This is a genomic window from Gordonia sp. 852002-50816_SCH5313054-c (assembly GCF_001665925.1).
Lineage (GTDB): Bacteria > Actinomycetota > Actinomycetes > Mycobacteriales > Mycobacteriaceae > Gordonia > Gordonia jacobaea.
On sequence record NZ_LZTE01000060.1, the window covers coordinates 57,363 to 115,033 of the forward strand.

39 protein-coding genes (2 of these 39 cut by a window edge) are annotated in these 57,671 nt (G+C 65.5%); 12 read left to right on the forward strand and 27 right to left on the reverse strand.

Annotated elements, in window-relative coordinates; all coding sequences use genetic code 11:
- Together A5788_RS15360 and A5788_RS15365 are read left to right on the forward strand one after the other, a co-directional pair.
- A protein-coding gene (locus A5788_RS15360; RefSeq protein ID WP_064869330.1) for a catalase family protein crosses the window boundary here: on the forward strand, window positions 1-134 show its 3' portion. Its footprint begins 973 nt before the window's first position; only the last 134 of its 1,107 coding nucleotides appear in the window; its start codon lies beyond the left edge, outside the window; it ends in the stop codon at window positions 132-134.
- Between the two features lie 60 nt (window positions 135-194).
- Window positions 195-2,798 (forward strand): LuxR C-terminal-related transcriptional regulator, encoded by a 2,604-nt coding sequence (locus tag A5788_RS15365; protein ID WP_064864001.1) that lies wholly within the window; start codon window positions 195-197, stop codon window positions 2,796-2,798.
- Window positions 2,799-2,865: 67 nt separating this feature from the next.
- On the opposite strand, the gene A5788_RS15370 is transcribed toward A5788_RS15365, so the two are convergent.
- Together A5788_RS15370 and A5788_RS15375 are read right to left on the reverse strand one after the other, a co-directional pair.
- Window positions 2,866-5,232 (reverse strand): ATP-binding cassette domain-containing protein, encoded by a 2,367-nt coding sequence (locus A5788_RS15370; RefSeq protein WP_064869329.1) that lies wholly within the window; start codon window positions 5,230-5,232, stop codon window positions 2,866-2,868.
- The gene (locus A5788_RS15375) at window positions 5,229-5,864 is read right to left on the reverse strand and encodes a TetR/AcrR family transcriptional regulator (protein WP_064869327.1); all 636 of its coding nucleotides are present in this window, start codon (window positions 5,862-5,864) and stop codon (window positions 5,229-5,231) included. Before A5788_RS15375 ends, A5788_RS15370 begins: the two co-directional genes overlap by 4 nt.
- An 86-nt stretch (window positions 5,865-5,950) precedes the next feature.
- On the opposite strand from A5788_RS15375, the gene A5788_RS15380 reads away from it, so the two are divergent.
- From A5788_RS15380 to A5788_RS15395, 4 genes are all read left to right on the forward strand, one after another.
- Complete coding sequence (locus tag A5788_RS15380) at window positions 5,951-7,024, forward strand: hypothetical protein (protein ID WP_064869325.1); 1,074 nt, start codon at window positions 5,951-5,953, stop codon at window positions 7,022-7,024.
- Between the two features lie 73 nt (window positions 7,025-7,097).
- Window positions 7,098-8,372, forward strand: a complete 1,275-nt coding sequence (locus A5788_RS15385) for an esterase/lipase family protein (RefSeq protein WP_064869323.1) — start codon at window positions 7,098-7,100, stop codon at window positions 8,370-8,372.
- A gap of 13 nt (window positions 8,373-8,385) precedes the next feature.
- Window positions 8,386-9,303: a DUF1295 domain-containing protein gene (locus tag A5788_RS15390; RefSeq protein ID WP_064869321.1), complete on the forward strand. Its 918-nt coding sequence runs from the start codon at window positions 8,386-8,388 to the stop codon at window positions 9,301-9,303.
- On the forward strand, window positions 9,300-10,478 hold the full coding sequence (locus A5788_RS15395) for an FAD-dependent oxidoreductase (protein WP_082937901.1): 1,179 nt from the start codon (window positions 9,300-9,302) through the stop codon (window positions 10,476-10,478). Before A5788_RS15390 ends, A5788_RS15395 begins: the two co-directional genes overlap by 4 nt.
- A 1-nt stretch (window position 10,479) precedes the next feature.
- On the opposite strand, the gene A5788_RS15400 is transcribed toward A5788_RS15395, so the two are convergent.
- Genes A5788_RS15400 through A5788_RS15415 form a run of 4 tightly spaced genes read right to left on the reverse strand, consistent with a single transcriptional unit; the run spans window position 10,480 to window position 12,148 of the window.
- Entirely contained in the window at window positions 10,480-10,863 is a 384-nt protein-coding gene (locus A5788_RS15400; RefSeq protein WP_082937900.1) for a hypothetical protein, read from the reverse strand.
- Window positions 10,863-11,567, reverse strand: coding sequence for a VOC family protein (locus A5788_RS15405; protein ID WP_064869316.1), 705 nt, complete (start codon window positions 11,565-11,567; stop codon window positions 10,863-10,865). The genes A5788_RS15400 and A5788_RS15405 overlap by 1 nt, the downstream gene beginning before the upstream one ends.
- Window positions 11,564-11,872 carry a hypothetical protein gene (locus tag A5788_RS15410; RefSeq protein ID WP_064869361.1) on the reverse strand — a complete coding sequence of 103 codons (309 nt, stop codon included), beginning with the start codon at window positions 11,870-11,872 and terminating at the stop codon, window positions 11,564-11,566. The genes A5788_RS15405 and A5788_RS15410 overlap by 4 nt, the downstream gene beginning before the upstream one ends.
- Before the next feature lie 54 nt (window positions 11,873-11,926).
- Window positions 11,927-12,148 carry a DUF3263 domain-containing protein gene (locus A5788_RS15415; protein WP_064869314.1) on the reverse strand — a complete coding sequence of 74 codons (222 nt, stop codon included), beginning with the start codon at window positions 12,146-12,148 and terminating at the stop codon, window positions 11,927-11,929.
- Window positions 12,149-12,416: 268 nt separating this feature from the next.
- Between A5788_RS15415 and A5788_RS15420 the strand changes: the two genes are divergently transcribed.
- Complete coding sequence (locus A5788_RS15420) at window positions 12,417-13,031, forward strand: hypothetical protein (protein WP_231894143.1); 615 nt, start codon at window positions 12,417-12,419, stop codon at window positions 13,029-13,031.
- Window positions 13,032-13,052: 21 nt separating this feature from the next.
- On the opposite strand, the gene A5788_RS15425 is transcribed toward A5788_RS15420, so the two are convergent.
- Together A5788_RS15425 and A5788_RS15430 are read right to left on the reverse strand one after the other, a co-directional pair.
- A complete protein-coding gene (locus tag A5788_RS15425; protein WP_064869310.1) occupies window positions 13,053-14,138 on the reverse strand; it encodes a DUF475 domain-containing protein in 1,086 nt (361 codons plus the stop codon).
- Window positions 14,135-14,494: a hypothetical protein gene (locus tag A5788_RS15430; protein WP_197494493.1), complete on the reverse strand. Its 360-nt coding sequence runs from the start codon at window positions 14,492-14,494 to the stop codon at window positions 14,135-14,137. The genes A5788_RS15425 and A5788_RS15430 overlap by 4 nt, the downstream gene beginning before the upstream one ends.
- A gap of 143 nt (window positions 14,495-14,637) precedes the next feature.
- Here A5788_RS15430 and A5788_RS15435 point away from each other — a divergent pair, with 143 nt between their 5' ends.
- The gene (locus A5788_RS15435; protein WP_005173696.1) at window positions 14,638-14,982 is read left to right on the forward strand and encodes an RNA polymerase-binding protein RbpA; all 345 of its coding nucleotides are present in this window, start codon (window positions 14,638-14,640) and stop codon (window positions 14,980-14,982) included.
- A 100-nt stretch (window positions 14,983-15,082) separates the two neighbouring features.
- Here A5788_RS15435 and A5788_RS15440 read toward each other — a convergent pair whose 3' ends face one another.
- From A5788_RS15440 to A5788_RS15460, 5 genes are all read right to left on the reverse strand, one after another.
- Window positions 15,083-15,889: a polyprenol monophosphomannose synthase gene (locus A5788_RS15440; RefSeq protein WP_197494492.1), complete on the reverse strand. Its 807-nt coding sequence runs from the start codon at window positions 15,887-15,889 to the stop codon at window positions 15,083-15,085.
- On the reverse strand, window positions 15,873-17,570 hold the full coding sequence (gene lnt / locus A5788_RS15445) for an apolipoprotein N-acyltransferase (protein WP_197494491.1): 1,698 nt from the start codon (window positions 17,568-17,570) through the stop codon (window positions 15,873-15,875). The genes A5788_RS15440 and lnt overlap by 17 nt, the downstream gene beginning before the upstream one ends.
- An 87-nt stretch (window positions 17,571-17,657) precedes the next feature.
- The gene (locus A5788_RS15450; protein ID WP_064869304.1) at window positions 17,658-19,283 is read right to left on the reverse strand and encodes an amidohydrolase; all 1,626 of its coding nucleotides are present in this window, start codon (window positions 19,281-19,283) and stop codon (window positions 17,658-17,660) included.
- 36 nt (window positions 19,284-19,319) lie between these two features.
- Window positions 19,320-19,820 carry an FxsA family protein gene (locus A5788_RS15455; RefSeq protein WP_064869303.1) on the reverse strand — a complete coding sequence of 167 codons (501 nt, stop codon included), beginning with the start codon at window positions 19,818-19,820 and terminating at the stop codon, window positions 19,320-19,322.
- A 152-nt stretch (window positions 19,821-19,972) separates the two neighbouring features.
- Window positions 19,973-20,464 carry a MarR family winged helix-turn-helix transcriptional regulator gene (locus tag A5788_RS15460; protein ID WP_064869301.1) on the reverse strand — a complete coding sequence of 164 codons (492 nt, stop codon included), beginning with the start codon at window positions 20,462-20,464 and terminating at the stop codon, window positions 19,973-19,975.
- Between the two features lie 66 nt (window positions 20,465-20,530).
- Between A5788_RS15460 and A5788_RS15465 the strand changes: the two genes are divergently transcribed.
- Entirely contained in the window at window positions 20,531-21,397 is an 867-nt protein-coding gene (locus A5788_RS15465; RefSeq protein ID WP_064869299.1) for an alpha/beta fold hydrolase, read from the forward strand.
- 25 nt (window positions 21,398-21,422) lie between these two features.
- Here A5788_RS15465 and cobN read toward each other — a convergent pair whose 3' ends face one another.
- Window positions 21,423-25,052, reverse strand: coding sequence for a cobaltochelatase subunit CobN (cobN, locus tag A5788_RS15470; RefSeq protein ID WP_064869297.1), 3,630 nt, complete (start codon window positions 25,050-25,052; stop codon window positions 21,423-21,425).
- A 241-nt stretch (window positions 25,053-25,293) separates the two neighbouring features.
- Here cobN and cobG point away from each other — a divergent pair, with 241 nt between their 5' ends.
- Complete coding sequence (cobG, locus tag A5788_RS15475; protein WP_082937899.1) at window positions 25,294-26,505, forward strand: precorrin-3B synthase; 1,212 nt, start codon at window positions 25,294-25,296, stop codon at window positions 26,503-26,505.
- 3 nt (window positions 26,506-26,508) lie between these two features.
- On the opposite strand, the gene A5788_RS15480 is transcribed toward cobG, so the two are convergent.
- A complete protein-coding gene (locus A5788_RS15480; RefSeq protein WP_064869295.1) occupies window positions 26,509-27,999 on the reverse strand; it encodes a flavin-containing monooxygenase in 1,491 nt (496 codons plus the stop codon).
- A gap of 92 nt (window positions 28,000-28,091) precedes the next feature.
- On the opposite strand from A5788_RS15480, the gene A5788_RS15485 reads away from it, so the two are divergent.
- A complete protein-coding gene (locus A5788_RS15485) occupies window positions 28,092-28,880 on the forward strand; it encodes an SDR family NAD(P)-dependent oxidoreductase (RefSeq protein WP_064869293.1) in 789 nt (262 codons plus the stop codon).
- 74 nt (window positions 28,881-28,954) lie between these two features.
- Here A5788_RS15485 and A5788_RS15490 read toward each other — a convergent pair whose 3' ends face one another.
- The 4 genes from A5788_RS15490 to A5788_RS15505 form a co-directional block, all read right to left on the reverse strand.
- Window positions 28,955-30,700: a hypothetical protein gene (locus A5788_RS15490; RefSeq protein ID WP_064869291.1), complete on the reverse strand. Its 1,746-nt coding sequence runs from the start codon at window positions 30,698-30,700 to the stop codon at window positions 28,955-28,957.
- Between the two features lie 108 nt (window positions 30,701-30,808).
- Complete coding sequence (locus A5788_RS15495; protein WP_082937898.1) at window positions 30,809-31,651, reverse strand: nitroreductase family protein; 843 nt, start codon at window positions 31,649-31,651, stop codon at window positions 30,809-30,811.
- Window positions 31,644-32,144: a DUF2505 domain-containing protein gene (locus A5788_RS15500; protein ID WP_064869289.1), complete on the reverse strand. Its 501-nt coding sequence runs from the start codon at window positions 32,142-32,144 to the stop codon at window positions 31,644-31,646. Before A5788_RS15500 ends, A5788_RS15495 begins: the two co-directional genes overlap by 8 nt.
- A complete protein-coding gene (locus A5788_RS15505; protein WP_064869353.1) occupies window positions 32,144-32,782 on the reverse strand; it encodes a flavodoxin family protein in 639 nt (212 codons plus the stop codon). The genes A5788_RS15500 and A5788_RS15505 overlap by 1 nt, the downstream gene beginning before the upstream one ends.
- Before the next feature lie 179 nt (window positions 32,783-32,961).
- Between A5788_RS15505 and A5788_RS15510 the strand changes: the two genes are divergently transcribed.
- Entirely contained in the window at window positions 32,962-33,780 is an 819-nt protein-coding gene (locus A5788_RS15510) for a class I SAM-dependent methyltransferase (RefSeq protein WP_064869287.1), read from the forward strand.
- 3 nt (window positions 33,781-33,783) lie between these two features.
- Here A5788_RS15510 and A5788_RS15515 read toward each other — a convergent pair whose 3' ends face one another.
- The 8 genes from A5788_RS15515 to A5788_RS15550 form a co-directional block, all read right to left on the reverse strand.
- The gene (locus A5788_RS15515) at window positions 33,784-35,037 is read right to left on the reverse strand and encodes a phthiocerol/phthiodiolone dimycocerosyl transferase family protein (protein ID WP_064869285.1); all 1,254 of its coding nucleotides are present in this window, start codon (window positions 35,035-35,037) and stop codon (window positions 33,784-33,786) included.
- A gap of 116 nt (window positions 35,038-35,153) precedes the next feature.
- Window positions 35,154-35,993, reverse strand: a complete 840-nt coding sequence (locus A5788_RS15520) for an ABC transporter permease (protein ID WP_064869283.1) — start codon at window positions 35,991-35,993, stop codon at window positions 35,154-35,156.
- Complete coding sequence (locus tag A5788_RS15525) at window positions 35,990-36,823, reverse strand: ABC transporter permease (protein ID WP_064869351.1); 834 nt, start codon at window positions 36,821-36,823, stop codon at window positions 35,990-35,992. Before A5788_RS15525 ends, A5788_RS15520 begins: the two co-directional genes overlap by 4 nt.
- Before the next feature lie 8 nt (window positions 36,824-36,831).
- Entirely contained in the window at window positions 36,832-37,836 is a 1,005-nt protein-coding gene (locus A5788_RS15530; RefSeq protein WP_269449569.1) for an ATP-binding cassette domain-containing protein, read from the reverse strand.
- Between the two features lie 58 nt (window positions 37,837-37,894).
- The gene (locus tag A5788_RS15535; RefSeq protein ID WP_082937896.1) at window positions 37,895-42,373 is read right to left on the reverse strand and encodes a type I polyketide synthase; all 4,479 of its coding nucleotides are present in this window, start codon (window positions 42,371-42,373) and stop codon (window positions 37,895-37,897) included.
- Complete coding sequence (locus tag A5788_RS15540) at window positions 42,370-47,790, reverse strand: type I polyketide synthase (protein ID WP_064869279.1); 5,421 nt, start codon at window positions 47,788-47,790, stop codon at window positions 42,370-42,372. Before A5788_RS15540 ends, A5788_RS15535 begins: the two co-directional genes overlap by 4 nt.
- Complete coding sequence (locus tag A5788_RS15545; RefSeq protein ID WP_064869277.1) at window positions 47,787-53,240, reverse strand: type I polyketide synthase; 5,454 nt, start codon at window positions 53,238-53,240, stop codon at window positions 47,787-47,789. The genes A5788_RS15540 and A5788_RS15545 overlap by 4 nt, the downstream gene beginning before the upstream one ends.
- Before the next feature lie 6 nt (window positions 53,241-53,246).
- Window positions 53,247-57,671, reverse strand: partial view of an SDR family NAD(P)-dependent oxidoreductase gene (locus tag A5788_RS15550; RefSeq protein WP_064869275.1) — the 3' portion only. The gene runs 363 nt beyond the window's last position; 4,425 of the gene's 4,788 nt are visible here — the last part of the coding sequence; the start codon falls outside the window, past its right edge; the stop codon is at window positions 53,247-53,249.

A 57,671-nucleotide genomic window follows, 5' to 3' on the forward strand; every position in this document is an offset into this window, starting at 1 on the left:
TGAAGGCGCATACCCCGCTCGGATCCATTAATCGCCTCAAACGCGACGTGTACGACGCGTCGAGTCGATTCCGACATCAGAAGAACAATGCTCCGATGTGCGAGCCGACGAGTGAGGCCGACCTCCCCGAGTGAGTTTCCTTACTCGAACCTTCACGACTCAATTTCTGGCAAATCGCCCTATACTGCTCAACCATGGAAGGGCGCTGGCAACTCCTCGGCCGGCCCGCCGAGCAACAGTTCATCCGCTCCGCGCTCTTGCGATCTGGGGATCGCTGTGGAGTGGTGGTGGTCGGACCCGCGGGTGTCGGCAAGACCACGCTCGCCAGGATGGTCACCGATTCTCTCGGTAGGTCTGTCCGCTGGGCGGCGTGTACGGAGTCGTCGCGCGCCATCCCCCTGGGCGCCTTCGCGCCGTGGGTCGCTCCCACCGCGTCGCGCGACCCGATCGCGGCGCTGGTCTCCGCGCGCGAGACGCTCGTCGCTGAACCGGGGACGGTCATCGGAATCGACGACGCTCACATGCTCGATCAGCTCTCGGCGACGCTGCTGCACCAGATCGCCATTGATCGCAGCGCCCGCATCATCGCGACGGTGCGTACAGGAGAACCGGTGCCTGATGCGGTGACCTCGCTGTGGAAGGACGGCTACCTCCACCGGCTCGAACTGCAGAACCTCACCAAAGAGCAGTGCGCTGAACTGGTCGAACGTGTCCTCGGCGGCTCGTTGGAGGGGTTGAGCGCCGACGTCATCTGGGACTCGTCCGGCGGAAATCCGCTGTTCCTGCGGAACATGATCGAGGGCGCTATCGAATCCGATGCGTTGTCGGAGGTGTCTGGCGTCTGGCAACTGCGAGGCCCGACGGCTGTTCCCTCCGGCCTGGTGGCATTGCTCGACGACCGTCTCGACCGTGCGGGGCCGCAAGTTGTCGATGCGCTCAAGGTGTTGTCGCTCTACGAGCCCATCGACATCGACCTCCTGATCGGGCTGGTCGGCGAGGAGCCCGTCGACGAGGCCGAGACCATCGGACTGATCAAGACCACTCGCGACGGCAACACGACCAATGTCCGGTTCGCCCACCCGCTCTACGGTGACGTGGTTCGCCGACGTATCAGCACCATTGCGGCTCGACGACTGCGCGCCGAACTCGTCGACGCGTTGCGCGACCACGCAACCGATACCGCTGCCGAGCGCATCCGGCTCGCACAGTTGAGCGTCGACGCACATCGCGACGTCGACACGAGCCTGCTGATCGCTGCGGCGAAAGATGCGATCTTCCTGGCGAATCTCCCGCTCGGCGAGCGTCTGGCCCGCGTCGCCTACGAACACGACGGCAGTCTGACCGCCGGAGAGCTGCTGTCCCGCGCGATCATGTGGCAGGGGCGGGTCGTCGAAGCCGACGCCGTCTTCACCGAGTTCGACCCCGAGTCGTTCAACGAGTTCGAGCTCGTGGTGTGGGCGGTATCGCGCATGAGCCTGATCTTCTGGATGCTCGGCGATGTCGACGAAAGTCATCGCATGCTCGAACTGCTCAACGAGAAGGTCGAGCATCCGACGTTACGACTCGTCGTCGACGCGGTTGCCGCGGCGATGGCCGTCCACGAGAACCGGATCGACGAGGGAATCGCGCTCGCCGAGCACGTCCTCGAAAGTTCCAACGCACCCTCGCAGGCGATCGACTTCGCAGCCTTCGGTGCGGGGCTGGCCATGTCCATCGCCGGGCGTGGACGTGACTACGCCCCCTACGCCGAGCGCACCCGTGCGAAGAAGAAGGCGACGGACGGGATGATCAGCGTCATGGTCCGTTACTGCGACGTCCTGGCGCTCACGATGGTCGGCGACCTCAAGGAGGCTCGAAACCGCGCCACCGAGTACACGCAGTTCTCCTCCTCGGGTCAGTTCCTCGGATGGGCGATCGCCAAGATCGCGGCAGGTGTTGCGGCGACGTACAGCGGTTCGTTTCGTGAGGCGATCAGCGAGTTCGAACAGGCACTGGCCGCTCTCAACGCCAAACAACCACTCCCGTGGCGCCTGCCCGGCCGGTTGATTCTGGTACGGGCGTACGCGGCGCTCAACGACGTCGACGAAGCCGAACGGGTACTCCGGGACGCAGATGAGCACCGCGGCCCGCACCTGGCGATCCACGACTCGCAGAGGGTGCTCGCGCAAGCCTGGATCTCTGCGGCGCAGGGCGCCGAACGCGCGGCGATCGACCACGCGCATGACGCGGCCGCGATCGCTCACGACTCCGGCCAACTCGCACTCGAGGCCGAGTCCCTTCACCACGCGACTCGTTTCGGCGACAAGACCACAGCTCCGCGTCTCGCGGAGCTCGCGACACTCATCCAGGGAGACCTGGGCCACGTCTACGCACGGCACGCAGCGGCCCTCGCTGCGAGCGATCCAGATGAATTGGCCGCGGCCTCACACGATTTCGAGGATGCCGGACTCCTGCTGTCGGCGGCCGATGCCGCGGCACAGGCGGCACAGTTGTACGACCGTGCGAAAAGACGCGGAGACGCCACGGCCTGCTCAGCCAGAGTCCTCGCGTTGTCGAAAGCGTGCGATGGAGCGACAACGCCCGCGATCCGGGCGACGGCACGACCGCTGCCGATCACGGCTAGGGAGCGCGAGATCGCGGTTCTCATCGGTCGCGGCCTGACCAATCGCGAAATCGCCGAACGCCTGACCGTCTCGGTTCGAACTGTCGAGGGTCACATCTACCGCGCCTGCATCAAGCTCGACGTCGCCGACCGCGACTCGTTGGCGGGCGTCGTCAACGACGCCCAGGTCGGGTGAGATACAGGGCGGGTGAGTACGGGGCGGCTGAGATGCTGAGACTTCGAATCGCCGCGCTCGTGTGGGTTCAGTTCTTCACATAGTCGGCGAGATGCTGTGCCGTCAGTGTCGAACCTGCTGAGACGAGATCGGCCGGGGTGCCCTCGAACACCACTCGGCCACCGTCGTGACCGGCGCCGGGACCGAGGTCGACGATCCAATCGGCATGCGCCATCACCGCCTGGTGATGCTCGATCACGATCACCGATCTGCCACCGTCGACAAGGCTGTCGAGTAGTCCGAGGAGTTGCTCGACGTCGGCAAGATGCAGGCCCGACGTCGGCTCGTCCAGAACGAAGATCCCGCCCTTGTCGCCGAGGTGCGTCGCAAGTTTGAGCCGTTGTCGTTCTCCGCCGGAGAGCGTCGTGAGCGGTTGCCCTATCGTCAGGTAGCCGAGTCCGACGTTGGCTAGCCGCTTCAGGATCTTCTGCGCGGCAGCGACTTTCGACTCACCCGCGGAGAAGAACTCGAGTGCCGCGTCGACCGACATGTGGAGGACCTCGGAGATGTCCCGTCCGCCGAACAAGTAGTCGAGCACTTCTGGTTGGAATCGCTTGCCCTCGCACACCTCGCAGGTGACGGCGACCCCGGCCATGATCGCGAGATCGGTGTAGATGACGCCCGCGCCCTTACAGTTCGGACACGCACCCTCCGAATTCGCGCTGAACAGCGCAGGTTTCACTCCGTTTGCCTTTGCGAATGCCTTTCGGATCGGCTCGAGGAGGCCGGTGTACGTGGCCGGGCTGCTACGCCGCGAACCCTTGATCGCGGATTGATCGACGGTGATCACGTCGTCGCGGCCCGACAGCGATCCGTCGACAAGAGAGCTCTTCCCGGAGCCGGCTACGCCCGTGACCACACACAGGACGCCGAGTGGGAAGTCGACGTCGACGTCCTTCAGGTTATGCGAACTCGCTGCGCGGATCTCTAACGCTCCGTTGGGTTCCCGCACCTGCGTCTTCAGGGTGGCGCGGTCGTCGAGGTGGCGTCCGGTCAGCGTGTCACTTGCGCGCAGGCCGTCCACCGAGCCTTCGAAGACGACGTTGCCGCCGCCGGTACCCGCGCGTGGTCCGAGGTCGACGACGTGGTCGGCGATGGCGATCACCTCGGGTTTGTGTTCGACGACCAGGACCGTGTTGCCCTTGTCGCGCAATTGCAGGAGAAGCCGGTTCATGCGGTCGATGTCGTGTGGATGCAACCCGACCGTCGGTTCGTCGAAGACGTAGGTGATGTCGGTCAGCGCCGAGCCGAGATGGCGAATCATCTTGGTGCGCTGGGCTTCTCCGCCCGATAGCGTCCCCGACGGGCGGTCGAGCGATAGATACCCAAGACCGATGTCGACGAATGAGTCGAGTGTGGCGCGCAGGGATTCGAGCAGCGGTGCGAGTGTCGGTTCGTCCAGCGAGCCGACCCAGTCGGCGAGATCGGTGATCTGCATCGCGCACGCGTCGGCGATGCTGACGCCACCGATCGTCGAGCTGCGTGCCTTCTCTGACAGTCGTGTCCCCTGGCAGTCCGGACAGACCGAGAAGGTGATCGCCCTGTCGACGAACGCGCGGATGTGGGGCTGGAGCGCGTCTTTGTCCTTGGCCAGGAACGACTTTCCGATCTTGGTGATGAGGCCCTCGTAGGTGACGTTGATACCGTCGATCCTGATCCGTGTCGGTTCCTTGTAGAGCAGAGCGTCGAGTTGACGCGTGGTGAACTTCTCGATCGGTGTATCGGGATCGAAGAAGCCACAGCCGCGGAAGATGCGGCCGTACCATCCGTCCATGCTGTAGCCGGGGACGGTGATCGCGCCGTCATTGATGGATTTGGAGGCGTCGTACAGCGCTGTCAGGTCGAAATCCGAGATCGATCCCCTACCCTCACACCGAGGGCACATTCCGCCGACGACCTCGAAAGTGCGCCGCTCCTTGACCTTTCGGCCCGCCTTCTCCATCGTTACGGCACCCCCGCCGCTGACGGACGCCACATTGAACGAGTAAGCCTGTGCCGAACCGATGTGTGGCGTCGCGAGTCGGCTGAAGAGGATGCGGAGCATCGCGTTCGCGTCCGTCGCCGTTCCCACAGTGGAACGCGGGTCGGTACCGAGACGCTCCTGGTCGACGATGATCGCCGTCGTCAAGCCGTCGAGGACGTCGACATCCGGCCGATTCAGCGACGGCATGAATCCCTGAACGAATGCGCTGTAGGTCTCGTTGATCAGCCGTTGCGACTCTGCGGCCACCGTGCCGAACACGAGCGAGCTCTTGCCGGATCCGGAGACGCCGGTGAAGACGGTGAGTCGTCGTTTGGGAAGGACGACGGTCACGTCGTTCAGATTGTTGACTCGCGCGCCGACGACGCGGATCTCGTCGTGACGATCGGCGGCCGGCGGTGCTGACGAACTCATGTCTGGGTCATCCCTCTCGACGAAGTCATGTGGCGGTCGATCTCGGGAGTATCGGACTCTGGAGTATTTGTCCAGGTCGTCCAGAGCGGGATCACGCACACCGAGATGATCTGGTCGATGGTGTCCTCGGACATGTTGCCGGTGATGAAGACCTCGTGCCGGGCGAGATCGAAAGGGAGAGACGCGGCGCGAGGCGGAAGCGGGTGCGGACCGAGTTCGCCCCGCCTGCGAGCGCGCTCGAGCACGGGAGCCATGACCTCGTCGACGTGTGTGGTGATGAGTCCGATGACAGAACCCGTGGAACCCTCGGGCAGATCCGCGAGCAGCGAGCGGATCGTCCGGGGACCCACCTCGGCCAACCGCACCCGCATGCGGGCAAGGACCATCCGGAGGTCGTCGGCGAGCGATCCGGTGTCCGGGACGGTCAGAACCTCGCGGGCGACGTCGACCATTGCTGCCATGACCATCTCGACCTTGGTGTCCCAGCGTCGGTACAGGACGGTCTTGCTCGTTCCGGCGGCAGCCGCGACCCCCTCATAGGTGAGGCCGGCGTATCCGCGTTCGGTGATCTCGGCACGGACGGCCTCGAAGATGTCTGCTTCGAGTTCTGTGCCACGGCGACGTCTGGTCACATAATCTCCTTCCGATACGTTGCGTATCTTATCGGATCGTCCTACTCTGCTAAGAAACGAACCGTATCTAATTCGAGGGAGGCGCCATGAGTGCCGATGAAACCACCACGACGTCCGGTGCGACGAGTGCGACCGACATCCCCGTGACCGATACCCCTGCAAAGAAGGGTCCACCGGCGCCCGTCAAAGTGATTGCGGTCGTGCTCGGAACCGCAGTCCTGTTGTCGGTGATGGTCACGATGTTCGCGCTTCCCGCTGCGCGGTCGGCGCCTCATCACGTTCCGATCGGGGTCGTCGGGTCTGAGCAGGTGGTCAGTCAGGTCGATCGCCTCACCGGTGACTCGTTCGACGTCACGGCATACTCCGACGAGGTGGCTGCGCGCGACGCGATCGAGACGCGCGCAATTTACGGCGCGCTGGTCGTCAAGCCCGGCGCGGACCTCACTGTGCTCGTCGCCTCTGCGGCGAGTCCAACGGTGGCAACGATGATCGAAACGATGGGACAAGGTGTCGCCGACGCCACTCGCGCACAGACTCAGGTCGTCGATGTGCGTAGTTTCCCGGCGAAGGACCCGCGCGGTGCCGGATTGGCGGCAGGCGCTCTTCCCCTGGCTCTCGGGGGCTGGATCAGTGCGATGGTGATCATGCTCGTGATCAGCTCGGCGGGTGGTCGGATCATCGCGGCGCTGGGTGTGTCTGTTGTCGGTGGCTTCGCGTTGATTGCGATTCTGCAGTTCCTCGTCGGGACGTTCGACGGAAACTACTGGCTGACGTCGCTGGCGGCGATGCTCGGAATCGCGGCCACGTGCTTCGCGGTGCTCGGCCTTCGCGAAGCGCTCGGGGGTCCGGGTCTGGTCGTCGCGGCCATTGCACTGATACTCCTGGGCAACCCGCTGTCCGGACTCTCGAGCGCCCCTGAACTACTGCCCACCCCGTGGGGCGCGATCGGCCAGCTCCTGCCGCCGGGCGCAACGGGATCGCTCCTGCGGGATGTCGTGTTCTTCAACGGAAACGCCATTGCGCATCCGCTCATCGTGCTCGGGTGCTGGCTTCTCGGTGGTCTGGTGCTCTACGGCCTTGGCCTGAGGCGTGAGCGCCGCAAGCACGTCTCTGACGTCGATGTCGTCGAGTTCGGCTACCGCGAGACCGTCGACGCGTGAGTTGCCTGTGTGCTCGGGTGGCAGTTGCTGCGAGGGCTCCCGCAAGTGAGTGAACAGTTGTACTCTGTGGGTTGTGACCACAGCCGAGAAAGTCGCCCCCACCGAACTGGCGGCGCTGGCGCAATTGGGGTGCAGTGAACTCGCAGGAGCTATCCGCGGTGTCGCGAAAGTGCATCGCGCGGTAACCGATCGTGTGTTCGCGGTGACCGATCGACTCGGCGGATCGTCGAGTCGATCGGCACATCTGGTCCACGACGCAGTAGCCGACACGACCTACGAGTCGTTGTCCGCGATGTTGGAAGCCATCGCCGAGGTGGGTGCCACACTCCCGGAACCGCGCCACTCGCCATCGGAGGGTTCACGGGGCGCGCTGGTGCTCGCCATTCTCGACGGGCTGATCGGCGACTCGCTCGCCGATCAGCGCTCGCCGCTCGCGCAGCCGATGTCGATCCGTGTCGACGGTATGCCGGTGGCGGTCGAGGCCGAAGCGCTCCGCGCGGCTTTTCCGGAGGCTACCGGGCACATCGTCGTCTTTCTGCACGGCCTCATGGAGTCCGAGCACGCGTGGCGCAGAGGTAACCGCCCGACGTATGGCGAGCGGCTCGCTACCGATATCGGCGCGACCGAGGTGCGGCTGCGATTCAACACCGGACGCCACATCAGCGATAACGGGCGCGAACTCGCCGCACTGCTCAATGACCTGACGCTCCAATGGCCGGTGCCTGTGTCGCGACTGACCCTGATCGGGCATTCGATGGGCGGGTTGATCATCCGAAGCGCCTGCCACAGCGCCGCCACCCAGGACGCGTACTGGTGCGGATTGGTCACGGAGACAGTGGGTTTGGGGACGCCGCATTTCGGGGCTCCGCTGGCTCGGACTGTGCACTTTGCGGCCGGAGCGCTCAGGTCGGTTTCGGTGACCGCCCCGTTCGGCAACCTGCTCGGACGACGCAGCGCAGGAGTGCGCGACCTTTTTCACGGAAGTCTTGTCGACGACGACTGGAGTGGGAGGGATCCGGATGCCTTCCGGCAGCATCCCGCCACCGCGGTACCGCTGCTGCCACAGGCGCGACATTTGTTCGTCACCGCATCGTTGACGCGCGATCCCAACCATCCCCTGGGCAGGTTCATCGGCGACGGATTGGTGCTGACCCCCAGCGGTCGCGGCGAAAGTCGCGCTCGCAGCGTCGGATTCACTACCGAGCACGGACTGCATCTGGGTGGGGCGAGCCATTTCACCCTCCTCAACGACGACGACGTCTACCGCTGGCTGCTGGAGCATCTGCGACCCCGACGCGCGCTGCCGCCCGGTCGCAGCCAAAACGCCGCGAAGTGGGGCGTCGCCTGACACCATCCCTCTTATGGGGAGACGAGCGTCGTTGGTGGTGATCACCGCCGCGTACGTCGTTGCCCTGGCGGTGGCGTTGCTGTGGTTGACATGGGGACCCAGTGTCGGGCAACTGTGGGCGGACACGCTCATTGCCGATGTCCTGGCCACGCTCGTTATCTTCGTGGTGAGCCGGGCGGTCGGTAATTCGAGTTGCTACGACGCCTACTGGAGTGTCGTCCCGGTATTTCTGGCCCTGTACTGGTGGTTCGCGGGCGACGCCATACATGGTGGCTCCCAAGCGAAGTGGCGTTGCGCCCTCCTCGGCATCGTTCTCGTGATCTGGGCGGTGCGGCTGACGGCGAACTGGGCACGGTCGTTTCCCGGGCTGGTCCACGAGGATTGGCGCTACGAGTTGCTGCGGCGACGTGCCGGAAGGTTCTCGTTCGTTGCCGACCTCTTCGCCATTCACCTCATCCCCACGTTGCAGGTGTTTCTCGCGATGATCCCGGCGTACGTCGCGCTCACCCGGGCCGACGCCGGGCTGATGTGGTTGAGCGTTGTCGCGTTCGTCGTCGGTCTTGCGGCGATCGCACTCGAGTCGATCGCCGACCGACAGTTGAGACTGTTCCGGCGGTCGAGCGAGCCCGGTCAGACCGTCGACGTCGGTCTCTGGGCGTGGTCGCGGCACCCGAACTACTTTGGCGAGTTCATGTTCTGGGTGTCGATCCTGCTGTTCGGCATTGCCGCTGCGCCCGCTGACGCGTGGTGGCTGTGGGTGGGTGCGGGCGCGATGCTCGCCATGTTCCTCGGGGCGAGCATTCCGATGATGGAAGAGCGCAGTCTTGAACGCCGTCCGTCCTACGCCGACGTCATCGATCGTGTGCCAAAATTTCTGCCGCTTCCCCGGCTCAGGTCCCGGACCACCGACGGTGCGGGGCGACCCGGGTGAGTGCAGCAGTGCCACTCGCCCACAACCGGGGGACGCGGCGCGTCGTCGTCGCAGGCATGGGCGATTCCGGCGTGCTCACCGCGATGCACCTCGCCCGCCGCAGCAGCGTCGTCGGAGTCTCGATGCGGCCCGCACTGGTGAGCGGACAGGAAGTCGGGCTGCGGATCGCCTACCCGGAGCGATGGGCTCGCGACTATCGCGTCGAGTTCGGTCGGATGCGTCGACTCGATACGGTGGACATCCGTCATGGTGAGATCGTCGACCTCGATCACGATCGTCGAACGCTGCGCCTGCGCACGCCGTCGGGAACGGTTGAGGCAGTCACCTACGACGCGCTCGTCATCGCGACGGGCGTTGCCAACGGATTCTGGCGCCAGCCAGTCCTCGAAGACGGCGACGACGTCGACATCGGTCTACACGGCGTGCACGAGCGCCTGGCGCACTCTCAGACCATAGCGGTGGTCGGTGGGGGTGCCGCGGCATGCAGTTCTGCCGCCCAACTGCGACGACGCTGGCCGGAGAAGCAGGTCGCTCTCTACCATCCCGGTGAGCTACCACTCCCCCGACACCACGACCGCACGCGCCACAAGGTGGCCAGACGACTGGAGTCCCTGGGTGTCGACAGACACGGTGGACATCGGGCGGTGCTGCCAACCGACGCCGATCTCGGCGAGATCGGCACCGGCTCGATCACCTGGCTCACCGGACAAGCGGCGGTCGACGCGGATGCGATCGTGTGGGCCGTCGGCCGAGTGTCACCGAATACAGCCTGGCTGCCCTCGGACATGCTGACCGACCGAGGATTCGTCCGCGTCGACGCCGACCTCGGAGTGCCCGGGTACCGGGGAGTGTTCGCCGTCGGGGATGTCGCCGACACGGATCCGCTGCGTGGCTCGGCTCGCAACCGCGCCGACCGTCTGGTGGCGCGCAACGTTCTCGCTCATCTCGACGGCCGCGAGACCCGCCGATATCACCCGGCCGAGCACCGGTGGGGATCAGTGTTCGGGCCAAGCGACAATGGATTGGACGTGTTCTCCCCCAACGGAATTCGCTTCCGATTTCCGCGATGGACCGTCGACACGCTGTTACAGCCGCTCATCGTGAGGCGCGGCATTTACGGTGGCGTGTGGCGGAGCGGGAGCGCGCTGAGAAACAACGATGTGCGGCGGAGCTGACTCAGTTCGAATCGTTGTGGTCGAGGGAGACCTTGACCCGCACCGAACCGTTGCTGTCCTTTGACGCGACGGCGTGCCCCGTTCGGCGCTCGCCGTCGAGGGTCAGCGTGATCGGTGCGCCGTCGCCGGTGAAGTTGCGCCACCAGGTCTTTTTGTCGGGCATGGCGACGCCGATCGTGACCGAGTCGCCGGATCGGACGTAGTTCGCCGGAAAGGTGACGTGTTTGCCCGTCTTGCGGCCCGTGTACGACACCTCGGTGAACGCACGACCGAGCAGACCATTGAGTAGGGGAATCTGCAGGAGTGGGAGGACGACCGTCCTGTTGACCACGCCGGCCACCCGTTGAAACCGGTTTGGCCCGTCTGGTCGGCTCGTCTGGCTCACTACGACTCCTTAGCTGCGACTGATCGAGTGGGTTCGATGATCAAGGTGCGCGTGGCGAGAGCCGGAGACCGCACCGTGGCGACCCGCGTATTGGGTTTGCGGCCCGTGCGAACCTGCGACACGGTGAAACCCGCGCCGGTGAGTCGGGCTTGCGTTGCTTCGATATCGGTTGTCGCCCAGGCGATCCCCCACAGTGAGAGGGGCGGGGACGATCTCGGAACGCCATCGGGCGTGACGAGAACTTCGACGATCAGGTCGTCCGCGCGAAAGAACAGCTGCCGAAGGCCATCGGCGACGGGTCTGTCGAGACGGAAGTCGAGGCCGAGGGTCGAGCCGAACAAGGCCACCGCGTGGTCGCGGCCCGCGGCCTGGAACACGATGTGGTCGATGCCCTCGATGTCGCATGCGTTCGGTGCGGCCTCGGCTCTAAGATCGCGGTGCTCGGTCACCCCGACCGGAAGGCCATCGACTTGGACAGCGGCGGCGTCGTTGCGGGTGGCCAGACCGCGTCGCTCCAGCAGCGTCTGCCACGACGACACGTCTGCGACGTCGAACAGTACGCGGTGCCGGAGGTGTCTGCGGTCGAGTCGCAGGGTGGCGTTCGACGTGGCGTACTCGGCTGCGCTGTCGTTGCGAGCAAGAAGGCGCCGGTATGCGTCGGTGGTTGCGGTGAGATCGTCCACCGCCAGTTCGACGAGGGTCACGACCGTTTCCGCTTACGCCGTGTGTCCGGAATGTCCACTGCTCTGCTTGTGAGATGCCAAGAGCCGCAGATGCATTCGTAGGACCGCAGCACCGGGGCCGTGCGTCCGGCCGCACGGATGCGGCTCACCGCGGCGTCGACCTCGTGGACGTCACGGTAGGCGTCCTTCTCCGGTGTCGGACAGGCGGGCGTCCTAGATGTCGGAGAAGACCGAGTGGGCGACGAACGCTTACGGCTGGGCTGCTGGGTGCCCGCCTCGATACGCCGGTAGAACTCGTCGAGTTCGTCGTCGGCGAACGGCGGCACCACAACTCCTTTCGTCGGACGTGACTCCACGAATGCGTAAGCGGGCCGTCGACCTCAGCGAGCCATCCAGATTCTGCTGCGGACGACCTCGCGCATCCGAGCGAGGTGACCCTTCGAAAGGGTAGCCGGTGGTTCGGCATTCAGCAGGTGCTGGACCTGCGTGAAGAAGTCACGGTCGGACAGCCCGAACTGCGAGCTGATCTCGCGCGACGAACCCCCACCGAGTGCGTACCAATTCTGCTCGAAGTCGAGCATCTGACGCTGCGTCGGATCCATAAAAGTACTCACTCTTGTGCTGTGACCTGTGTCGATCATTGGATGTGAAGGATGCGGAACGGCTTCGGTGAATTACCGTTGTCCCTGATCTGGAAAGCGAGCCCACCGCTGTCAACGTCCTTTCTACACTCGGCCCGCCGCCATGGACACCCATTTCGCCATCCGGCGCAAAAACGCTGGGCCACCGCAAGGTAACGAGTTGTAATCGGACGCGCCAGAGGGTCGAGACCCCCTCGGATCCGAGTGTCGTCGCCCTATGCTGAGAACCATGGCTGAGCACTCGGCAAACAAGGCTTCTGTCTCGTCGACGCCCGAACCGGGGCCCTACACAGACGTGACCGTCAGTTCGACGTCGGCGCAGACTCAGCCGACATTCTCCGACCGTCTCGCCAAGGGGGCGCGCAAGTTCCTCTTCGTCGCGATCGCCATAGCCATCGCGGTGGTCATCTACTTCATACTCGCGGCGTTCCTGCCGCGCTGGTGGGCTGAGCAGATCGGCAGCAACGTCGACGGATCGATGGGGCGCGGAATCGGCAGCGGGCTGTCGATCGGGTTCGTCTGCACGTTCATCCCGATATCGATGCTCGTGCTTGCGGTGTCGTTGCGGGGCCGGATGAAGAACCTCCTCTCGATCCTGTGCGTGGTGATCGGCGTCGTGGTCGCGATCCCCAATCTGCTGACGCTGAGCATCCATCTCGGCAACAACAACGCGGCGGAAGTGGGCAAACAGATCCTCAATGTCCGGGCGCCGGGATTCCGCGCGGCCAGCGCGTGGGGTGTCGTCATCGCCGTGGTCGTGGCCATCCTGCTCACCATTTTCGTCGTGATGTACCAACGCCGAGGAAAGAAGCTGCGCGCGGCAAAGGGCGACGACGTCTCATAAGGCGGCAAGAAGAAGAAGTGATCAGCGACGTGCGGCAATTGCACGGCGTTGGTCGCGGCGGTTCGCGACGACGCTGCTGAACAATGCGGCGCCGATGAACACGACGCCGATGAGTCCGGTCACGACGTCGTTGATGTGGAACTCGATGCTCAGCAGCAGGATGACGGCCAAAGCGCCGATAGCCCAGTGGGCGCCGTGCTCGAGATAGCGATACGAGGCCAGCGTTCCGGTGCGGACCAGGTAGATCGTGATCGACCGCACGAATAGCGCGCCGATGAATCCGAGTCCCAAGGCGATGATGATCGGATCCGCGGTGATCGCGAACGCGCCGATGACACCGTCGAACGAGAACGATGCGTCGAGGACCTCGAGGTAGAGAAAGAGGAAGAATCCCGCCTTGCCCGTCGCTTTCGCTGCGCCGGACGGACCACTGTCGCGCAAGTCGGGATCGGATTGGAAGAGTGCGCTCAACCCGTCGACCATCAGATACGTGACCATGCCGAGGATTCCGGCGATGAGGACGGTGGAGCGGATCTCGTCGGGCGCGAGGAACTCGGCGACCAGCACAAGGGTCACACTGGCGAGGACGACCGGGAGCGCACGGAGTCGACCGATCTTCGCCAGTGGACGCTCGAGCCACGTCAACCACGTCAGATCGCGATTGCTCAGGATGAAGTTGAGGAAGAGCATGAACAGGAACATTCCGCCGAACGCGGCGATCTGTGGATGTGCGTCGGTGAGGATCGTCTCGTAACTCGGACTTCCGTCGGCGAACTGCTCGGCGCCATCGGGTGGTGGGTTCATCGCGAGTCGGAACGCCTCGACAGGATTGAGGCCCGCGGTCACCCAGACGATCAGGAGTGGGAAGAGCAGGCGCATCCCGAAGACGGCGATGATCATGCCGACGGTGAGAAACATGCGCTGCCAGAACGCACTCATCCGTTCCAACACGGTCGCGTTGATGACTGCGTTGTCGAAGGACAGGGAGATCTCGAGAACACCGAGTATCGCGGCGAGCGCCACCGCCTCCCACCCGCCGTAGACGAACGCGACGACGAGCGCGAGGACCGTGACGACTATCGACAGCCCGAAGATGCGACCTATCAACGCAGTCGCTCGGCGTCCTTGGCCAGGGTCACGACTTCTTCCGCCAACTCGGCGACGGTACTCGTGTCAGCGTTCTCGTCCACCGCCGTCGCGAGGTCCTCCGCAGCGCAGCGCAGCGCGAAGAGTCGATCACCGAAGTCGCTCACCTCGGCCTGAGTCAGAATCACGGCGTCGGAGGGAATAGAAGTGCCCTCGGTGAGCGCTCTTTGTTCGTAGGCGCGTTGACGGCACGACCGCTTGCAGTACTTGCGCCGACGTCCATGCTCCGAGTCGACCATCGACTGGCCGCACCAGGCACAGGCGTACGGGCGACGCCGTGATCGGGTGGTACCGCTCGTCGTGTGCTCCACGCTCATGACCGTACCCAAGTCTGGTCGTCGAGGTTCAGGTGGCGGCACGCGGCCGGGAGTCACCGGTGGTGCGGATGTGGCGCCGTCGGCGCGTAGAATAGGAGTGTTGAGCGTTCGACAGCGCTCGAGAAACGAGAGGACACCGCCAAATGGCAGATCGAGTACTTCGGGGCAGCCGCCTCGGCGCGGTGAGCTATGAGACCGATCGTGATCACGATCTCGCTCCGCGACGAATCGTCCAGTACCGGACCGACAACGGAGAGATCTTCGACGTCCCCTTCGCCGACGACGCCGAGGTTCCGTCGAAGTGGCCGTGCAAGAACGGCATGGAGGGCACGATCCTCGAGGGTGCAGAGCCCGAGGAGAAGAAGGTCAAGCCCCCGCGCACGCACTGGGACATGCTGCTCGAGCGCCGCAGCGAAGAGGAGCTCGAAGTGCTGCTCAATGAGCGGCTCGACCTTCTCAAGCAGCGTCGTCGCGGAGTCACCAACTGACGTTCGCGTCCTGAACCAGACATCAGCCGGGTGGAGTCACATGACTCCACCCGGCTGATGTGTTTCGTGCTTCAGTTGTCGCTGTGCACCGTTGGGGCCATCAGCCTCGCTTGTGCAGCCCGATCTTGTGCAGGCGGTTCTCGATGCCCCAGCGCGCGACGCTGGTAAATGCCTCGGCCATCACACCACCGCTCATCTTCGACGAACCGACTTCGCGCTCGGTGAAGGTGATCGGAACCTCACGAACGTCGTATCCGGCCTGGATCGTGCGCCACGCCAGGTCGATCTGGAAGCAGTAGCCCGCCGACTCGACCGTATTGAGGTCGATGGTCTCGAGCACCTTGCGGCGGTACGCGCGATAGCCGGCGGTGATGTCGTGCACGTTGGCGCCGAGGGCCAGACGCGCATACGTGTTGGCACCTCGTGAGAGGACTTCGCGATACTTGGGCCAGTTCACGAGTTTGCCGCCGGGTACGTAGCGCGACCCGATCGCGAGGTCGGCACCCTCGTTCACCGCGTCGAACAAGCGATACAGCTGCTCGGGTGCGTGGCTGCCGTCGGCATCCATTTCGACGATGACCGCGTAATCGCGGTGCAGGCCCCATGCGAAACCTGCGAGATAAGCCTTGCCGAGGCCATCCTTCTCCACGCGGTGCATCACATGGATACGCCCGCTGTCGTCGCCGGCGGCGAGTTCGTCTGCGACATCGCCGGTGCCGTCGGGACTGGAATCATCGACGACCAGCGCGTGGACGCCAGGCATGGCTGCCTGGACCCTCGACACGATTCGGGGAAGGTTCTCGCGCTCGTTGTACGTGGGGATGACGACCAGTGCGCGTGAGCCGTCGGATGCGACGATTCCGCCCTCGTCTTGGCTGGTCGCACCTTCGCTACCCGTTGTCACCACGCTCCTCCGACTCCCTTACATCACCCTGTGCTGCCGGTGTGCCACCGACGCCGACCTTGCGAGGCCCGAGAGTGAACCTATAACGACGCGACAGCACGACCAAAAGCCCACCCACCGTCACCACGACGATGATCCACTGTGGCCACGCCCCGAGAACGGTCGCGACGGTCTTGGCCGAGTGCAACGGTAAGCGATCTGAGAGCACCGCCGGGGTGAACACGCCCGACTCGTGTGAGATGGATCCGTCGGGTTCGATGATCGCGCTCACGCCGCTGGTCGCTGCGACGACGACCGCCCTGCCGTGTTCGACGGCGCGGAACTGCGACATCGCGAGTTGCTGGTAGGTCATGTCCGTCCTGCCGAAGGTGGCGTTGTTGGTCGGGACGTAGAGAATGCGCGCGCCATCGTCGACGGCGGCTCGAGCCGACCTGTCGAATGCGATCTCCCAGCAGGTGGAGACACCGACGTCTACGTTCCCGGAGCGCCCGGGCACGGTGATCGCCGCCGGGCCGGTGCCCGGACGGAAGTTGCCCGCCATGGACGCGTACGACGAGAACATGCTGAAGAACGATCGCCAGGGCAGATACTCACCGAACGGCTGAACGATGTGCTTGTCGTAGCGCGCAACGGGACCTTTTGCGCCGTCCCACACCAGGACGGAGTTCGTGGGCCGACCGTCGGAGTTCATCACGAGAGTCCCGACGAGAATCGGCGCACCAACGGAGATGGATGCGTCGGTGATCTCCTGTGCCGCGTCGGCGTTGGTGAGTGGCGAGATGTCAGACGCATTCTCGGGCCACGCAACGAAATCGGGCTGTTCGGCGGTTCCGGCGCGCACCGCGTCGGCAAGCCGCATGGTCTCCCGAACGTGATTGTCGAGGACAGCTCTGCGTTGGGCGTTGAAGTCGAGGCCGAGTCGGGGCACGTTCCCCTGCACCGCCGCCACCTGAACCGACGACGACGCGACGTTGCGGTCGAGGGTGTCGGGTGTCAGGGCTATCGCGGCGATCGGCCCGACAAGGGCCAGCACCACCGCCAACGCCGCGGCGCGCGCCACCGATCCGCTGCCGTTGACGACTCGGGTGACGAGAACGACGACAAGCCAGGCGATCGACGCGCCGAGCAATGCGACGGCGGCCGACACTCCCGGCGCCCCGAGGATCGACGCGAGCGGGAGCAGCGGACCGTCGACCTGACTGAACGCGGCTCTCCCCCAAGGAAATCCGCCAAACGGAACAGACGAACGCAGAGCTTCGACGCTGACCCACGACAGCGCAAACCACAACGGTGGGCACGGGAGTCTCATGGTCCACACAGCGCACACACCGAAGAGTGCCGAGAACACCGCAAGCACGACGGACAAGGCGATCCACGGAAGAGGGCCGACGTACACCCCGATCCACGGCAGGAGCGGGATGTAGAACGCCAGCCCATAGATGAAGCCGACGAGTGCGCCGACGCGGGCGCGGATGGGCCCGGAGAGCGCGAGGAACAGAAGGCCCATCGAGACGACGGCCATGAACCACCAGTTGCGCGGCGGGAACGCCGACCACATTGCCACGCCCGCCACGACGGCCAGGGCCGCACGCACGAGAAATGGCGTCCAGCCGCCACCGGCCAGCCTCGACCATCGTCGATTCGAGTGCTCGGGCGCGTCTGCCCGGGTGTCGGATGAATCCATGGAAGTCGCCGAGTCGCGGCGGCGCGTCGCGGTGTCGTCTACCGCCGTGTTGTCTACTGGGTTGTCGGCTACTGGGTCGCTCACTGGTCAGTGACCCTCGGCGCGGTAGATGTCACGACCTCGGTGCACAGTCCGCACACACCGTGGCAGCGGGCTGCCCGGCGAGACGTCGGGAAGTGCGGGCACACGGGACCGAGGGTCCAGCGACCAGCGCTGAACGCTCTCGTGCGATCCGGCAACGACGAGTTCGTCGACCTCCCAGACCGCGTAGCTCGCCGGTGCGCCGACCGCCAGTGTGCCGGTGAGTCCGTCATTGGTTCCTCCCGCGCGCCAGCCTCCTCGCGTCGAGGCTGCGAACGCACCGCGAGCCGAGATCGCGTTCCGTTGCTGATGGTGGTGGACGGCCGCACGTATCGTCGCCCACGGATCCATCGCGGTGACGGGAGAATCCGACGAAAATGCCAGTGCCACGCCAGCTTTGGCGAGCGTGGCGAAATCGTTCATGCGGGAGGCGCGTTCGTCGCCGAGGCGCTGCGCGTAGAGGCCGCCCGGTGCGCCCCAACCTGCGTCGAACTGCGGTTGCATGCTCGCGACGACACCACACGCGGCCAAGGTCTGAGCTTGGGTGGCGTCGACCATCTCCGCATGCTCGACGCGGTGAGCGCGCGACGCGAGCGCGGGCGTGCCGAACTCGGCCGCGAGTGCGTCGAGTGCGTCAACCACTGTCGCCGTCGCCGCGTCGCCGATCACGTGAAAGCCGGCTTGCAGCCCGGCCTCGGTGCATGCGCGTAGGTGGTCGAGAACCGTGTCCGGCGAAAGGTAGTCGATACCGGTGACGTCGGGGGCGTCGTGGTAGGGCTCGAGGAGCCACGCCGTCCGTGAGCCGATCGCACCGTCGATGAAGAGATCGCCGCCGAGCGCGTCGGCGCCCGTGATCGCAACGAGTTCGCGCGCGTGGTCGGCGTTCTCGGCTGCCTGCCCCCAGTAGCGTCGGACCTCGACGGGATGATCGAGTCCGCCGATGGCGAGAAAGTCGTCGAGACCGCTGATATCCGGCCCGCCGTTCTCGTGGATGGCCACGATCCCCATCGATGCGACCGCGTCGAGTGCGCGCAGCTGTGCGCGGGTGCGCGACGCGGGGCTCACCAATGATCGTGCGGCTCCTCGCACGAGGTGGTGCGCCTCGGCGATCAGCGGCTCGTCGGGGTGATAGCCCTGTGCGTCCTCCAAGCCGACGACCAGGCGGCGCAGCGCCGTCGAGGCCACGGCGGAGTGTTCGTCGACTCGAGCCAGATAGACCGGGCGGTTGCCGACGATCGCGTCGATGTCGGCAGTTGTCGGGAACCGGCCGTCGGAGGCCTCGGCGCCCGACCATGTCGAGCTGTCCCAGCCGCGGCCCCAGATCAGGTCGCCCTCGCCGACCGTCGATACCGCGTCCGCGATCATGCGAAGACAATCGGTGCGCGAGACGGCATCGTTGAGAGTGAGCCCGGTGAGCGCGAGTCCGGTCGACGTCAGATGCACATGTGAGTCGACGAATGCGGGTGCGACGAAAAGCCCTTCCAGATCGGTCACGGAAGCATCGGGGTGCAGTGCCTTCCCCACGTCGTCGGTACCCACCCAGGTCACTACGCCGTCGGTGACCGCAAGGGCAGTCGCGTCAGGAATAGCGGAGGAATAGACGGTCCCACCAAGGAGCAGTTCGGTTGCCACGATTGTTCAGTGTGCCCCTGTGGGGACCCTGGTGTGTCAGTGGCCCCGCGGGAGCTGCGGCTGCTCGGCCGATGTCGAGGAGTTCTGCGTTGAGTAGGTCGGATCGTCGACGACGGTGCCGTCGATGACCGTTCCTCGCCTGACCCCGGCTTGGCCGTAGGCGCCTGCTCGGTCCATTGCCGACATCATCGTGCGCGCGCCGACTGCAGCCAGCACCGGACGCAGGGCACGTCGCGTCGGCGGAAGGAGTGCGACGGTTCCGACAACCGTGGACACCAGGCCGGGCGCGATCAGCAGGATCGACGAGGCGCCGACCACGGCGGTGTCGGCGAGCGGGGCTCGTGCGTCGACTTCGTTGCGTGAGGCGCGGCGGAGTTCACCGAACACCTTGCGGCCCTGCCAACGAAGGATGACGAATCCGACGAAGGAAGCCAGCAGTGTGATCAACACCGCCCAGGCGAAGCCGAGTGTCATGACCATGGCCACGAACACGGCGATCTCGATCACCAGGTAGACGAGGAAGTACGGGAAGCGCATGGGTGTGCCTTTCTGGTCCGATGCAGGTGGGTTTCGACACCCGACGCCGCCCCGGATATATGCCATTCACTCCGTCCAACGAACGAGCACCCGATTTTGCTCCCGCGTCGGGGCCACGTAACCGCTTGCGCTCAGGGCCCAACCCGGACCGGCTACGTAGTGCCCTGTTCGTCGTCCGTGTTCCGGTCAGACGCACTGCGCATTGCTTCGAGGAACCGTCCGATGACGTCGAGTTCGTGGGAGTCGAACTCGCTGAGTGCTGTCAGCGCGTCGTCGATGAGTGTCCCGAAGAACTCTCGACCCGTGTCACGTGCGCGCTCGGTAACGGAGAGCAGAACCTTGCGCCGATCCCCGGGGTCTCCGGTGCGCTCGACGAGGCCGGCTCGTTCGAGTCGGTCGAGCAACGACGTGATGGTTGCCGAGTTCACTCCCCCGAGCTTCTTTCCCAGCCAGGCGGGGGTCGCAGGCACTGCGTCGCGTTCGGCGTCGAGGAGCGCAATAAGCGCGCGCAGATCGGTTGGATGAAGATCCACCGATCTCGCGAACCGCGCTCCTCGAATGTCCAGCTCGGTCATGAGTGTGCGCAACTGGCGGATCAGCAGATAGCGCGGTCCGCTCTCATCCGCGCGCTCACGGGAAGTCACGGTTCTCGACCTTAGCGCCGGCCTGATATAGCTTGATGAGCAAGTAACTAGATTGTCGAGGTAAATATGAGCGAGACCGCAATTTTCCTGGCCTCTCCCATAGGTCGACGATTCTCCGAGGCCTACGACGCGCTGGTGAATCGTTGGCCGCCGGGCACCCGGCGGTTCGATCTCGCGTCGCCTTACGGCAACACGCACGTCGTCGCCTCGGGACCTGACTCAGGTCGACCACTCGTCCTGCTTTCGGGTTCAGGGGCAACGCTGACGGAGTGGTACTCGGTGATCGGACAACTCAGTCGGCGACACCGTGTCTACGCAGTCGACATTCCAGGCCAGGTCGGTGCGTCAACACCTTCGAGCACGCCGATCTCGTCGGTCCCCGACCTCCTGGATTGGCTTGCCGTCACGGTGGCGACGCTCGGTGTCGACGAACCGACGTTGATCGGCCACTCGTATGGGGCGATGATCGCTCTCGCATTCGCCGGTGGTGGGTTCCCGACGGACGGGCTGATCCTGGTTGAACCCAACTCGGTCTTCGGTGGCATGCGCCCCGAGTACCTCGCCCATGCATTGCCTATTCTCCTGTCTCCCAACGAGAACCGTGAACGCAGGTTTCTCGAATGGGAAACCGGATCTAGACCGCTCGACGAGCAGTGGTCAGATGTCGCCGCACTCGGCGCGACGATGCCGACGACGAAGCTCGTCATACCTCGGCGTCTGCGGTCCGTGCGACCGGAGGTCAGGCGCCGCACTGTGATCCTCGCCGAGCAGAGTCGGGTGCACGATGTCGCTCGAATCGCTGAGAACGTCCACTCCACGTGGCCGGGTACGCAGGTCGAGATCGTTGCCGATGCAACACACCACAGCCTGCCGATGTACCCGGACGTCTTCGGCGACGTGCTCGAGGCGGCGCTCGACGAATCCGGGTGCTAGCACAGGTCCCGGGGCCGGCCGGCGGCTATTCCGACCGGCCCTCGATCTCGCCCTCGGCCTGCAGGTACACGGCCCGCAACTGGTCGAGCATGTCGGCGGGCGGCGCCTCCCACATGTCGCGGTCGACGGCTTCGAGGAGACGCTCAGCGATTCCGTGCAGTGCCCACGGATTCGACTGATTCATGAACTCCTGATTGCGTTCGTCGAGCACGTAGGACTCGGTGAGCTTCTCGTACATCCAGTCGGCGACGACGCCGGTCGTGGCGTCGTACCCGAAGAGATAGTCGACGGTGGCCGCCATCTCGAAGGCGCCCTTGTATCCGTGTCGCTGCATGGCGGAGATCCACCGGGGATTGACGACCCGTGCACGGAAAACCCGGCTGGTCTCCTCGGAGAGCGTGCGCGTTCGGACCGCGTCGGGCCGCGTCGAGTCGCCGATGTATGCCTCCGGGGACTTGCCGGTCAGCGCTCGGACCGTTGCCACCATTCCACCGTGGTACTGGAAGTAGTCGTCCGAGTCGGCGATGTCGTGCTCGCGGGTGTCGGTGTTCTTCGCGGCCACCTTGATTCTGCGATACGCCGAGCGCATGTCGTCGACTGCGGCGATGCCGTCGAGTTCGCGTCCGTACGCGTAGCCGCCCCATTCGGTGTAGACCCGTGCGAGGTCCTCGTCGCTGCGCCAGTCGCGAGAATCGATGAGTTGCAACAGCCCCGCCCCGTAGGTTCCGGGTTTGGAGCCGAAGATCCTGGTCGTCGCCCGACGTTGGTCGCCGTGCTCGGCCAGCGCCGCACGGGCGTGCGCGGCAACAAAGTTCTGGTCGTCGGGTTCATCGGCCGACGCAGCGAGTGCGACGGCGTCGTCGAGCATGGTCACGACGTGTGGGAACGCGTCCCGGAAGAATCCGGAGATCCTGACGGTGACGTCGATGCGTGGGCGACCGAGTTCGTCGAGGTCGATCAGTTCGAGATCGCGGACCCGCCGCGACGCCTCGTCCCAGATCGGCATGACGCCGAGCAGTGCGAGGATCTCGGCGACGTCGTCACCCGAGGTACGCATGGCGCTGGTGCCCCACGCCGAAAGTCCTACGGACGCAGGGTATTCACCGTGATCGGTCAGGTACCGTTCCAGCAGGCTGTCGGCCATCGCTCGTCCGGTCTCCCACGCGAGCCGGGAAGGAACTGCCTTGGGGTCGACGGAGTAGAAGTTGCGGCCCGTCGGCAACACGTTGATCAGTCCGCGTAGTGGCGAACCGCTCGGGCCCGCGGGAATGAAGCCGCCGTCGAGTGCGTGCAGAATTCGCGGGATCTCTCCAGCGGTCTGCCGCAACCGCGGAACCACTTCGGTTGCCGCAAAGCGCAATACGTCGCCGACGGCGGCGGGGTGGCCTGCCGCCGCGTCCTCGACTGCCGACGCCGACCACTCCCCTTTGGCGCACCTTGCCACGAGATCGCGGGCCGTGGCTTCGACGGTGTCGACGTCGGTACGCACGGAGTCTGCGCCTTCGTCGAGTCCGAGGGCTTCGCGCAAACCGGGCAAAGCCTCTGTGCCGCCCCATAATTGGCGTGCACGCAGCATCGCGAGAACGAGATCGACCTCGGCGTCGTCTACGGGTGGTTCACCGAGGACGTGGAGGCCGTCGCGGATCTGAACATCCTTGATCTCGCACAGCCAGCCGTCGACGTGCAGGAGCATGTCGTCGAAGACCTCTTCGTCGGGCCGTTCGGTGAGGCCGAGGTCGTGGTCCATCTTCGCGGCGGTCAGCAGCGTCCAGATCTGTTGGCGAATCGCGGGGAGTTTCGCGGGATCGAGAGTCGAGATGTTCGCGTGCTCGTCGAGGAGCTGTTCGAGTCGCGCGATGTCGCCGTAGGATTCGGCCCGCGCCATCGGGGGGATCAGGTGGTCGACGAGTACCGCGTGCGCTCGACGCTTGGCCTGGGTGCCCTCGCCCGGATCGTTGACCAGGAACGGATAGATCAGCGGGACGTCGCCGAGTGCGGCATCGGTGCCGCACTGTGCCGACATTCCCAGTGTCTTGCCCGGCAGCCACTCGAGGTTGCCGTGTTTGCCGATGTGCACGATCGCATCGGCACCGAAGCCCGGGATGTCCTGTGCGGCACCGGCCCTACCCGCGAGCCAGCGATAGGAGGCGAGGTAGTGATGCGATGGCGGAAGGTCGGGGTCGTGATAGATCGCGACAGGATTCTCGCCGAACCCTCGCGGCGGCTGCACCATGATGGCCACATTGCCGAATGTCAGTGCTGCGACGACGATTTCGCCTTCGGAGCTCTGCGATCGATCGACGAAGAGGTCGCCTGGCGCAGGCCCCCAGTGCTGTTCGACGCCGTGCCGCAGTTCATCCGGCAGCGTCGCGAACCACCGCTCGTAGTCGGCGGCGCTGACGCGAATCGGGTTGGCAGCCAAGGCCTCCTCGGTAAGCCAGTCGGAGTCCTGGCCGCCCCGGTCGATGACCGCGTGAATCAGTGCGTCCGAGTCATTCTCGGCCAGACCGGGAATCGCGTCCGGACCCGATTCCGGGCCGATGTCGTAGCCCGCGGCGCGCAGGGCGTGCAGCAGGCGTACGAGGCTGCGTGGTGTGTCGAGGCCGACGGCGTTACCGATACGTGCGTGCTTGGTCGGGTACGCCGACAACATCAGTGCAATTCGACGATCCGCGGGCGAGATATGCCGTAAACGGGCGTGTGACACCGCGATTCCGGCGACCCGAGCGCATCGCTCACTGTCTGGCTGGTACCAGGGCAGCCCGTTCTCGTCGAACTCTTTGAAGGAGAACGGCACGGTGATGATGCGGCCGTCGAACTCCGGAACGGCCACCTGCGTGGCGACATCGAGCGGCGAGAGTCCGTCGTCGTTGGCCTCCCAGTCGGCTCGTGGCCCGGTGAGGCACAGCCCCTGCAGGATCGGGATGTCGAGTGCGGCGAGGCGCTCGATGTTCCACGCCTCGTCGTCTCCGCCGGCCGACGCCGTGGCGGGTGTCGCACCACCGGCAGCGAGGACGGTGACCACCAGTGCGTCTGCGGTGGCGAGCAACTCGATGAGGTCGTCGGGTGCGGTACGCAATGAAGCGCAGAAGATCGGAATCGGCCGCGCGCCCTGTTCCTCGATTGCTGCGCACAGTGCTTCGACGTACCGCGTGTTCCCCGCCAGATGCTGCGCTCGGTAGTAGAGGACGCCTATCGCCGGCGCGGTGTCGGGAACGGCACTGGTCGGCTGCCGCTCGAGAACTCCCCAGCCGGGAGTCTGTTCGGGGGGTTCGAACCCGTACCCGGACAGCAACACCGTGTCGGACAGAAAGTTGTGGAGGTTGGTGATGTTGGGCACGCCGCCGAAGGCGAGATAGTTGTGGGCGTCTGCGGCCACACCGGCGGGCACCGTCGACAGCGCCATCAGGTCGGGATCGGGTTGCTGCTCGCCGGAGAGGACGACCACCGGCTTCCCGACCGCGAGGACGGCGTCGAGCCCCTCCTCCCAGGCGCGACGCCCCCCGAGGATACGAACGACGGTGAGGTCGGCGTCGGCGACCATGCCGGGAACGTCGTCGAGCAGAATCCGCGACGGATTCGCGACGCGATACTCCGCGTCGCTCGCGTCAGCGGTGATGAGGTCGGTGTCCGACGTGGACAGCAGCAGGATCATCGCAACTCCTCGGACTCCGACTCGCGCGGAGACAGGTGGGACAGGGCCGAGACAGGTCCGAGGTCGCAGGTCTGGCTTCGCGGCAGCCCGTTGGCTCTCGCGTCACAGTGGCGCGACCGCGCCGGAATCGCACCGGCTTCCGCGCACCTCGTGCGGCTCAGCCTAGTGCAGTGCGTTGCGACACAGCCGCACACGTCCCGCGTGCGGCCGCTGTGTACCGCCGACGCCTACGCTGGATACCGTGCGTGACCCCGACTCTTCTTCTGCAGACGGCCAGTCCCGTGAGCTCACTGGTGAGTTGCCGTCGGGGCGACCAGCGTCTGATCGATGCCCTGGAGTCTTCACCCCGCATCCGGCGGCCGACGGCGCACTGGCGCGTGTTCGCCTGCTCGGAGGTTCGATCACGCCGGAGCAACTAGCTGTACTCGCCGGTGTGGCCTCGCAGTACGGCGACGGTTTCCTCGATCTGACGGGGCGTGCCAATGTGCAGATACGCGGCATCACAGACGTCGACGCTGTCGCAGACGCCCTCGTCGACGCCGACCTGGTACCGAGCACCAGTCACGAAAAGGTACGCAACATCGAGGTCAGTCCCTTCACCGGGCGAGTCGGTGGCCTCGCTGATCTACGCCCTCTGGCGCACGAGCTCGACGACGCGCTCCGCTCGGATCGGCGCCTCACGGCACTATCTGGACGGTTCCTCTTCGGCCTCGACGACGGGCACACCGACATCGTGGGTGGCGGCACCGACGTGTGTGCCATCGCGCGCGTCCGCACCGACGAAACGACCGGTTTCGACATCGTCGTCGACGGTGAGATCGCAGGCTCGGTCGCCCAGGAATCTGCCGTTGCGCAGATGATGCTGAGTGTCGCGCACGATTTCCTCGAGGCGGCGGCCGGTGCGTGGCGCATAGCCGATCTCCCTGCGTCCGCGCGTACCGATCTGATCGCAGCGACTCGGAGCCGACTCGACCCGCCGCTCGAGCCCTCCCCCGTCGCCACGACGGCCGACGAGCCTCGGGTGGGTTGGTTCGATCAGGACGACGGCCGCGTGCTGCTCGGAGCGGTGGTCGAACTCGGGCGCCTGCCTGCTCGACTCGCCGAGTTCATCGCAGCCGTCGAAGCGCCTGTGGTGTTCACCCCCGACCGCGAAATCCTCGTCTGCGACCTCGGTGAAGGCGTCGCCGAGACCGTGGTGCGGGTTCTCGCCCCGATGGGACTGATCTTCGACGCCGCGTCGCCGTGGACACGGGTCAGCAGTTGTGCCGGCGCACCCGGCTGTTCGAGTGGCCTGGCCGAGGTACGCACCGACGTGAGCGAACGCGTCGAATCGGGGCTTCCGGTCGTCGAGCGTGAACACTGGGTGGGGTGCGAGCGCGGATGCGGATCACCGCGCGAACCTCACCTGCGGGTCGAGGCCACCGGCGCCGGATACCGACGCACACACGAGTGAGGATCAGGTGCGGTCGAACACGTAGTCATCGAGTGGGAACGAGTCCTGGGCAGTTACCGCCTCGTTGACCGATGTGGGACGGAACAGCGGCGTCTCGCCCTTGCTGTTGAACCAATACGACCGCGACGTCGCGCAGTTTCCGAGCGCGAACACCGAATCGGCGATTCTGGTGGTCATGTCGTCGAAGAACCTGGTGTTGGCTGCCTCGGTGACCTCGAAAGTGGTTGCGTCTCGACGTTGTAGCTCGCCGAAGAGTCGTGCGATGTGTCGCATCTGGCACTCGACAGTGGTGAACCACGACAACCCCACCCACGAGTACGGTCCCGCCGAGTTGAGGAAGTTGGGGAAGTACGGCATCGAGACACCTTCGTAAGCCTGAAAAGCTGTGTCGCGCCACCACTTTCCGAGGTTCCGCCCATCTCGACCGATCACCTCGATGGCTGGGAGATTCCCCTCCCACACGTCGTAGCCGGTTGCGAGCAGCAGTACGTCTATTGTCGTCTTACGTCCGTCGCGCGTCACGATTCCGTCAGGCTCGATGTGGTCGATTCCCGCCGTCTCGAGATGCACGTTGTCTTGGCCGAACGCCCGGTAATACTGATTCGACACAGTTGGCCGCTTACAGCCGTAGTCGTATGTCGGCGTCAATGCCTGGCGCACCCCGCGGTCGCGGACCTGCAGAAAGCGGAAAAGTGCTGCGAGCTTCTTCGCATTCTCGTTGAGCGATCGAAACCTGCGGTACTTCCACATCGCGATGAGCATCAGCATCTCTTGGGTCACGTCGGTCACCCAGCGCACCGCGCGCTGTGTCGCCGGGACCTTGGCGAACAGTCCACGGACAGGAGCCGGAATCGGAAGATCGAGTTTGGGCATGACCCACATCGGCGTCCGTTGGTACACCGTCAAATCGCCGACTTCCTTGGCGAGTTCCGGAATCACCTGCACGGCAGTCGAACCGGTCCCGATCATCGCTGCGCGCTTACCCGCGAAATCGTAGTCGTCGTCCCAGCGCGAGGTGTAGACGATATGTCCGGCGAATGAGTCGAGGCCGGGAATATCAGGTTTTGCCGGTTGTGACAGAAATCCTGTAGCACAGATGAGGAAACGCGTAGTGAGCGTTTCGCCGCCGTCGACCGCAACCTGCCAGGTCGACGAGTCCTCGTCCCACCTCGCACCGTTTACGGTTGTGTTGAACCGCATGTGGCGTCGAACATCGTATTTGTCTGCGACATCGACCGCGTATCGCTTGAGTTCCGGTCCTGGTGCGTAGAGCTTGGACCAGTTCGGGTTTGGCTCGAACCAGAACGAGAATGTCGGCGACGGGACGTCGACCGCCAGTCCTGGATAGCGGTTGACATGCCAGGTTCCGCCCAGGTCGTCTTCACGGTCGAGAATGACGATGTTCTCGAACCCCAACCGTTTGAGTGCGATAGCGCTACCGATTCCGCCGAAACCGGCGCCGACGATGATGACGTCGTACTGCGCTTCGTTCATGGAGGCACGGTACCCCGACGGCGTTGTCGACGTCGTGGGACCTTGGTCTGATTCCGGTGGTCTCGTCATAATCAAGCTCTATTCTCGTGAGTATGGATATCTCCGGGGCGAACGTTCTCATCACAGGAGCCAGTGGCGGCATCGGCGAGGCGCTCGCCAACGCGATGGCCGCAAAGGGAGGCCGCTTGATCCTCACCGGACGCAGGCACGCTGTGATCTCCGAGCTCGCAAAGCGATTGGGCGGCACTGCGATTGCGGCCGACCTGGCAACTCCCGGCGGACCCGCCGAACTGGTGCGCGAGGCGGGGCACATCGATATCTTGATCGCCAACGCAGGAGTGCCGGCGTCGGGAGAGATCATCGACTACACGAACGACGAGATCGACAGGGCCATCGACGTCAATTTGCGCGCCCCGGTCATTCTCGCGAAATTGATTGCCGAACAGATGATTCCACGACGACGAGGGCACCTTGTCTTCATGTCGTCGTTGTCGGGCAAATCGGCGTCGGCAGGCACAGCGCTCTACAACGGAACCAAATTCGGTGTTCGGGGATTCGCGCTCGGCTTGCGTGACGATCTGCGCCCTCACGGCGTCGGTGTCTCGTCGATCTTCCCCGGCCCGGTCAGGGACGCGGGCATGATCGCCGATTCGGCAGTATCGTTGCCCCGCTTGGGTACTCGCACCACGGCGCAGGTTGCTCGCGCCACGGTGCGAGCAATCGAACGAAACCGTGCGGAGACCACCGTGGCACCCGTCAGTTTGCGCGCGGCAACCCTTGTGGGGGCGTTCGCCCCGGACACCGCGGCCCGTCTGGCACGCTTGTCGGGAAGCGACAAGATCGTGACCGCGATCAGTGAGGGTCAGCGTTCCAAGCGGTGACACTGCAAGCGGGGACACTGCAGGCGGTGACGTTCCAAGCGGGGACATTCCGAACTGGGACATGGCGAAAGCCGTTACGCCGCCGCGCCGGTAGAACCGCCGGCCGAACTCGTCGACGCGCCGCTAACGGATGACGTTCCCGTTGTCGCGCGATGCTTGCCGGTGTACCCGGAACCGTCGTCGGCACGATGCTTTCCTGCGCTCGGCGCGGAGGACGTCTGCCCCGCGTCCGGCGACGACTCTGTCGGCTCCGATTCTGATGGTGTCGAGTGCTCCGGTGTGGAATGCGCTGGTGCCGAGGTCGTCTCGTCGGGGGTGGTGCTCGGCGGCGGTGTCGGTGACGGGGAGACAGTGGTCGGCGACTGGGTTGACGGCGAACCAGGCTCCGGCGAACCAGGCTCCGGCGCAGCGGCAGATGGCTCCGCGCCGGGACCCGACGCCGGTATGTCCTGATCGGCCGACTTGCTGTCGGATGCGAGCGGTTTGCTTCCGCGAAGAGCCTCGTCGGCGGTCAGGGTCACAGCTGTCTTCGCCGCGGTCGTCGGCACCACGCTGCGTAGCGTGCTCGACGTACGGCCGTTGTCGCCTGTGGTCGCTGACGGCAGGGCGTTGACGAACGACTCCTTGATCATCTCCGCCAGTCCTTCGGCGGAACCGAACGTCGCTCCACCCGCGGTGGCGAGGCCGTCGATGTTGGCCACGATGTTGTGAGCCAACAACTTCGAGAACTCATCGAGCTGGTCGCCGAACGTCGCGAGATTCTGCGGGATGATCGTCGGCAACTGTGGGATCAGCGCGAGCGAATCGCGGGTCGATGAGACGCCGTCGGTGAAGATCTGATCCCAGGCGGCTTTGGTCCAGATGTTGGTGACGGGCACATAGTCTTCGCGGTTGGGGTCGGTTGGGTCGTAGTCGGACGGTGGGTTGAGGCTCCAGTCCTGTTCGGTCAGCTTCTGTCCGAGGTTGAATGCCGTGTAGTACTTCCCGAACAACGCGAACTTGGGTAGCGATCCGGGAGCGCCGGCGGTACCGAACAATTGGCAGGGCAGACAATAGGTTCCGTCGACGAACGGGTTCAGGCCGTTGAAGACTGCAGTACCGAACTCGCCGTATGCCTGGGCCCACTGCTGCGCCGTCGGACCCTGTTCGATCTTCCCCGATGGATCGTCGGTGAGAGTCTCCCAGACCGCCTTGGCGGGCCCGAGGAAGTCGAGGTGGACAGTCTGACCCGACCACCACGGCTGGATGGCTACCTGCTGACCATCGGCCGCGGTGTAGTACTCGCTGTCCGGATCGATGGTGTTGCGGATCTCCGGGAACGTGTAGCCCTCAGGGCTCAGCAACTGCCACATCGGGACCTGGCCGTACTGCAGAAAATACAGTGGGTCGCTGCACGGCCCCGGCACTCCGGTGCAATTGGGTGTCATGGGCGCGAACGTCGCCAATGTCATCCACAACTGATCCGATTGAGCCGCAGCCACTTTCGGGATCGGCATGAGAAGGAGGCTGATCGCAGCCACCTTCTCGTAGTCCTGCTGATCGAATCCGACGACATTCGTCGGGATATAGAGCCACCAGTTGCCGGAGTCGTTGAACGCCTTCGTCGTCTGCTGCAGCGCTTGGTATTGCACTGCGGGCATGTTCGCCAGCGTCTCGTACACGTTGGCCGGAATATTGGTTACCGAACCAGCCGCATGCGCCTGCACCCCGGGACCCGCGAGCTGCGCGCCCAATGTCACCGCAAGACCTGCGCCCGCGACGGCGGCAACGACGGCGCCGCGGCGGCCGGCTCTCGAAGTGGTGGACGTGGTGGTGGACATCGTGTGTGTCGCTCCTCTGCTCATGGGTCGGCTCTCTGTCGCGACGGTGTCACTTGGCACGTCTGCCGAGAAGGGTTCTGTACCTTATCGATATCGACGCTGTCGCCGTTACGCTTGGGGGACAGAAACATTCGTGATTTTGCTACTTGTCTCCGGATCTTTCGTCGACGTGTCTGCTGTCGGCCGCCGGGTCGATTCGTCGGGTGCGGTTGTGGCGTCGAGAGGCTGTAGCCAGGTGCGCACGCCGTAACCGTCAAGGTGCGTGACCTCTCCCACCGGGCGGCGCGTCGACGGCCCGTAGCGGCCGCGAGGCCACCCGATAGGGACGACGCATACCGGGGTGACGTTGGCGGGCAACTGCAGGATCCGACGTGCCGACGTCAGGTTCCACAGGGGCATCGTGGTGAGCGACGCTCCGAGACCCATCGCTCGGGCGGCGAGCAGCAGATTCTGCACACTGGGATAGATCGATCCCCAATAGCCCGACTCTGCAGGGTGCGGCATCCGGAGTCCGGTGACCCGTCCCTCTCTCACGCCAAGCCGTAGGCACGCGATCACCAGTACCGGTATCTCCTCGAAATGGTCGACCTGCCACTGCACGGCCTTGACCGTGCGTGCGGTCGCCGGGTCCTGTCGTACCAGGTAGCGAAGCGCGAAGCGGGTGTACAGATTCCATGCCTGTCGATAGCGCTTCGCCAATCGTCGCTTGATCTCACGATCCTTGACGACAACGAACTCCCATTGCTGCCCGTTGTTCCCGGTCGGCGCCTGGAGCGCGAGCTCGATGCATCGGAGGACGACGGCGTCGTCGACCGGATCGGGCAACACCCGTCGAATCGCTCGTTGCGTCATCATTGCCGCGTCGAGTGGCATGGCCAGTCGGTCGAGTGCCTCGTCGGTGCTCGGAATCGGTTCCGGCGTCTTGGTCGACGGTCGTTTCGCGTCAGTCATGGGTCCGTACCCACTCGGTCGTGAACTCTTGAATGACCGGGATGTGGAGTGTGAACTCCTGTGCGACATGGCTTTCGATCTTTCCGCCAAGGAGCGGAACGGGCACTGCGACCACACCGGAGAATGTCATGCGAGAGCCGTCGCCGTCGGGGGCGATCTCGGCCGTACCTCCGCCGGACCCAGGCGCGCCGGTGACCTCTACCACGAGTTCCCCACGGACGACGTCCTTCTCGACGGTCACCCAGGTCTCTGTCGTGCGGATCGTCAGGCCGCGACGGTACACCTTGGTCAACAGCGATGGCAGCGCATCGTGGCCCAGGTCTTGCACCGTGACGACCTCGGTTCGGCCGCCGTCCACGGTGAGATCGTCGAGAACCGTGTGGTTGTCGAACTCCGCGAATCTGTCGTGCCAGTACTCGGCGCGCCCGAAGGCGGCGAGAATCTGCTCCGGCGTTGCCGACGACGAGACCTCGACCTCGAATTCACGCGCCATCAGACCTTCTCCCCCATCAGCCGATCTGCCAGTCCCGCTGCGAAAACGCGCACCTCGTCAAGGTGTTCGGGCTGCACGTTGGTCGGTGGCAGCCGGACGCCGCGGTACGTCTCGCGATACTCCCCCGAGCCGAGAAAGCTGGTGAGCGACAACATGGAACGGAGCTGATCGCCGGGATACTCGACGTGCATTCCTCCGACGTAGTGCCCGCCCTGCCATTGGCCGAGTTTGCGAACCTCGTCGAGATTGCCCTTCCAACTGTCGCGGCAGACGACAAACGTCGCGAACGGTGTGCCCGCGAGGAGGTTTCGTGCTTCGTCGGTTTTCAGAAATGAGCGTATCGGCATGGACGCTTTACTCCACCACGTCGGAGAACCGATGCACACCAGGTCATAAGGGGTTTCGCTCACTTCTCGGGGAATCGAGATATCACCGGTCTTTCCGGCTACTTGTGCCGGCAGGACGCTGAGCATGTCCGGCCAGACGTTACGCATGGGAAATCGAGCGAATCGACGGGCATAGCGAGCGTCTGTGAATCCGATCTGGGCGTTCGTCACGTCGTACCCGCGCGTCGCGAATTCTGCTGCGGCGGTGTCGAGTAGCCGACGAGTTTGTCCCGAGTAGCTGTAATAGAGCATCAGCACACGGGGGCTTTTGCGCCCTTCGGTGGTTGGCGTATCGATCACCGGAAACCCTTTCGTATGCGTGAAGGAAATCGGAGTGGACTATTCGAGGAACTATGCATTCGCTTCGCACGGCCAGTTGATGTGAACCGCCGTGATGGCGCCGAGAGCATTCTCCCGTTAGTGTGTTGCAAATGACCGACAAGGCCGCAGTAGACCTCACCGGTGCCGCGAAGACCATGCTCACCACCCTGTACCTGAAATCCCTCGATGCACAGTTCGACGAGCCAGTTCTCGGCGATACGTTCGCACGGGACGCGGTCAGCAGACTCGACTTCGATTGGAGTGACCTGAAAGTCACGGCGAAGTGGGCGCCGATCGTCACCGTACGGACGGCCCTGTACGACATGTGGGCACGCGAATTCCTCGCCGCACACCCCGAGGCGACGGTCATCCACATCGGGTGTGGTCTCGACGCGCGGGTGTTCCGACTCGATCCGGGCCCCGAGGTGCGATGGTTCGACTGCGATTTTCCCGACGTGATCGCCCTCCGTGAACAGATCTACCCGACGCGCCCCGGCTACGAGCTCATCGCGACGTCTGCCACCGACCCGTCGTGGTTGGAGAAGATCCCGACGGACAAGCCCGTGCTGTTTCTCGCGGAGGGCATCAGCATGTACCTCACCCAGGACGAGGGCACCGCGTTGCTGCGACGCGTGGTCGACCGATTCGATTCCGGCGAGATCCAGATCGACTTCTACAACTGGTTGGCCATCAAGACACAGAAGATGCACATGCTCAACAGGCGTTCCGGTTCGACGCTGCACTGGGCGGTCAACGATCCCGCAGACGTGCTCGACGAGGTCCCTGGCCTGCGCAGTGTCGACGACACCACGCTGTTCGACGCACCCACCTTCGATCGGGTGCGCGGTTCGTTTCGCACTGCCGGAGCTGTGACGCGGGCGATGCCTGCTGCTCGAAAGTCGTTGCAATACCATCGATTCGCTTTCTGATCCTCAGCCGACGCTGCTTGCGACGGCGGCGTCGGCGAGTTCGATGAGCAACTGCTCGACTGCGGCGATGGAACGCTCCGGTTCTGGTCCGTGGGTGTGGTATTCCACCATGAGCTGACCGGCGAAGATCTTGCTCGTGTACATCTCGATACCGCCGGCCACCTGGAAGTGCAGTTCGCCGTGCACCGCGACCAAGTCGATGTCGCTCGGCGTACGCATGGGTGGAATGATGCCGTTGTCCGTCATCATCACCACATCGGGAAGTCCGGGTGGATTGCCGTCGTACTGCGGTGTGAAGTGCAGTAGTGACTGCGCGATGACCCCCTCATCGAGGTCGGTGCGATAAGCGTCGGCGATTGCCTGAGCCAGTTTCAGAACGTCTGTGCTGCGGTCGATTTCGGCGAGGAAGGTGCCGACGCCCACCGGATTCGTTGCAGCAGTCGCGGTTACCGGTGGACTGAGAATGTAGCGAAGGTCGACCGGGTAGATGTAGGGCACGGGGATGGCGCGCTCGCCTCGTAATCGCCACTCTGCCATCAGGATGGCCGCCGACAGCACCCCGTTGAGGCTGATCTTGTGATTGCGCGCGTACGCGGTGATGGCGGCCGTGTGCTCAGCGGAGAGCTGGCACCACGCCATCGGTACGCGGATCGGTGCGGGCGGGCGTTCTGCGGACGCCGAACGCCGTGACGGAGGCAGGTCGTACGCAAACAATGCGGGCATGAAGCGTTCGAGTCCGGAGCGGGCGAGTTTCGTGATGCCGCGTTCGGACAACACCGTCTCCAACGACGCAGGCGCGGGCTCGATCTTGCCGGGACGGATGTCACCGGTTGTCACGAGATCGGTGTAGTACGAGAAGAGTTCTTCGATGAGACTGAACTGATGGTGGCCATCGGCGAGGGCGTGGTGGACATAGAGGGTCGCCTGCACCGTGTCGTCTCCGACGATCACCCGCAGATGAACCAGCGTTTCGGTCTGATCGAAGTGGATGGGCGTGATCTCGGTATCTGGGTTTTCGACGACGATGATGCCCGGATGCATCAGGTCGTCGACCACGATCTCCCAGCGACCGTCCTCGGTCTGCTCGAGATGTCCACCGAGGACGGGATGAACGTCGAGCAGGGTGTCGAAAGCATCGGCAAGCGCGTCGACGTCCAGCGGGCCTGACAGGTGCGCACCGAGACCGACGAAGTTGTGTGTCGCGGCGAACATTTCTTCGCTCTTGGCCAGTTTTCTGATCGTCGAAGCTGAACTCATTCGGTCTTTCCTGCCATATCGGTGGTGTGGCGCAAGGTCACGTCTCGTTGTCTGTGGGCCCGCTATCTCTGGGCCCTGTATCTCTGGGCCGCAGGCCTGGTGCTCGCGGCGTCCGGCTAGTCGCGCATGCTCGCCTTGCGATAGCCGATTGCCGCGGGAATCAGGCACACGGCGATGATGGCGCCCGACCAGATCAGCAGCCCCACCAGCGGTGTCAGCACCGGACCGCCCAGCGAGAGCCCGCGCATCACGTCGATGGTGTAGCTGAGCGGCTGGTGCTGCACGGCCGGTTGAATCCATTCCGGGTAGGCGTCGAGTGGCACGAACCCGGTGGAGAAGAACATGAACAGGCCAGAGATGAGGGCAGTGGCCTCGACGACGATCGCTTTGGCCGAGTACAACGCAACTGTCGCCACCATCATGAAGAACGCGAGCCCGAATATGCAGGGCACGAACAACCAGCAGATCGCGGCGAGTACGCCCTCGTGAAAACGCATACCCAGAATCAGGCCGGTGATCATCAGTGCAAGTGTTGCCAACACGATTCGCGCGGCCTCCGCGGCGAATCGCGAGACGAATCCGGCTGCCCGATGGATCGGCAGCACCCACAACCGGGCGAGTAGACCGTCGTCGCGCTCGCGCATGATTCCCAGGCCGCCCACCGTCGAACCCTGAGTGGCCGCGACCATTGCGACGAGCGGCACGCTGCCATAGAGCGCGCTGTGTCCGCTGAATCGTTGGATGCCGTCGCCGAGCACGATATTGAGCGTCACCAGAAAGGCGACGGGCACCAGCACCGTCTCCGCAGTGGTCGCCGGGTCGCGTGTCCACCGGCGCAGCAGTCTCGCAGTGAGTGTTGCGGTGTCGCGCACGAGGGATCGCAGCGATGTCTCTGCCGTGTCATCGCCGCGGGCGGGCAACGTGGTGACGGAATCCAATTCGATGGTCGAGGTCATTTCTTCACCTTCTCCGACGAGGTGAACGCGTACGCCATCATCAACACCGCCAGCAAACCCACGATCCAGGCGATCGCGGGTCCGAGTGTGGCCCAGCCGATCTCACCGGCATAGGGGGTCGAATCACCCGCGAGTGCTCGCAGCGCATAGACGAACTGAGAGATCGGCTGGTTTCGTACGAAGCCCTGAATCCACGACGGGAAGGCTTCTGCCGATTGCACTCCGACCGAGAGCAATCCGAAGATCAACTGCGGCAACATCATCATGTGTGTCGTCGCGTCCGGGTTGCGGGCAACGGTACCGACCACCTCCCCCAGCAGCGAGAGAACCAGTCCGATCGCGAGTGCGAGCAGGCAGAATCCGACAGTGCCGCCCACTCCGTTGTAGAAGCGGAAGCCGATGACGTAACCGCAGATGAGCGAGATCACGAGAGCGACCGTGCAGCGGTACATACTCGCCGTCAATCGGGATGCCAGAGGAACGAACCGCGAGATGGGCATCGCCCGAAAACGTCTGTTGATGCCCGCGACGGCATCCGACGCGGAACGGAACGCGCCCGAGATCGCCGCGAAACTGACTGCCTGCAGCGCGATGAGCGGCATCAGGTATTGGGCATAGCTACTCATATCCGTCGCGTACATCCCGATCTTCTTGAGGGGGATGTAGAAGCCGACGGTGAACATGATCGACGCCGCGATCTGGGTGACGAGTTCGCCATTGCGCAGTGTCGGCAGAATCGAGCGCGACGTCAGCACCCACCACTGTTGCAGGCGTGATGGTTCCACGTCGCGGGTGGTCGACGCGTCCCGCGCGTAGGCGCCGTTACGCACCGTTCCCGTCACCTCGTCAGCCGTTCGTCGGGGCGACGGCCGCCGGTGTTCTGTCCGTTGGTGGGTTGCTGGTGTGCTGTCTCGGTGTTGCCGGTGAGGGCGAAGAACACCTCGTCGAGTGAGGGGCGTCGGAGGCCGATGTCTGCCAGTTGGATTCCCGTTGGTGAGAGCCGATGAACGACCTCGACGAGCGTCTGCGGGCCGCGTGGCGCAGGCATCGAGACCCGGTCGGTCTCCGCGGACAGCATGTTCTGCTTCTGGCGAGGCATCATCATCGGGCCGAGGGCGTGCAGGATGTGCGGAATGTCAGAGGGATAGCGCGGAACGATCTCGCAGAACGTAGCACCGGTCCTCGCCTTGAGTTCGTCGGCGGTGCCCTGGGCGATGACGGTGCCCCGGTTGATGACGACGATCTTGTCCGACAGCGTGTCTGCTTCTTCCAGATACTGGGTGGTCAACACGGTTGCGATGCCCTCGCCCTTGAATTTGGCCACCAGATCCCACACGGACTGCCTGCTACGGGGATCGAGGCCGGTCGTCGGCTCGTCGAGGAAGACCACTTCTGGGCGCACCACGAGTCCGCACGCGATGTCGATACGTCTGCGCATGCCGCCGGAGTATGTGCCGAGTTGACGATCCGACGCGTACTGCAGATCGAATTGGTCCAGCAACTCGTCGGCCCGTCTCTTGGCTGAGTGCTTGCGCAAGCCCTGGAGTCGTCCGAACATGACGAGATTCTCACGGCCCGTGAGCATCTCGTCGAGCGCGACCTGCTGACCGGTCAGCATGATCGACCGTCGGACCGCCGCGGGATCGGTGGCGACATCGTGCCCGGCGACGCGAACGATGCCGGAGTCGGGTGTGCTCAGCGTCGACAGGATGTCAACTGTCGTGGTCTTTCCCGCTCCGTTGGGGCCGAGCAGGCCGAGGACCTCACCACGACCAACCGAGAAGCTCACTCCACGCAACGCCTCGAAGTCGCCGAAGCGCTTGCGCAGCCCTTCGACCACCACCGCGTAGTCGGACTCGTCCCGGCGCCGGTGACGGCCCGAGCGACGTCTGATCCGCGCGTTAGTGTCGTGCACTGGCTTCTCCCAGGTCGAAGTCGGACGACAAATCGATGAGTTCGAGTTCGTCACTCGCCGAGTCGGTTTCGTCTTCGATGATCGACTCTCGGGCGAGATCGGTGAGCGTGTGCCCGAACACGTCGGCCAACAGCGCAGCGCGTTCGGTGTCGACACGACGGTGGTCGTACCACCAGTCGATGTGCAGCGAACCGCCCGCACGGTACACGCGGACCTCGATCGCATGCCCAGCTCCCGGTACGGTCTCGCGAATCGCCAGCGCTGCATCGGAATCCAGCGAGATGGGCGCGTTTGCCGCGTCCGCGGGTAGGTCGGGTATTGCTCCGGCAAAGGTGACGAGCAGATCCGCCTCCGGTGCAGCCTCGAGTCGGCGGGCGGTTGGTGCGTACAGGTAACGCAGCACGCCATATCCGACACCCTGGTGTGGGACGTCGGTCACGGTCTTACGGATCGTCTCGAGGCGTTCGCGGGCCGTGTATCCGCTGACTGCGTTGCACTGCAGCGTGATCGGATGAATCGCGGCGAAGGTGCCGACCGTGCGTCGCGGATCGAGTTCGGGCCGCAGAACAGCCCGTCCGTTGCCGGCCAGATCCACCAGCAACGTCCCCTCGCCGGTCACCTGCGCGACCGTGCGGCCGAGTGCGGTGAGCAGGAAGTGCTCGAGCGGGAACGTCAACCTGCGACGCGCGTCGTCGAGTTCGGTCGTCTGCTTGTCGTCGAGCGCGGTCGCGATTCGGGTCAGGTGTGAGCGACTCGGACGTGCGAATGAACCGTCCCGCACCAGTTGGATGTTCGCGGAATCGGTTGCACCGAGCCAGTAGTCGCGGGTCGCGAGGACGGCCGGATGTGCTGCGAGCTCGACCGATAGCTGCGACCAGTCGCGCCAGGGTGTGGCAACCGGAGCCAGGGTGATTTCCTCGCCTGCGAGGACCTGGCCGAATGCCGTGAACAGATCCGTGAGCAGAATCTCGCGGGACTCGTTGTCGGCGACGAGTCCGTGCACACTGAGGGCCAGATATCGGGGGCCGTCCGGTGTGGCGACGTAAGCGGCGACCAGCGGGACGAGGGCGTCTGCCGTGCGTCCCACCGCGTCGTCGAGAAGTTCACGCACTTGGCGACGTTGGGTCTCCTCCCCCGCCTCGATACCCGCGTCGATCTCGGCGACCACGACGTCGAGGGCTTCCACGGGTTCGCTGATCCGCTGCTCGACCAATCCGTTGTCGTCGACGAGTCGAAGCCGCAGCGCGTCATGGTGATTGACGATCTTGGTCAGGACTGTGCCGACCACCTCTGCTGACACATCTGAACGGAGTCGAAGGATCAGCGGAACCCGCCACGAGTTCTGCTCGGCCAGGCCACGTTCGAGGAATCGCGTGACGGTCGGCGGCACCGGCAGATGTTCCGGATCGGCGTCGACCTTTCGGCCGAGGCCGCCGGACTCGTAGCGGGCGGTGAGCTTCTTCGCGAGTGAGGCGACCGTCTGGTTCTCGTACAGATCTTGTGGCGTGATCTCGAGGCCCTCGTTGGCTGCGCTCATCGCGATGCTGATCGCGATCAGCGAGTCGCCGCCGATCTCGAAGAAGTTGGCGGTCCGTTCGACACTGCCGACGCCGAGGCACTGTGCCCAGATCCGCGCGAGTGTCGCTTCCATCGGTGTCTGTCCGGTGGCGGAGGGGGCCTTGGAATCCGCAGCGGTGTTCTCCGCGTCGATTCCGTGCGTGCCTGCGAACCGCGCTGCGGCGTTGTGCTCGACCCAGTGTCGTTCGCGTGCAAACGGATAACCCGGCAGCGTCAGTCGCTGACGTGGTGTGGCTGTGTCGGAGAGTTCGACGTCGACGCCTGCGGCCCACAGTTGGCCGAGTCCGAGCAGGAATGCCGCCTCGTCGTCGCGATTCTGCGCGGGGTGACGCATGAGGCGCACCGCGCGATGTCCGTCGGACCAGCTCGGGTGCCGCGTCGCCGCGCTTGTGAGGGTGCCGCCGGGCCCGACCTCTACCAGTACCCGGGCGGGGTCGGCCAGCAGTGCGTCGACCTCGTCGGCGAACCTGACCGTCGCGCGGATCTGCCTTGCCCACGTGGCCGGATTGGTGGCCTCGCTTGCCGACATCCACGTGCCGGTGACGTTGGACATCAGCGGGATCTGTGGCGCGTTGAGTGTCAACTGCGAGAGGAAGCTCGTGAACTCGGCGACCACGCCGTCCATCAACCGCGAGTGGAATGCGTGTGAGGTGCGGACTCTGCGAGCTGCGATGCCCTGTTCGGACAGCCGCGCAGAGAAGGCGGCGATCGCGCTGTCAGAGCCCGCGACCACGCAACTGCCCGGGTCGTTCACGGTGGCGATGTCGACTTCGCCATCGAGGAGTGCCGCGATCTCGGCCGGCCCGCGTGGGACCGCGACCATCACGCCGCGCGGTGCCGCGTTCATCAGCCGTGCGCGCATCGCGACGGCCTTGACCGCCGTCGGTAGGTCGAAGACTCCGGCGATGGTCGCGGCGGCGTACTCACCGATGCTGTGTCCGGCGAGCGCCGACGGCTCGACTCCCCGTGACTGGGCGAGCTTGGCCAGTGCGTACTCGACGGCGAACAATGCCGGCTGGGTCCGGTCGGTGCGTTCGAGTGTTCGCGGAGAACCGTCGATGATGTCCGCGCGGAGGTCGATGCCGAGCTCGGCGTCGAAAAGAGTTGCGGCAGCGGTGAAGTGCTCGGCGAAGACGGGCTCGGATTCGATGAGACCACGCGCCATCCCGACGTGTTGCGAGCCCTGTCCTGGAAACAGGAATGCGATGCGCTCACCGTTGCCTTCAACAGCCGGTGCCGCGGAAATGAACGCATTGTCGTGCTCGTCGGCTCGCAGGATGCCAACCGCATCGGCCGTATCGTTGACCACTGCCGCCAGGCGGAACCGTTCTGTACGACGGCCGGCAAGGGTGTGGGCGACATCGGCGATATCGAGGTCGGGTCGCCGTTCGAGGTCGTCGGCGAGTGCGCGCCGGCCCAGCGCCAACGAGTCCGCGGTTCGCGCCGACAGCGTGACGACGTGAGGACCGCTGCTCGCCGGGACGGGCGCCGATGCCGGCGCTTCCTCGAGCACGACGTGCACATTGGTTCCGCCGACACCGAAGGCGCTCACACCCGCGCGCCGCGGGCGGCTCGATTCCCACTTGGTGTGCTGGCCGCGAACCTCGAAGGGGCCCCGCTCGAGGTGTAGCTCGGGATTGGGTGCTGTGTAGTGCAGCGTGCCCGGCAGTGCCTTGTTCTCCAGACACAGCACGGCTTTGATGAGGCTGGCAATGCCTGCCGCGGTTTCGAGATGGCCGATATTGGACTTCACCGACCCGAGGACACACGGTTCGGTGCGATCTTCCTCGGCGAGTTCGAAAGCCTGACGCAACCCCTCGACTTCGACCGGATCGCCCAGTGGCGTTGCGGTGCCGTGTGTTTCGACGTAACCGATCGTCGCGGCGTCGACCTCGGCGAGCGCGTGGGCCTCGGCGATGACCTCGGCCTGCCCTGCCGCGTTCGGTGCGGCGTAGTTCATCTTCGTCGCGCCGTCGTTGTTGACCGCGGAACCGCGGAGCACAGCGTGGATGCGGTCGCCGTCGGCCACTGCGTCCTCGAGTGGTTTGAGTAGCACCGCGCCGACACCGCTACCGAAGATCGTCCCGTCCGCCCGGACGTCGAATGGGCGGCAGTATCCGCTGGGCGATGCCATCGATCCCGGCTCGTAGAAATACCCGACCCGATTGGGTACGCGAATCGACGAACCGCCGGCAAGAGCCATCTCGCACTCGCCGTTGAGAATCGACTGGCATGCGAGATGGACCGCGAGCAACGACGACGAGCACGCGGTCTGCACGGCGAACGCGGGGCCGCGCAGATTGAACTGGTGCGCGACACGGGTCGCCAGGTGGTCCTTGTCGTTCTGCAGCGAGAGATTGATCATCTCGAAGCTGGCGCCTTCGCCGATGACCCTGGCGGGGTCGAGATGCGACATCAGGTTGTGAAGCAGGTAACCGCTCGCCGAGCTGGTGCCGAACACACCGACGTTCACATCGATGTCGGCGGGGTTGTAGCCGGCGTCCTCGAGTGCGTGCCAAGTGGTCTGCAAGAACAGCCGATGCTGAGGGTCGAGGGTGCGCGCCGCGTGCGGGGTGAAGCCGAAGAACTCGGCATCGAACTCGTCGATCCCGTCCATCGCGGGAGCCCTGCGCACATAGTTGCTGTTCTTCAGCGTGGAGTCGCTGACGCCTGCTGCGCGAAGATCACCTTCATCGAGCGAGACGATGCCTTCCTGATCGGCGCTGAGGGCCCGCCAGAATTCGGTGACCGAATCGGCGCCGGGAAACCGGCCTGCCATGCCGATGATCGCAATCGCGCCCGACGGGTAGTTCGTTGTGTCGACGCCGACACTTCCCGGCTGCGCCCCGAAGGTGCCTGTCCCCGTACTCGATGCGGCTGTCGTCATACTCGCTGCCCCGTCCTGCGTCGCTGCGCCCGCTGACGGGCCGCCGCGCGTTGTTGGGCGCGTTCCCGCAGCCCACCGGTCGTGTCTGTCTTCTCCGCCTGAGCGAGTCCGAGTTGTCGGATGAGGTCGGCGGCCAGGTCTCGCGGCGTCGCGCCCTGCAGGAGCAACGCAACCGGCGGTTCGACGCCGAAGTCACCGCGGACCGTGTTTCTGATGCGCACCGCCATGAGCGAATCCATACCCAACTCGGTGAGTGGGCTCGTCGGATCGATCGCCGAGTTGTCGGCGTACCCCATGATCGTCGCCACGCGTGTACGCAGGCGCTCGGTGACGGCGTCGAGCACCGCGTCGCCGTCGAGATCACGCAGCGCTTCGACTCCCGCCCAACCGTCGTCGGAGTTGTCGACGTCGAGTTCGGAGACGAGTGGCGCGAAGTAGCCGATCTTATTCAACTCGGGGAAGGCCGCCGAGGCGCGGTCGAGGCGCAGTCGCACCACGCCGGCCTGTGCGACATCGTGACGGAGAATGACTTCGAGTGCCTCGATGCCCTCGTCGGGCGTGATGGGGTCGATCGCGGTCATGTTCAGCGTCTGCGCGACACCGACCTGCGCCCACTGGCCCCAATTGATCGACGTGGCAGGCAATCCCGAAGCGCGCCGCCACGCGACGAGCGCGTCGGTCCACGCGTTCGCAGCGGCGTATGCCCCCTGTCCGGGCGAGCCGAGCAGCGACGCGACGGACGAGAACACCACCCACCAATCGAGTTCGCGATGCGCACATGCGTCGTTGAGCGCGAGGGCGCCGAGCACCTTGGGACCCCACACGCGGTCGAGACTCTCCGGAGCGAGTGCGCCCAGGAGCGCATCGTCGATCACAGCGGCACAGTGCATGACACCACGCAGTGGTTTTCCGGTCGCCTCCGCGGCGTCGACGAGGACCGTTGCGACGCCGGGATCGGTGATATCGCCCTGCACGTAGACGATCTCGCTGTTCGCCTGGAGTTCGACGAGTGCGGTCTGCTGCGCGTCGTCGGCGGCGCTGCGGCCGTTGAGTATCACCCTGCCTGCCCCGTTGGCGACCAGCCACTGGGCCATGACCAGACCGAGTCCGCCGAGCCCGCCGGTGAGGATGTACGCGCCGTCAGAGGTGACCGTCGTCGACGTGGAGTCGACGCCCAGCGCCGTACGCGTGAGCCGCGCGGCGTACCGAATGCCGTCGCGCCACGCGACGATATCGTCGATGCCGGCCGTCTCGGCTCCTCCTGCAGCGATCTCGCGTACCAGGTCGTTCATGCTGTCGCCCGCATCGTCGAGATCGACGAGCGTGGTGTGCAGATCGGGATGTTCGTACGCGAGCACGCGGACGAGTCCCTTCAAGCCGCCGACCGCCGGGTCGCCGGGCTCACGGGGGTCCACACCGAGTCCGTCCCGCGACACCAGCCACAGCCGTGGCGCGTTGCCGTGCCACCCGTTGACCACCGTGCGCACCGCACACGTCACGGACCACACGAGATCGCGCGCCCTCGTCGCTGACGCCGCGCTGGCGTCGAACCCCTGCTTGTCGACCATCACGATCACGCCTGCGGGCGGATGAGTGGGATCCCCGGTCGCCTCGCCGAATGCAGCAGCCACGGCGGCGTCGTCGAACATGTCGGCCGCGATGACCCGGCGGTGGTCGACGTCGCCGAGCGTCTGCGCGAAATCAGCGGCGAGCACGTCTGCGGTCTGTCCGGCCGAGAACGAGCTGAGCACCAGCCAACTACCGGCGGGAATCGCAGACGACGCGTCGGCAGGCAGCGGCGCCGGTTGCCACTGGGTGTCGAACAGCTTCTGCTCCAACGGAAGTGGAACGGTGTGGCTCTGCACCCGCCGTAGGTAGACCTGCGATCCGGCGAGGAACGGGCGTCCGTTGTCGTCGCTCAGGACGAAATCACCGATCTTGTCGACGCCGTTCTCGGCGTCGACGACACGCGCCGAACACGTCGCGGTTCGCCCGACGGGGCCGAGGACGCGCAGACTCCCTATCGCGACGGGCAGGTATGTCGCTTCGGCGGATTCTGACAGCGCGGTTGCGGGCATCGCCGCGGCGACGCCCTGGAGCGCGGCGTCGAGGAGTACCGGGTGGACACGAAAACCACGGTGGGCGCTCGCCTCGTCCGGGAGCACGATCTGGGATTCCGACGCACCCCCTTCTGCACGAACGATCCGGGTGAGTGCGGCAAAACCCTGTCCGTGGTGAGCGCCCGTGCGGCGCAGCGCGGTGTAGAAGTCGGTGGCGGGAATGACCGATCCGGTCACCGGCACGACAGTGGGTGCGGCGGCATCGTCGGCAGGCGAGACACGACCGACGGCGTGGCGTCGCCAGGTGCCTTCCGCGTCGCGCGAATGCACCTCAACCCGCACTGCTCCCCCGTCGACAGGCGTCAATTGAGTGGTGACCCTGATGGTTTCGTCGACCGGGAGCATCTGCTCCACCTCGACCTGAGCGAGTTGAAGTTGTTGTGCGGGCACTCCGAGTGCTTCGGAACCAGCGGCGAGAACCATCTCGGTGAATCCCGCAGCAGGCATGATGGCTTGACCGTGCACACGGTGGTCGGCCAGCCACACCGTGCTCTCGACGCCGATCTCGCTCTGCCACAGATGGCCTGCGGCAGCGGGGAGTTCGACGTGGGTACCGAGGAACGGGTGTGCGCCCGCACTCGACGTCGACGGTGCGGTCGCCATCCAGTAGCGGGTGTGATGCCAGCGGTTGGGCGGAAGGTCGACGAGGGAACCGTCAACTCGCTGTGTCGTCTCCGACCCCGCCTGCACCGCTGCCAGATTCGCGTGGAAGACCAGGGTCTCGTCCTCGTTGCGGACGATGCTGCCGAACACCGCGACATCGCCACGCGGCCGCGCGACCGAGAGTGTGTCGCCTATCGCGTGGGTCAGCAGCGGGTGCGGGCTCATCTCGATGAACGTCGAAAACGACTCTGCGGCCCGGGTCACAGCCTGTGAGAAGCGCACGGGATTGCGCAGGTTACGTGCCCAGTAGTCGGCGTCGAGCACAGTCGACTCGCCCTCGCGGGCCACCGTGGTCAGCAGTGGGATACGCGGCGTCGTAGGTGTGAGATCGGTCAGCGCCGACCGCAGATCGTCGAGAATCGGGTCGACGGTTCGGTGGTGCGAGGCGACATCGACCTCGACGCGTCGCGCCAGGAGGTTGCGGCCCTGCACCTCGGCGATGACCTTCTCGATCTGCTCGGGCGGGCCTGCGACGACGCTTTGCCGTGGTGAAGCGTAGACCGCGAGCGACACGTCGTCGTAGTTGCGTAGAAGGGCCTCGGTGGTGCTGGCGTCGGCTTCGAGCAGCGCCATCGCGCCCTGGCCGGAGAGGTGCACTGCCATCAGCTTCGAGCGGGTCGCGATGACCTTGAGACCATCGGCGCGGCTGAGTCCCCCGGAGACGATCGCGGCGGCGACCTCGCCCATGGAGTGGCCGATCACCGCATCCGGCTCGACACCGCGTGAGCGCCACAGTGCTGTGAGTGCCAACTGCACGCCGACGAGAACCGGCTGGATTCGGTCGATTCCAACGACAGCGTCGCCAGAGGTGAGCGTGTCGCGCAGCGAAAAGCCCACCTGTGCAACGAAATCCGGCTCGATCTCGTCGATTGCCGCGGCGAAAGCAGGCTCTTCTGCGAGGAGGCGTCGGCCCATGCCTGCCCACTGCGCACCCTGTCCCGAGTAGCAGAAGACGGTGCCGGTGCCACGTGCTCGCTTGATCGGTGCGACGACTCCCGCTGCCGGTGACCGCTCGGCCAGCGCGCGGAGACCCGCGACGGCTTCGGTTCTGGTGCGCGCAGAGACACTGCCGACGAGGTCGGTGCGGCCGCGCTGGCGGTCGAGCGTGTGGGCGACGTCGACCAACGCCACGGCCGGGTCGCTCTCGAGCCAGTCGGCGAGGATCTGCGCCCACGTCTCCGCGCGGTCGGCCGTCTTGCCGGTGACGAACAACGTCACAGCCTCCGGGGTGGCCGTCGATTCCGAACTCGTCGACCGTACGGGCTCGGGGCCCTGCTCGATCACGATGTGTGCGTTGGTACCGCCGAGACCGAACGACGAGACTCCTGCACGACGGGGAGCGTCGGCGACCGGCCACGGCGATGCCTCGGTGGGCACGACGAATCGTGTGCCCTTCGTGTCGATGGCCGGGTTCCATTGTGTGAAGTGCAGATTCGGCGGGATCTGAGCGTGGTGGACCGACAGCACCGCTTTGATGAAGCCCGCGATGCCCGCGGCGGCCTCGAGATGTCCGAAGTTGGACTTCACGGCGCCGAGAGCCAGCGGCGCGCTGCCCTTGCCGTAGACGGCGGCCAGGGCATCGAACTCGATCGGGTCGCCGAGTGCTGTTCCGGTGCCGTGGGTTTCGATGAAATTGACCGACGACGCCTGCACATCGCCGGATGCCAAGGCGCGTGCGATGACCTCCTTCTGCGCGGGCGCATTCGGTGCGGTGAGCCCGTTGGACCGGCCGTCCTGGTTGGTCGCAGAGCCACGGATCACCGCGAAGACACGATCACCGTCACGCACGGCGTCGGTGAGACGCTTGAGCACCACGACGCCCGCGCCCTCGCCACGGACGAAGCCGTCGGCCGCGACGTCGAATGCATTGCATCGGCCGCGTGGCGAAAGCATTCCCCACTTGCCAAGTGCCAACTGGGTTTCGGGCTGTTGGATGAGATTGACGCCGCCTGCGAGTCCGAGGTCGGTCTCGCGCGAGCGCAGGCTCTGGCAGGCCAGGTGCAGCGAGACCAATGACGACGAGCACGCAGTGTCGACGGCGACGGCGGGGCCACGCAGACCCAGGAGGTAGGCGACTCGACCGACTGTCACGCTGTGCGCGTTTCCGGTCGCGGAGTAGGCGTCGATTGCGTCCTGATTACCGGCGGACTTGGCCTGATACTCGTTGTAATAGACGCCCATCATCACGTTGGCGCGCACACCGTTGACCGTTTCCGGCGAGTACCCCGCGTTCTGCAGAGCTTCCCACGCGACCTCGAGGAGCACACGCTGCTGCGGGTCCATCGCCTCGGCCTCGCGCGGGGTGATGCCGAAGTAGTCAGCGTCGAATCCGCCTATGTCGGAGAGGAACCCACCCCACTTCGAAGGCATTCGGCCGGGCACACTCGGGTCGGGGTCGTAGTACTCGTCGGCATCCCAGCGGTCGGCGGGCACCTCGACGATCGCGTCGCGACCCTCGGTCAGCAGCTTCCAGAATTCGTCAGGGCCGTGGACGTCGCCGGGAAGGCGGCAACCGATTCCGACGACAGCGATGGGCTCGGCGCCAGAGATGCGGGCCGCCTTGTCGAACTGCTCCACCAGCGCGCCGCGCTGGGTGGGGTTCATGGCCGCGACACGGTTGTAGGTCGTCTTCATGCGTCACCACTCTCGCTGGATGCCGACACGGATTCCGCGCCGGCAAGGGGATCATCGGACAGCGATTCCACGCTGTCGAACAGGCTGTCGAGCACGCTGTCGACGTCTGAGTCGTCCGGCTCGGGTTCGGTTGCTGCGGAGCGTCGTGCGGGCTCGAGCAGGTCGGTGAGGAGGTCGCTCATTGCCTCTACCGTTGGGTGGTTCCAGAGCATCGTCGCCGATAGATCCATGCCGACCAGCTGTCGTGCGTCGCGAAGCACGGTCATCGCCATCATCGAGTCCAGGCCGAGTTCGGGGAACGGTTGATCGATGCGCAGTGCATCCGTCGGCATGCCGATCTCGCGAGCGAGTATGGCGCGCAGGCGATCTCGCAGTTGCGCTCGGGTCTCCTCCTCGGTGAGCTCCGCCCAGACCGGTGCGTCGACAGCGGGCACCAGAGCGTCGGTGGTGTCGGGTGCAGGCGCGGCTGCCCCGGCGAACCGCAGTCCGCGCAGTGCGACGGTGACGGTGCCGTCGGGTGCGCTGACGACGACGTCGGTGCTGAAACCATCGGCGTCACCGGCACGGTGGCGCAGCTCGACGTGCCCAGTCGACGCAGCGGAGTCGACGTCGAGTGCGACCGAGTCGACCGAAGCCGGGAACATCAAGCCGTCGTGTGAACTGTCGAGGAGTCGCGCGAGATGTATTGCCGCATCGACGAAAGCGATCGCAGATGGCCCCGCGGAGTCGAGGGACGTGGTCCCGACCTCGGCGGTCAGGGTGCCCGGGGTTGCCGAGTGGTCACCGACCGACCAGGGGTACGGACGCCCGTCGATCCCCCAGCGTTTCTGAAGTCCTTCGGCCTGCGCCGCGTCGAACCCTGTCGGTGCCGGATCGGTGAGTGCGCCGGGCGTCAGGTCGACCGGGGAGTTGGTTGTGGTGGCGGTGACGTGGGTGACCCACCTGTCGGCCGCGGCATTCGGAGACGTCGCCGATGCCACCGTCACGGTGCCGTCGGTGCCGATTCGCACCCGAACGACCCGCGGGCGGTCGGCGACCACCGGGTACTGGAACCGCACATCACCGACTCCTGCCGCGCCACTCTCGCGTGCCGCTGCGGCGACGGTCGCAATGAGGACCGACGCCGGGACGACCTGCACCCCTTGAACGAGATGCGAACCCGGGTAGGGCAGATCGTCGGGATCCAGGCGAGCCTGGAAGATGGCAGCGGCCCCGTTGGTATCCCCGTCGATGAACTCCCCCAACACGGTGCCCGGACGCGCGGACGGCAGCGCCGCGAGGTCGGCGGCCTCGTCGGCGCCGAGCAACTCGTCGACGACCTTGAAAGAAGTACGCATCCGATACGACTCGGCGAGCCGCTCCCAGTCGGCGGCGACGACGATCGGGCGCACACCGGCGGAGGGGTCGAGGAGGCGACCGAGTGTGCCGATGGCGACGTCGTTGGGCATCGGTGTGAGACCTGCGGACGCCGTCTCGGGCTGTGCGTCGGCCCACGACTTCCACAGGCCCCAGTCGATGACCGTGGCCGCCAGACCCATCGCGTGTCGTGCGTACGCCAGTGCGTCGGCATAGGCGTTCGCCGCGGTGTAGTGACCCAGCCAGCGTGAACCGAACAGGCCGGTGATCGAGGAGAAGAGTACGAAGCGGCTGACCGGTGTGCTCACCGTCAGACGGTGCAGCACGTCCACTGCATCGATCTTGGGCCGGAACATGGCGGCCGCGTCGTCGTCGGACATGTCGATCAACTCGCCTGCCCCGCCGGCGAGGGCCGCGACGTACACGCCGTCGAGTGGCGGTAGATCGGTGCCGAAGCGCGCGAACAATTCGGCCATCGCAACGGGATCGGCGGCATCCGCGGCGTGCGAGACGAGCGTCGTCCCACGTGCAGCGAGTTCGTCGGTCAGCTCGGACAGCGCAGAGCCTCCCCGGCGCGACACTGCGACAACGGTTGTGGCGCCGAGTGCGGCGAGTTGCCGCACCAGATCGGGGCCGACGTTGCCGGTGGCGCCGACGACCAGCTGTGTGCGGTCGGCAGGCAGTTGCGTGATACCGGTGGGAACGTCGGTGCGCGCGAGCCGCGGCACCAGTCGCCGCCCCGCGCGGTAGACGACCTGATCCTCGCCGTCGTTCGCGGCGGCATTCGTCGCCACATGGCGGGCGACGAGTTCGGCGGGCACCGTCGCATCTATATCCAACAGTCCGCCGAAGAGTTCAGGCCGTTCGAGCGCCAGCGTGCGACCGAATCCCCACAGCACGGCCTGCGCCGGATCTGCGGCCTCACCTTCGGCGACCGGAGCCGCATTGCGGGTGAGGATGTACATACGTACAGCAGTGTTGGCGGCAGCCAACGCGGCGGCCATACGCCGTGCCTCGCCGAAGATGCGACGTGCGGCGCGAGCTGAATCCGCGACGACCGGTCGCGGTGCGAAGAGCACGTGCGTCGCGGGTGAGAGGGCCACCGGAGTCAAGGCGTCGGGTGCCACGACCGTGCCCGCGTCGAGGAGAGCGGCGAGGTCTGCTGCCGAAGAGTCGTCGGAGACGACAACCCAGTTCTGATCGGTGGTGTCGGCGAGGGTGTCCAGCGCCCGTTCACGCCACGCGAGGGTCATGAACCAGTCGTCGAAAACCTCACCGGCACCCACGTTTTCGGTGTCCCCGCCACTGTTCCGCCCGGCAGGACCCGACGGTGCCGCGGTACTCGACAGTGCGGCGCGAGCGACAGCTCCGTCCGTCTCGGGCACCTGAACCCAGTAGCGCGAGTGATGCCACGGAGTGTGCGGCAGCCGAACGAACGGCCCGGCCGCGGGCACAGACGGCGGAGTGGTGGTGCGAACCGCTGCGAGATTCGTGGCGAACGTGACCAGATCGTCGGTGTCGCGGTAGAGCGTGCCGAGGACGTTGTTCCTGCCCGTTCGGAGGATGTCGTCGAGCGCGTACGTCAGCACGGGATGAGGGCTGACCTCCACAAAGGTCCCGTACTGTGCACCGGCTGCGGCGACCACGGGGTCGAAGCGCACCGGATTGCGCAGGTTGGCACACCAGTAGTCGGCGTCCATCCGTGGCGATACCGCGCCGGAGGGATCCGCCGTCGAGAGCAGCGGAATCGTCGGTGTGCGAGGCGAGATGTCGGCGAGTGCCACGCGCAGGTCAGGAAGGATCGGATCGATGATCGGGTGATGCGACGCGACGTCGACCTCGACTCGGCGCGCGAGTCGGTCGGTGGCTGCGACACGGGCGATCGCGGCGTCGACCTGTTCGGGTGGGCCGGCGATGACGGTCTGCCCCGGCGACGCATACACCGCTACGGTCAGGTCGTCGAAGTCGGCGATGAGGTCTTCGGCAGCCCGGGCGTCGAGTCCGAGCAGCGCCATCGCACCCTGACCCGACAGCGCTGACATCAGCCGGGAGCGTGTCGAGATCACCTTGAGTCCGTCACCGACGCTCAACGCTCCCGACACGACTGCCGCGGTGACCTCGCCCATCGAGTGGCCGATCACCGCGGCGGGCTCGACGCCCTTGGCGCGCCAGAGCGCGGTGAGTGCCAACTGGATACCGACGAGTGCCGGCTGGATGCGGTCGATACCCGTGACCGACTCTCCCGCCGCGATCGTCTCGCGGAGTGAAAAGCCGGCGTGTGCAACGAAATCCGGCTCCAGCTCGTCGACTGCGGCGGCGAAGGCGGGCTCGTGTTCGAGAAGGCGCTTGCCCATACCCGCCCACTGGGAACCCTGTCCGGAGTAGACGAATACGGTGCCGGGCGTGCGCACGGCGTCGCGGACGCCGACAACACCTGGTGACTTGTACCCGCCCGCGACCGCGCGCAGGCCCGCGACGGCGTTGGTGTGGTCGGCCGCGGTGACCGTCGCGAAGACCGGGAAGGCGGCTCGGTGGTTGGCCAGGGTGTCAGCCACCGCTGACAGCGGGGTGTCAGCCCCGGCGCCGGCAAGCCACTCGGCAAGTACGCCAGCGGTCGACGCGACGCGCTCCGCGGTCTTGCCTGCAACCACGAGGGTGCTGACCAGTGGTTCGGGGGTGAGTGCCGTTTCACCTGCGACCTGCGGTGCCTGCTCGACGACGATGTGCGCGTTCGTCCCGCTGACCCCGAAGGACGACACACCCGCGCGGCGCGGGTGATCCGTCTCGGGCCAATCGACGGGCTCGGCCGCGACGGTGAAGGTCGACGCGCCGGCACACGCGTGGGGGTTCAGGCTCGAGAAGTGAAGTTGTCGTGGGATGTGCGCTTTGCCGACGGCCAACACGGTCTTGATGAAACCTGCGACACCCGAGGCGGATTCGAGATGTCCGAGGTTGGTCTTCACCGATCCGACGATCAGCGGCGACGAGTCCTTACGGTCTCCGAAGACGTTGTAAAGCGCGTCGAGTTCGATCGGATCGCCGAGCGGTGTGCCGGTTCCGTGCGCCTCGACGTAATCGATGTCGGCGGGCTCGAGTCGCGATGCGGCGAGCACCCGTCGCATCAGAGCTTGCTGCGCCGGACCGTTGGGCACGGTCTGCCCGCTGCTCGTTCCATCCTGGTTGACGCCCGTACCACGAATGACGGCGAGCACCCTGTCGCCGTCGCGGGTCGCGTCCTCGAGTCGCTTCAGCACGACCACACCGCAGCCCTCGCTACGCACGTATCCGTTGGCATCGGCGTCGAAGGTCTTGCATGTGCCGTCTGGTGCGAGCATGCCCCAGCGCGAGCAGGCGATGCTGTTCTCCGGGGAGAGGTTGAGATTGACGCCCGCGGCGAGCGCCGCGTCGGCCTCGCGCCGCCGCAAGCTCTGGCACGCGAGGTGGATGGCGACCAACGACGACGAGCAGGCCGTGTCGGTGACGACAGCGGGTCCGTTCAGTCCCAAGAAGTACGACAGGCGTCCGGCCGCGAAGTTGGCGGCGTTGCCGAACGGGATGTAGGGATCGAGATCTGCCGGTGCCAGCTTGCCCGCGAATGACAGTGTGTAGTCGTTGGTCGTCATGCCGACGAAGACACCGGTTTGTGTGCCGCGCAATGCTTTCGGCGTCAGGCCGGCGTCTTCGATCGCTTCCCACGCAACTTCCATGAGGAGTCGTTGTTGCGGATCCATGCCGACGGCTTCGCGGGGCGTCAGTCCGAAGAACTCGGCGTCGAACTGGTCCGGATCCCAGTGCGTGAGGAAGCCGCCCTGGTTGGTGACGATCGTGCCGGGCACGGTGTGATCGTCGGTGGCGAATTGGTCTGCGTCCCAACGGTTGGCGGGAACCCGGACCACGCCGCTTCGGCCTTCGGTGAGCAAGTCCCAGTAGTCGTCCGGGTTGTTCACCTCACCGGGAAGCCGACACCCCATGCCGACGACGGCAACGGGTTCGGTCTCGCTCTTCTCTGCGATGGCGAGTTTCTTGGTCAGATCGTCGATCCTGCGGAGCGCATCGGTGATGATCGCCCGTCGATCGGTGGCCTCGGGAGTCATCGGTGCTCAGCCCAGCCTTTCGGAAAGTGCTTTCAACAGTTCGTCTTCGGAGAGTTCGTCGAAGGAGTCGTCGGGTGCTTCCTCGGTCGCGTCGACCATCTCGGGCAGCGTCGACGCGAGGTACCCGGTCAGTGCTTCGACCGTCGGATAGTCGAACACCACAGACGTGGGCAATTGCTCGCCGAGCGATTCACTCAGCGCGCGCTGGAGTGTCACCGTCATCAACGAGTCCATCCCGAACTGGAAGAACCCGGTGGTGGCGTCGAGTTCTTGAGGCGACGACAACCCCATCACCTTGGCGACCAGTGCTGCGACGTGGTCGCTGAGCAGTTCCCTTCGCTGCGACGGTTCGGCACCCGCGAGCGCCTCGCGCAACTCGGTCGGCCCGTCGGAACTCGGCAGCTCTGGCTCGTCGACGAGATCGTCGACGATCCGCAGCACCGCACGGGTGCGATAGGCCGCGGCAAGGGTCGGCCAGTCGGCCGCGACCACCGTCGAGCGCACCGGCGCTCCGGGAGCGGTCGCCGACACCAGCGCACGAATCGCGGTCGGATCGTCCATCGGGAGCAGACCCGAGCCGCGCGTCACCTGACGTTCGATCTCGTCCTGGACCTCGTCGAGCGACTGCCACAGCCCCCAATTGATGGTCGTCGCAGCAAGACCGGCCGCACGACGGGCGTGCGCAAAGGCGTCGAGGAAGGTGGTGGTCGCGGCGTAGTGCGACAACCACCGCGATCCGGTCAGGCCGGAGATGGACGAGAAGACGACGAAACGATCCACACCGGTGCTCACCGTCATGTCGTGCAGCACCGCAAGCGCGTCGAGCTTGGGCCGGAACATGGCGGAGACGTCGTCGTCTGACATGTCGGTCAGCGTCACCGGGCCACCGCCGAATGCGGCGAGGTACACCCCGTCGAGCCGCGGCAGGTCTGCGCCGAAGCGAGCGAACAGCGCTGCCATGTCGTCGCGATCGGTGGCGTCGGCAGCTATCGGAATCACGGTGGTGCCCTGTGCCGCGAGTTCGGTGATCACTCCGTCGAGGCGGTCGCCCGGATTGCGCGACACCGCCGCGACAGTGCCCGCACCCATCGATGCCAACTGTCGGATCAGGTGTGGTCCGATATTGCCGGTGGCACCGACAACGAGGTGAGCGCCGTCGGACGCCAGGCGGTCGTCATCCGGGAGCGGCAACGCTGAGGTGCGCGTGAGTCGCGGCACGCGGCGGACTCCGGCGCGATACACCACCTGATCCTCGCGGTGGTCGACCGCGGCCTCGGTGGTCTCGGTGGTCTCGGTGGTCTCGGCGACGAGGTAGCCCGCTGCGAGCGTGAGCGGTACCGATTCGTCGATGTCGACGACCGATCCCCAGAACTCGGGATGCTCGAGTGCCAGCGACCGTCCGAGACCCCACAGCACAGCTTGAGCGGCGGCGGCGCGATCGCCTTCGGAGATCGGCTGCGCGTTGCGCGTCAGGAGGTGAAGTCGCGGCGGTGAGTCGAGTCCGTGCAGTGCCGAGACGAGCGACCGGGCGACGCCGAAGATGCGGTAACCCGCTGCGGCGCCGAAGATTTCGTCTGTCGTCAGCGGTGCCGGTGCGTAGAGCACGCGGTCGACGTCGGCCAAGTATTCGGCAGCGGTCAGCGTCGCGACCTCGTTCTCGTCGACGATGCGCACCGAGTCGGCGCCGAGACGCGCTGCGAGGGCAGCACCGACATCGCGCCCTACCACGACCCAGCGCTCAGCAGAGCTGTTGGAAGATGAGGCGTCGGGGGTTGGCCGGGTCAGGGGTCGCTCCGGCCACGTCAGCTCGTGCCACCACTGTGCCGGGATCGCGGTGTCGACCGGTCCTGTCGGGGCCGGGGTTGCCACCTGCAGGGCGTGCCGCTGCGGGGTCGGCATCCAGTACTCGACGTGCTGCCACGGCGTTGTGGGCAACACCGGGTGTGGCTCCGGCGGATGCGGGGTGCTTGGCGGCCTCGTGGTGGCCGCGGCGCTCACCGCGGTGTGGAACGACACGGTGTCGTCACCATCGCGGATCAGCGTGCCGATCACGTTGTGTAGGGCGTCGGTATTCTCCAGTGTCTCGGCTACCGCTTGGGTCAGCATCGGATGTGGGCTGATCTCGACGAATGTCGCGTTCTCGAGAGCCGCAGCGCCGACCGCTTCAGCAAGGGATACCGGCTGCCGGACGTTGGCCACCCAGTAGTCGGCGTCTGCGCTGGGGGTGGTTCCGGGTGTCACGGTCGAGAAGAAGTCGATGCGGGGCTGTCGGGGTGTGAGTCCTTCGAGCGCGCAACGCAGTTCGTCGAGTATCGGATCCATCAGGGCCGTGTGTGACGCGACCTCCATATTGACCCGTCGCGCGAAGCGACCGGTCGCCGAGACCTGCGCGACGACGGCGTCCACCGCGTCGACCGGGCCGGCGACGACGGTCTGCCGCGGCGCGAGGCGTCCGGAGATCTCGACACCGGTGTGGGTAGTCAATAGCTCTGCGACTTCTTCGGCGCCGACGCGCAGCAGCGCGACAGCGCCCTGGCCGCCGAGTCGTGCCATCAATGTCGAGCGAACGGCAATGACGCGTAGCCCTTCGGCTTGCGTCAGCGCACCGGCGACGACTGCGGCGGTGACCTCGCCCATCGACTGACCGATGACTGCGTCGGGGTGAACCCCGTAGCTGCCCCACAGTTTCGTCAGCGCCAGTTGGATGCCCAGCAGGACTGGCTGCACCTCGGCGTCGCCGTGCAAGTCCTTCTGCTCACTGATGACATCGCGCAGGGAGAATCCCACCTCCGCGACGAAATCATCGTCGAGTTCGTCGATCGCCGCGGCGAACGCCGGTTCGTCGGTGAGCAGAGCAGCGGCCATCGAGACCCACTGCGATCCCTGACCGGAGTAGACGAAGACGGTGCCCGGCCCGGGTGAAGCGGTTGCGGGCAATCGGACGCCTTCTGCGCTCTCCCCTGCCGCGAGAGCGACCAGGCCTGCGATGGCCCCGGCACGATCGCGGGCGGTGACCGACCCGAAGACCGGTAGTGCTGCCCTGTGGTGATTGAGCGTGTGGGCGATATCGGGGAGCGGAACGCCCGCGCCGTCGGAATCCATCCATTCGGCGATCGCAGCGGCCTGGGCCGAGACCCGCGCGGGGCTCTTACCCGAGATGACAAGTGTCGCAACGGCTTGTACAGGATCGTCGTCGGCTGCAGCTGCTCGACGTACCGACGGTGCCTGTTCGATGACGACATGTGCGTTGGTGCCGCCGAAACCGAACGACGACACCCCCGCCCGGCGCGGACCCTCAGTGGTCGGCCAGGCGGTCGCCGAATCGACCACCCGCAAACGTAGTTGCTCGAACGGGATGTGCGGGTTGGGGTTTCGATAGTGGAGGTTGGCCGGGATCGTTCCCCGTTGCACCGCGAGCACGGTTTTGATGAATCCTGCGACCCCCGCGGCGGCCTCGAGGTGCCCGAGGTTCGACTTCACCGCGCCGAGAAGGAGCGGTTTGTCTGCCTGCCTGCCGCGCCCGAGGACGGTACCGAGAGCACGTGCTTCGATCGGATCGCCGAGAAGTGTTCCGGTGCCGTGTGTCTCGACGAAGTCGACGTCGTGGGCCGCGATACCGGCGTTCGCGTACGCAGCGCGTAGCACTTCCATCTGGGCGGCGGGATTGGGCGCGAACAGGCCGTTGGAATGACCGTCCTGGTTGACCGCGGAGCCGCGCACGACCGCGAGTACCCGATCACCGTCGCGTAGCGCGTCGCCGAGGCGCTTGAGCACCACCACGCCCGCGCCCTCGCCGCGGACGAAACCGTCGGCGTCGGCGTCGAACGAATGGCAGGCACCCGAGGTCGACAGTGCGGCAGATTGATCGAAGCCGTGGAAGACCGCAGGCGACAGGAGCAGATTGACCCCCGCGGCCAGCGCGACGTTGCAATCCTGCAGACGCAGGCTCTGACATGCGAGGTGGATCGCCACCAGGGACGACGAGCAGGCCGTGTCGATGGTCATCGACGGCCCGCGCAGGTCGAGGAAGTACGACAGGCGATTGGCGATGATGCTCAGCGCTCCGCCGAGGTTGTTCCACGCGTCGACGCCCGGAAGGTCGGTGGAGGCCAGGAAACCGTACTCACTGACGCACGCACCGACGAAGACACCCGTCGGGGAGCGCTTCAGCGTCCCCGGAGCGATTCCGGCATTCTCCAATGCCTCCCAGGCGGTTTCGAGAAGCAGGCGTTGCTGAGGGTCCATCTTCGCGGCTTCGCGCGCGGTGATCTCGAAGAAATCGGCGTCGAATCCGGCGATGTCGTCGAGGAAGGCGCCGTGCCGCGTCGTCGACTCCAGAGCCGCCCGCACTTCGGGGGTGCCGTCGTCGAAGCGTTCCCAGCGTTCGGCGGGAACCGTACCGACGGCATCGCCGCCCGTTGAGAGGAAGTC

Coding starts and splice junctions, on each gene's coding strand:
- A5788_RS15510 (WP_064869287.1), top strand. CDS start 32,962: ATGACCGACAAGGCCGCAGTAGACCTCACCGGTGCCGCGAAGACCATG.
- A5788_RS15435 (WP_005173696.1), top strand. CDS start 14,638: ATGGCAGATCGAGTACTTCGGGGCAGCCGCCTCGGCGCGGTGAGCTAT.
- A5788_RS15380 (WP_064869325.1), top strand. CDS start 5,951: ATGAGTGCCGATGAAACCACCACGACGTCCGGTGCGACGAGTGCGACC.
- cobN (WP_064869297.1), bottom strand. CDS start 25,052: ATGATCCTGCTGCTGTCCACGTCGGACACCGACCTCATCACCGCTGAC.
- A5788_RS15515 (WP_064869285.1), bottom strand. CDS start 35,037: ATGAGTTCAGCTTCGACGATCAGAAAACTGGCCAAGAGCGAAGAAATG.
- A5788_RS15490 (WP_064869291.1), bottom strand. CDS start 30,700: ATGTCCACCACCACGTCCACCACTTCGAGAGCCGGCCGCCGCGGCGCC.
- A5788_RS15370 (WP_064869329.1), bottom strand. CDS start 5,232: ATGAGTTCGTCAGCACCGCCGGCCGCCGATCGTCACGACGAGATCCGC.
- A5788_RS15365 (WP_064864001.1), top strand. CDS start 195: ATGGAAGGGCGCTGGCAACTCCTCGGCCGGCCCGCCGAGCAACAGTTC.
- lnt (WP_197494491.1), bottom strand. CDS start 17,570: ATGGATTCATCCGACACCCGGGCAGACGCGCCCGAGCACTCGAATCGA.
- A5788_RS15430 (WP_197494493.1), bottom strand. CDS start 14,494: ATGAGCGTGGAGCACACGACGAGCGGTACCACCCGATCACGGCGTCGC.
- A5788_RS15420 (WP_231894143.1), top strand. CDS start 12,417: ATGGCTGAGCACTCGGCAAACAAGGCTTCTGTCTCGTCGACGCCCGAA.
- A5788_RS15455 (WP_064869303.1), bottom strand. CDS start 19,820: ATGCGCTTCCCGTACTTCCTCGTCTACCTGGTGATCGAGATCGCCGTG.
- A5788_RS15415 (WP_064869314.1), bottom strand. CDS start 12,148: ATGGATCCGACGCAGCGTCAGATGCTCGACTTCGAGCAGAATTGGTAC.
- A5788_RS15505 (WP_064869353.1), bottom strand. CDS start 32,782: ATGCTCTATTACAGCTACTCGGGACAAACTCGTCGGCTACTCGACACC.
- A5788_RS15545 (WP_064869277.1), bottom strand. CDS start 53,240: ATGACTCCCGAGGCCACCGATCGACGGGCGATCATCACCGATGCGCTC.
- A5788_RS15495 (WP_082937898.1), bottom strand. CDS start 31,651: ATGACTGACGCGAAACGACCGTCGACCAAGACGCCGGAACCGATTCCG.
- A5788_RS15520 (WP_064869283.1), bottom strand. CDS start 35,993: ATGACCTCGACCATCGAATTGGATTCCGTCACCACGTTGCCCGCCCGC.
- A5788_RS15485 (WP_064869293.1), top strand. CDS start 28,092: ATGGATATCTCCGGGGCGAACGTTCTCATCACAGGAGCCAGTGGCGGC.
- A5788_RS15535 (WP_082937896.1), bottom strand. CDS start 42,373: ATGACGACAGCCGCATCGAGTACGGGGACAGGCACCTTCGGGGCGCAG.
- A5788_RS15465 (WP_064869299.1), top strand. CDS start 20,531: ATGAGCGAGACCGCAATTTTCCTGGCCTCTCCCATAGGTCGACGATTC.
- A5788_RS15540 (WP_064869279.1), bottom strand. CDS start 47,790: ATGAAGACGACCTACAACCGTGTCGCGGCCATGAACCCCACCCAGCGC.
- A5788_RS15390 (WP_064869321.1), top strand. CDS start 8,386: ATGGGGAGACGAGCGTCGTTGGTGGTGATCACCGCCGCGTACGTCGTT.
- A5788_RS15500 (WP_064869289.1), bottom strand. CDS start 32,144: ATGGCGCGTGAATTCGAGGTCGAGGTCTCGTCGTCGGCAACGCCGGAG.
- A5788_RS15480 (WP_064869295.1), bottom strand. CDS start 27,999: ATGAACGAAGCGCAGTACGACGTCATCATCGTCGGCGCCGGTTTCGGC.